This is a genomic window from Exiguobacterium sp. SH5S13, from assembly GCF_004337085.1.
GTDB lineage: Bacteria > Bacillota > Bacilli > Exiguobacteriales > Exiguobacteriaceae > Exiguobacterium > Exiguobacterium aurantiacum_A.
The window spans coordinates 56,675-114,345 of record NZ_SJUS01000004.1 but is presented as its reverse complement, the minus strand read 5'-3'; the positions used below and the strand labels follow the sequence as shown (position 1 = coordinate 114,345).

The window sequence follows — 57,671 nt, the reverse complement described above, 5'->3', positions numbered from 1 at the left end:
CCGCACGATGACGGTCGATTTCTTCTTGCTCGCCTTCGTCCAAATGACATTGATGACCCGGGATGCGAAGCGCTATAAGATGAGCTTGTGGCCGCTCCCGTACATCCCGCTATTCGGTCTATTGTTTTGGCTCATCATTCGTCATAAGCAACCGTTCAACGAGGCGCCGCCGCGACGGCCGAAAGTGGTTTGATGCTGTACTTGAGAGTGGGTTTCCCAAAACCCACTCTTTCCTTTATACTAGAGCGAGAGTTTATCTAGAGAAAGAAGGGTCAAATCCAATGAGATTTTTTAAAGTAATGACACACACGAACGACAAGGGAGAAGACGTCATCCTAAGCGAGTATTTCAAAATCGCCGACAAACAGGCTGAACAATTCCTCAAAGATACGTTAGAGCTCGACATGTTCGACGAGAAAGTGACGCTCAAAGAGTGCCAAGTCGCGAAAGACCGGTGGGAATGCCCGGTCGGTGACTTCGTCGTCGTCGAATACTTCAATGAAAAAGAGTTTGATAAAATGAACGAGTATCGTGTGGTCGCACCGAAAAAGTGATCCACAGCAAAGGCGACTTTCCCATTTAATCGGGAAAGTCGCCTTTTTATCGTTCGAGTCATCGACGTGCGTTATGACTCCTCGTTATCTTCTTCCGGATCCGGATCTGGATGTTGCGTCGGAGCCGGTTTTTTCGCCGGATCAGACTCATCGTCTGGCATCGGGTCCGGGTGAACCCCTGGTTGCGATTCGTCACGTTTCATTGAGCATCCCTCCTCTGTCATAGTGGACTAATTCCACATTGATCAAGAGTCGAAACATCAGTGTATGTCTTTATTGCCGATGACACGACGTGAGATCGCTTTTTCAATCTCGACGATGACGAAGACGATGGCACCGAAGACGACCGGATAGATCCAATCATTCAAATCAAGTGCCGCTGTCCCGAACAACGTGTGCATAAACGGCACGTACGTGATGAACAGTTGAAGTGCAATCAATAGTGCCGATACGATAAACGCAATCTTGTTATCGAAAAAGTGGCGGTTAAACGCCGGAGCGAGTTCGGTCCGACAGTTATACAAGTGGAACAACTGGGCCATGACGATCGTATTGAGTGTGATCGTCTGCAGCTTCGCGATTGAGAAATCAAAGTCGGCTAACATGTAGTTGATGATCAAGCTACCTCCCCCGATCAAGATCGAGACGAAGATGATCCGGAACACGTAATAGCGACTCAACAGCGGGACGTTCGCCGGACGCGGCGGACGTTTCATCGTGCTCTCTTCGAGCGGTTCGAAGGCGATCGCGAGCGACAGTGTGATGGCAACGACCATGTTGACCCAAAGGATTTGGACCGGGCTGAGCGGTGCCGCGGCACCGAGCAAGATGCTCATCGCGACGAGGAGCGCTTGTCCACCGTTCGTCGGGAGCAAGAACAAGATCGTCTTCTTCAAGTTGTCGTATACACGGCGGCCTTCACGCACCGCGTTGTAAATCGTTTTGAAGTTGTCGTCGACGAGGACCATCTGCGACGCCTCTTTTGCGACTTCGGTCCCTTTGATACCCATCGCGACACCGATATCGGCCCGTTTCAAGGCCGGGGCATCGTTGACACCGTCACCGGTCATCGATGTGATGAGCCCGTTTTGCTGCAATCCTTTGACGAGACGCAGCTTATCATTTGGGCTCGTCCGGGCGAACACATCGTTATGAACCGACGCTTCTTTGATCTCCTCGTCCGACATGTTCGTCAATTCTTTCCCTTCAAGTGCGCCTTCGACTTCCATGCCGAGTTCACGGGCGATGGCGACGGCTGTGTCTTTATGGTCACCCGTGATCATCTTGATGCGGATACCGGCGTCACGGCAAGCCGCGACGGCTTCAATCGCCTCTGGACGTGGTGGGTCGACGATTCCATACAAACCGAGGAACGTGATACCGGATTGGACGTCCTCATGGTCGACCGTCTCTTTCGAGCGATCCACCCGTTTGAATCCGCCACCGAGGACACGTTGTCCGCGGTCGGCGATCTCTTTACGTTTCTCATCCCAATAGGTGCGGTCAAATTCCGTATCTTCAGCCATATCGAACAGGCGGTCTGGCGCCCCTTTGATGAAGATCATCCGCTCATCTTTATAGTCAACGAGCGTCGCCATGTACTTATACTCCGAATCGAACGGGATTTTCGAGATGACTTTCAGCCGTTCGATCGGTCGCTCCGCTTTTTCGGCGAGCGTGAGCAAGCAAGCTTCTGTCGGGTCGCCATTGATGACCCATTCGCCGTTTTCTTCATACAATTGGGCATCATTACACGTCTTCCCGACCGTGAGCAGATCGATCATCGACTCGTCGTCATCGAGGTCGAACGGTTGACCGTTTTGTTCGAGGTCACCATCTGGAGCGTATCCGCCGCCTGACACTTCGATATCGTGTTTCGCCGTGACGACTTGCTTGACGGTCATCTCGTTTTTCGTCAGCGTACCCGTCTTATCGGTACAGATGACAGAGACCGCACCTAACGTCTCGACGGACGGTAGACTACGGACGATTGCTTTCTTCTCGGCCATGTTACGAACACCAAGTGCGAGAATGATCGAGATGACGGCAGGGAGACCTTCCGGGATTGCTGCGACCGCTAACCCGATCGTCGTCAGCATCAGTTCGATCGGATCGAAATCACGTACAAAGTAGCCGAACGCGTAAATGATGACCGAGATCACAAGGATCGCAATCGAGACCGTTTGACCGAATTTCGTCGTCTGACGGATGAGCGGTGTCTTCACCGTCTCGACTTCAGCGATCGATGCGTTGATTTGACCGAGCTCCGTCCCTTCACCGATCGACGTGACGATCGCTTTCGCGCTGCCCGTCGCTATACTCGTTCCTGAATAAATCATGTTTTTCCGGTCACCGAGGACAGCATCTTCCGCCACGACTTGAATTTTCTTCTCGACCGTCGTCGCTTCACCTGTCAAAGCCGATTCTTCGACTTTGAACTTCTCGGCTAGAATGACTCGCGCATCGGCCGGCACTTTGTCACCGGCGGCGAGCACCAAAAGGTCTCCGACGACGAGTTCGCTCGATTCGATTTGAATCTGTTTGCCGTCTCGGATAACGCTTGCTTTCGTCTCGAGCAGTTTTTTAATCCCTTCAAGCGCCTGTTCAGCCTTGTTTTCTTGCAAATAGCCGACGACGGCAATGATCGTGACGACGAGCGCGATGACGATCGTATCGATATACTCACCTAAAAAGCCAGTGACGACGGCCGCACCGATCAGGACGTACACAAGAATGTCATTGAACTGTCTCAAAAATTTTATGATTTCAGGTGTCTTTTCCTTTTCCGGCAGAACGTTCTTCCCGAACTGTTCTTGCCGACTCGACACTTCTTGCTTCGACAGCCCGTTGTCTACGTCTGTCTCAAGACTACTCCTCACCTCTTCCGGTTCGAGTGCGTGCCAATTTTTGTTCTCCATCTGCATCTCTACTCCTCCTTGGTCGATCCTATATGAAAATCTATCTCTTTTATGTTCCCACTCCATGGCTTCCTGACACATCAGACGACACATTTTCACAACATTTTCAAAAAAACCGTTCACATTTGCCTCGTTTTTCATTTGGAAACGCTACCATCCAAAAAAGTCGTGTCAGATGGATGAAATGGCTTTACATAACGGTCTGAATGGTTAACTATAGAGAAAATAAAACAGAGAGAAAGAGGTACACGTATGGTCATTATTCAAGGGATCGCCCTGTTGCTGTTGATTCTCGCCTTGTTCACGTTATTCAGTTACAAAGCACCGTTCGGGATGAAAGCGATGGGAGCACTCGCCGGCGCCGCAATCGCGAGCTTCCTCGTCGAAGCGTTCAACGCCTACGCGATCGGTGGGTTACTGCCGCTCCCTTTATATGAAGAAGTCGGCCAAGCTGCCGGTGCGCTGTCGGGACCTGCGGCAGCGGCACTTGTCGCGATTGCGCTCGGCATCAACCCGGTCTACTCGTTGATGCTCGGTTTGTCCGTGTCAGGCTTCGGGATTCTCCCCGGCTTTTTCGCAGGGTACGTCCTCGCCTTACTCGGCGGCAAGCTCGACCGGCACCTTCCGGCCGGTGTCGACATGATCTTTTACGTCATCATCATGGCACCGCTCGCCCGTCTCGTCGCCATCGGTGTCGATCCGCTCGTCTCGAACACGCTCGCTCAAATCGGGGCGGTCATCGAGCTCGCAGCGACGCAAAATCCGATTGTGATGGGACTCGTCCTTGGCGGAATCGTCACGGTCGTCTCGACATCACCGCTCAGTTCGATGGCGCTCACGGCGATGCTCGGTCTGACCGGTGTCCCGATGGCAATCGCGGCCCTTGCCCTGACGGCGTCGATTTCGATGAACTATTTACTCTTTAAGCGATTGAACATCGGCTCGAAGAAAGACCAACTTTCGGTCGCGATCGAACCGCTCACACAAGCCGACCTCATCTCGGCGAATCCGATCCCAATCTATAGCGTCAACTTTGTCGGTGGTGCCATCGCCGGACTCATCGTCGCGATGACCGGAATGGTGAACAACGCACCTGGGTCTGCCGCCGGTATCCCGGGACTGCTCGTCATGTATGGCTTTAATGACTGGCAGACGGTGACGGTGACGGCAATCATCGTGTTCGCCGTCGGCATCATCGCCGGTCTCGTCGGCAGCAAACTGTTCAGCAATTTCCCGATCGTTCGACATACGGAAAAGATGGCAAATCCTGAAGAGGAAGCCGCATGAAAAAGCAGGAAGTCCAATTCGCGGACTTCCTGCTTTTTCGTTATTCAAACGATAACGTTGTTTGCGTTTGAGACGATTGCCGTGCAAGTTCGATCACACGCGTCGTCAACAAAGCGTCCTCGAGGGAAACGACCGGCCGTCGCGTCGAATAACTGTCAGCGAGCTGGCGATAAAATGCCAAATAACGCCCCGGCTCGATTTCAATCGTTTGCGGCTCATTTACAACGAGTGTCCCCGTCTCACGGACACCCGCTTCGATCGTGCCGTCTCGGAGCGCGGCCTCTTGCGGGTCGAGACCGTATTTCATAAAGCTGCCTGCCGTACCGTGGACTTCAAAGCGAGGCGCTTCAACGGCGACGAACGGGTTCGAACGTAAGTAGACGCGCTTTTCACCGTAGTGCAGCGTCACGTTGAAGCCGTCATCGGACTGTCCGCCGTCTCGTTGGACCATGACGTCTGCTGAGACGTGGTCCGGTTCGCCGAACAACACGAGCGCCTGATCGATCAAATGACTGCCGAGGTCGAACAAAATACCAGACCCAGGACCTGCGTTCTCACGCCATCTGTCCCGGACAAGCGGACGGAACCGGTCAAAGCGTGATTCATACACTTTCCAGTCTCCGATTCGGTTTGATTCGAGCAGTGACGCCACCGTCAAGAAATCTCCGTCCATGCGTCGGTTGTGGAACACGTTGACGATCCCGTCACGCGTCTTCTCGAGGGCGATGAGGGATTCCCCTTCCTCAGACGTTAGGAACGCCGGCTTCTCGACGAGGACGTCTTTGTTTGCGTCGAGACACGTCGTTACCATGTCTTTATGTAAGTTCGACGGTGTCGTGATCACGAACAGCGTCGCATCGGTCGCGATCGCTTCTTCGAGCGTCACGTATACGTCCACGTCAGGGAGCACGGCACGGACGTCATCCGGTCTAGAGGAGACGACCCCAGTAATGTTGAATTCCTCGAGCGTCGTCAAAAATGGTAGGTGGAACGTCGTCGCTGAAAAGCCGAAACCGACCACTACTGTGTTGATCATATGTATTCCTCCTTTGTTTCTTCACGATTGATTGTAACAAAAAAAGGGGTATATTGACCCCTCACGCACTGACACTTTCATCCAATCCATATTCAAACGTGTTGTATCCGTTACGTGAATCGACGTAAACGAAACCAAAACGTGGATAATACTCGTTCAAAAACTCGTTGTCGGCGACACAGTCGAGACGGATCGGCTCGTTACCATCGGCTTCGCGGAGTACATGTTGCATCAGCTGTTGACCGACGCCACGGCCTTTCAATTGTTCACTGACGACGATGCGATGTATGTATTGACCGCGCTCGCCATCTTCCCATAAATTGTGATCCCATTCATCCGGAGGAAGCAAGGCGATCGAGGCCAATACATAGCCATGTTGTTCATACACGTACACACTTCCCGTCGCAATGTCGGTTCGCACGCGTTCTAACAAATCTAGCTCCAAATATTCCGTCCACTGGTCACTTCCTGTTTCATTAAGCGCTACGGCTCGTTGTTCGATTAGGTGCGCGATGTGCTTAGCATCGCGTTTCGTCGCGAGTCGAATCATAACGTCCTCCTTTATTTATGCAGTATTTGAAATACCAATATAACGGAGACGTTTGACCGATTTCAACCATCTTGCCTGAGCGATGTCATGGGAACGGGATGACGTCGCCCCCGTTCAATTGATAACTATACGTCAAAGTCGCGTTCAAGCTATGCGATACCGAGCAATAGCGGTCGACGGACAGTTCGATGGCACGGCGGACCCGTTCCTCCGGCATCTCCCCTTCGAGCACATACAGGATGTGGATTGCTGTGAACCGCATCGGGTGCTCGGTCGCCCGCACTGCGTCGACTTCCATCCCGAACCGTTCGAGCGGCAGGCGCATCTTGTGCAAAATCGAAACGATATCGATGCCCGTACAGGCCGCCGTGGCGTGCAGCAACATCTCGGTCGGCCGTGGCCCCGTATCCAATCCCCCGACATCCGCCGCCGCATCGAGCGTCACGCTATGTCCGGAAGGTGTCGTCGTTTGAAACGCCATCCCTTGTTGCCAATCCACTTTCAAGTTCATCTCAGTCTCCCCCTTATTTTTTCACTAGAATACTATTCCCTCGATTGAGGTATTATAAAGCTAGTTGCACAATTTGTCGTTTAGGAGTGGGTCGCATGGAGTGGTCGGTCATGATCAGTTGGGGGCTGTATATCGTCCTCGGGTTAAATTTATTGTTCGCTTTAGCCGTTATCTTCGCGGAACGCCGCGATGTCGGTGCCACCTGGGCCTGGCTGCTCGTCTTGTTTTTCCTACCGATTTTCGGATTTATCATCTACTTGTTCCTCGGTAGACAGCTGAAAAAAGATAATTTCTTTAACTTGAGTGTTGAGGAGCGATCGTTTCATTCGTTGCAAGTCGAGAGTCAAATCGAGCAGATTCACCGTAAAGAGACCGCGCTCGCCCAACCGCTATTTGAGAAGTACGAGCAGTTGCTCGAGATGAACTTGCGCTCATCGAAGTCACTCATCAGCGTCCACAACAAGTCGACCATCATGCATGACGGGGAACAGAAGTTCAAGGCGCTGATGGACGATATCCGTAGCGCAGAGACCGAGATCAACATCCAGTATTACATCATCCAGCGTGATGCCCTCGGGAAGGCACTGATCCACGAACTGATCGAGCGCGCCAAAGCGGGCGTCAAAGTCCGGCTGTTGTATGACGCGGTCGGATCGCGCAGCCTCCGCGATTCAGACTTCAAGGAGTTGATCGCGCATAACGGTGAAGTCCGTGTCTTCTTCCCGCCGACGTTCGGCTTGATCAACTTCAAGTTGAACAACCGGAACCACCGAAAAGTCGTCATCATCGATGGGAAAATCGGCTACGTCGGCGGCTTCAACGTCGGTACCGAATACCTCGGCCTCGTCGAAAAATTCGGCTACTGGCGCGATACCCACCTCCGGGTCGAGGGGGACGTCGTCTATCACCTGCAGCACCGGTTCATCTTGGACTGGAACTTTTCGGGGAGCAAGCATCACGACCCTGAAAACTCGTTCTGCTTCGCGCGCCACGATATTAAAGAGCAGTCACCGATGCAAATCGTGACGAGCGGACCGAACTCGGACACCGAGCACTTGAAAAATATGATGATCAAAATGATCGCGTCGGCCAAGCAGCGGGTCATCATCCAAACGCCTTACTTCATCCCGGATACGAGCTTCATGGACGCCTGCAAGATGGCACTGTTGTCCGGTGTCGAGATGGACATCATGATTCCCGGAAAACCGGACCATCCGTTCGTCATGTGGGCGTCACTGTCGTTCCTCGGTGAGCTGCTCGATTACGGGGCGAACGTCTACATGTACGATGAAGGCTTCCTGCACGCGAAGACGCTCGTCGTCGATGACGAAATTTCGACCGTCGGCACGACGAATTTGGACGCCCGCAGCTTCCGCTTGAACTTCGAAGTGAACGCCATCATCTACGATGAGCGGGTCGCGCTTGAGCTCGCCTCGTTGTTCGAGTCGGACGTCGCCGTCAGTCGGCGCTATACGGTCGACGACTATGCGGTCCGGAAGTGGAGCGTCCGGATGCGCGAAGGTGTGTCACGGTTGCTCAGCCCAATCTTATGACCGTTGTGAGATCGCGCAAGCGGTCTCTTTTTTATGTCCATCAGCCGACAATTTCTAGATTTCAGCTTATTTTTATCATGTTTTAGCTAATATTCTTCCAAATAAGGGTATAAAGTATCAGTACGAACGTCCTAAACTCTCGTTTCGTTAAAGAAAGGAGGAAGTATGCGTTCGCGCATATGTCATTCTATGGCTGATCAAGAACGAATTCACCAAGACACCCACACCATGAAACCCGATCCTTCCTCGTGGGACCAGTTACCGATCGGTCTCTTTGCATTCGATACGTTCGGACGCATCATCAGTTACAACGATTCGTTCGTCGACTTACTCGGGGTCGTCCCGACGACAAGCTCGATGTTTGAACGGTGCACGACCTCAACGTTTGACTTATACGGTGCCGTCGCCCGTGTACTGGCAGGCGAGACCGTCCGTTTAGCCGGTTGGTATACCCCTCCGAATCGACAGCCCCGTTTCGTCCGGACGACGATGTCGCCAAGCTTTCAGGCTGACGGCCGAATCGACGGCGGGGTCGGCGTCATCGAAGACACGACCGAACAGCGACGTTATGAAGAACGGATGGAGCATCTGTCGTCACTCGACCCGTTGACCGAGTTATTCAACCGTAAAAAAGTCGGCGACGTCCTGACCTCGGCTGTCCAAGATACGGCCGACACGAAAGCACCTGCCGCCGTCATCATGCTCGATATCGACTACTTCAAGCTCGTCAACGACACGTTCGGTCACCCGACCGGCGATCTCGTGTTACGTTCGATCGCTCAATTGCTCCGCCGCAATATAAGGAAGACCGATTCGATCGGTCGCTGGGGCGGCGAAGAGTTTTTAATCGTCGCCCCGCAGTCGACACTTACTGATGGCATCCAGTTGGCCGACAAGTTACGTCAAAAGATCAACGACGAACCGTTCGGTCCGGTCCCGCACGTCACATGTTCGTTCGGCGTCAGTTCGCTTGATGGCGGAAAGACCGTCGAACAAGCACTTCAAGACGCGGACGAGGCGCTGTACGTGGCAAAAAACTCAGGCCGCAACCAAGTGTCGAGCAAACGATGATATGAACTCTAAGAAGAATCGAAGTGTACCAAAAAGGCAGAGCGGATCCGCTCTGCCTTTCGTTTATACATTGAATCGTGATACGAGTTCTTGCAACTCCTCCGCCATATCGGCGAGTGCTTTCGCGGATTGCGACACTTCCTCCATCGAACCGAGCTGGTCTTCTGTCGTCGCCGCGACTTGTCTCGAGGCGTTCGAGTTCTCCTCAGCGATGTGAGCGATTTGCGTCGCTGATGCTGAAACTTCTTCGACGTTCGCCGCGATTTCTTCGACAGTGGCCGTCACGTCCTCGATCCGTGGCGTCATCTCCTGCGTCCGTAACATGATCTTCTTGAAGCGCTCCGCCGTGTTCTCGGTCGTCTCAAGACCCGCTTTCGTATGGGCCGACACTTCTTTCATCAACGTGACAGACCGCTCCGTCTCTTGCTTGATGTTCTCAATCAACTGCGAAATTTGCTTCGTCGAGTCCTGTGACTGTTCGGCTAACTTACGGACCTCACTCGCGACGACGGCAAACCCTTTACCGTTCTCACCGGCGCGGGCAGCTTCGATCGCCGCGTTCAAAGCGAGCAAGTTCGTCTGCGTCGCGATCCCGTTGATCACATCGACAATGTTTCCGATCTCGTTCGAACGCTTGGCGAGCGACTCGATGACTGCACCGAACGTCTCGACCGATGTGTCGATTGCTTTCATTTGCGTCACGTTATGAGTGACGGCAGCAGTCCCGTCTTCCGCTTCGATCGCCGTCTCGCGAGACAGTTCCGATACGTCCGTCGAGCTTTCAGCGATGCGCATGATGCCTGCCGTGATTGCTTGGAGCGAGACGGCGTTGTCGTCGAGCTGACGTTTCGAATCGTCGGCCCCGGCCGCCATCTGCTGGACCGCGCCGGCAATCTGCTCAGAAGATGCCGCATTCTGCGCCGAGTTGGCCATGAGTTCTTGCGACGATGCGGCGACTTGCCCGATCGATTGATCGAGATTGATGATGATCGAGCGGAGTGACGCCGTCATGCCGTTGAAACTTTCAGCGACACGTCCGATCTCATCGTTCGAATCGACGACGATCTCTTCCGTCAAATCTCCTGCTTGAATCCGTTCCGCGCCCGTCGTCAACCGGTTCAACGGTCGAATGATCGAGCGTAAGATGAAGTATAAGATGACGGCAGCAAGCAAACTCATCCCGGCGATGACACTTAATGTCGTCCACAGGATACCGACCGTCTCATCTGTAATTTCTTTATCATACAACGTCCCGGCCACTTTCCAGCCCGTCAAGTCGTTCGTCATGAAGTCCATTTGTTTGTCTTCATTTTCGAACACATATGAAAAGCTGCCGTCTTTGCCGTCGTAAAGCGATTCGACCCAATCGCCTGATGCCTTCTCGCCTGCGGCTAACGTCGGATGGGTCACGAACTGCTGGTTCGCATCAAGGATTGTGACATAGCCTTCTTTCCCGATTTGAATGCCAGCCGCAACACTCGCGATGTCATCGACGTCAACGTCGACTGCGATGACGCCACGACCGTCATCCGTTGTCTGCGATAGCGTGACCATCATTTTACCTGATGACGCATCGACGTAAGGGTCGGTGATGACGACGTTCCCTCCGGCACCATCTGCCGCTTCGTACCACGGACGTGTCCGGGGATCATAGCCGTCAGGCAACGACTGGACAGGGTAAATCGTCATCACGCCTTCCGTCGACGCGTAATAGATGTTCGTCACTTTCGGATGGGTCGCCAAATATTCGACGAACTTCTCCTCTAACCCAAGGTTGTCTTCTCCTTCTTCGTAGAGCGACTCGTCAATCCGCCCCGCAAAAAAGGCGACGTCGCGCTCAATCGGTTCAATCAGATTCGTGATCTCGTCATTCATCCGCTCCACACCCGCGTGCGCCGACTGCATGATTTGATCCGTAATTTTTTGTTTCGCCTGATAGTAAGCGACAAAGCCGATCAATAACGATGGAATCAATAATAAGAGCAATGACATCGTGATCAACTTTTGTTTAATGCTGATGGTTCGTTGTTTCGTCCGTTTCATAAATAACCCCTATTCCCGAGAATAACTCTCGCTACGTTAACCTATGTATCGGCTAGAATTCGGGGCTTTTTGATGACCTTAGCAAAAAATCGTCACCGTTTTTCTATTCTTGTCAATTGAGAACCTTTTCATTATATACAGAAAACCGTCTGCTCGCATCAAACGAACAGACGGTCCTATCAATGGGTTAACCGCGGCTTAATCGCCATCCGTTACATTGTCTAGTAGGAACTGATTGATTGCATCGATCACTTGTGTGAGGACGGCAAGCGAGCCCAACGTATCGTGCTCACGTTCTAGGCTGTGGTTCACATCAGGAAGCAGAACCGACGTCAGCAAAGGAACGTCTGAAATTTCTTTGTAACGGCTCTCCGTATAACAGTGGTCACGGTCCCCGATGACGACGAGGCGAGGTGTCTCAGACGAAACGATAGTCTCCCTGACATCATCTCGTTGAATGAGTGGCGTTAGCCAGATAGCAAACGCATCCTGGAAAATCGATCTTTTCAATTCCGTGACCATTGCGATCGTTCCGAGCGACTTGCCGATTAAATAAAATTGCTCATATGTATGCTGCGACAACACGTGGTCGACAATTGTGGCCACATCCTGTCTAACAATCTCGCCGATGTCTTCGATTTCATCGTATTGCTCGCGATAATATTCATAGTTGATCTCCAACACATCAACGTGGCGTTCAAGTAAAAGGCTCGTCGAAAAATGAAACACCGGGGCATCGGTCGAATAGCGAAAACCGGGCAATAAAATGGCCAGCTGAGAAGAAGTCGTCTCATGTTGCATCAGCGAATACGGGATTTCGATTCTGCCAATTCCTGTCACTGTACTCGTTACTACTTGAATCATAATCTGCCCCCTTATTAATGAAATAGACGCGGCCAGATAGGCCGCGTCTCAAGCTCCGACAATCGCATCATGGGTCGCTTCCGTCCAGCCATAGGCGACTTCGCGCAACGCGAGTTCGCCGAACAAGCGCTCTTTCGCATCGACGACTCGCCCTTGGCGCTGTTCATAAAACGCCCGGTGCGGGTTCAGCTCGAGCGCCCAGATGATAACGCCACGGCTAGACATCGTTTGGACCGCTTGCTCGAGTAAGAGCGAGCCGATCCCGTTCCGTTGATGGTTTTCTAAAATGTAAATCGCATAAATCTCGTTCGGATGGTCCGGATAGTCCCCCGTCCGCTCGTCCCCATACAATACGAAACCAACGATCTCCTCATCGACTATGGCGACGAATCCGCTGATTTCGCGGTTGGAAAGGGCACTCCGGACTTTTTCCGACCACTCGATCGACCCAGAAGAAAGCTTTAATAAAAACTCGGTCGGAACGATTCCCCGATAAGTCGTTCGCCAACCGTTGACCCTGACGCGCGCGATCCCGTAAGCGTCTTTCGGCTCAGCTTTCCGTATTTGCATCCGTACCCCCTCCTACCCTAAGTTTTACAAGTAGTTTACCACAAATCACCGAATCGAAATCACACTTCTTCCAGAAACGACTGACAATCATTTGACAAAAAACGACCGTAGGAATCCCTACGGTCGAGTTTGTTAAGCGACGTCACGCGTTGGCTCTGCAGTCGCTGTCGTAAGCGGTTTTTTCAAGAACGAGAGAAGGAGTGCCCCGACGAGTGCCCCTGCGAGAATCGCAAGTGCGTAGAGACCCATGCTCATCGCGACGTTTCCAGCTCCTTCAAGTAACGGGAAGACGAAGATCCCACCGTGTGGCGCCGGCAATTGAATCGCGAAGAAGGCAGATAATCCACCGGCGAGTGCTGACCCGAGAATCGCTGACGGCAATACCCGGATCGGGTCGGCCGCAGCGAACGGGATGGCCGCTTCTGTGATGAACGAGGCGCCCATGATGTACGCCGTCTTACCAGCTTCACGTTCTTGTTTCGAGAACTTCTGACGAGCGAACACGGTTGACGCGAGCGCGACGAGAAGCGGTGGCACCATCCCACCTGCCATGACGGCCGCCATGACTTCTTGGTTACCGGCTGTGAGTGCCGCCGTACCGAACACGTATGCTGTCTTGTTGATCGGGCCACCCATATCGACGGCCATCATCCCACCGACGATGACACCGAGCAAGATGGCGTTAGCACCACTCATGCTGTTGAGCGTATCCATCAACCATGTCATGAACGCTGCAATCGGTTCGTTGACGACAAGTAGCATGATCATCCCTGAGATGAACGAGCCGAGCAACGGATACAGGAGGACTGGTTTAATTCCTTCAAGCGTCGCTGGCAATTTCGCGAGTGCTTTTTTCAAGAACAGGACGACGTAACCAGCTAAGAAACCGGCGATGAGTCCACCGAGGAATCCGGCATTCCCTTCGCTCGCGAGCACACCGGCGACGAGACCAGGTGCGAGACCCGGACGATCGGCGATCGACATCGCGATGAAACCGGCAAGGATTGGGACGAGGAATCCGAACGCCGCGCCACCGATTGTCATGAGCTGAGCCGCAAATTCATTGTACGACGGGTCATCTGGATTTGCCGAGTTGATGCCCCAGAAGAAGCTGAGGGCAATCAATAGACCACCGGCGACGACGAGTGGCAGCATGGCTGATACCCCGCTCATCAAGTGTTTGTAAATGCCGGTGCGCTGTTCTTTAGGAGCGCCTGACGTCCCTGTCGAACGGTAAACCGGTGCATCTTGTTTCACAGCCCGGTTGATCAACTCTTCCGGTTTGCGGATGCCTTGCGCGACCGGTACTTCGATCACGTGTTTCCCGGCGAACCGCTCCATGTCGACGGCTTTATCGGCCGCGACGATGATAGCTGTCGCTTTGGCGATATCAGCTGCCGTCAATTCGTTTTTGACGCCAGTCGAACCGTTCGTCTCGACTTTGATGTCGACACCCATCGCTTCTGCTTTTTGTTTCAAGCTGTCTGCTGCCATATACGTGTGCGCGATGCCGGTCGGGCAAGCCGTGACGGCAAGGATATAAGGTGCATCCTTTTTGACCGTTTTTTCAGCAACCGGTGCCGCTTCGGCCGCTTCTTTCTCTTCGATCGCGCGAATGACGTCATCTTCTGACGTTGCCGCATAGAGACGTTCCTGGAATTTTGGATCCATAAGGAAGACGGATAATTTCGAGAGTGTTTCCAAGTGCTCGTTGTCGGCGTGTTCGCCTGCTGCGATCATGAAGAACAGGCGGCTGTCTTGGCCGTCGAGCGCTTCATAGTCGACTCCGCTCGAGCGACCAAAGGCGATCGCGGGTGCTTTGACAGCTTTCGTCTTCGCGTGCGGGATGGCAATCCCTTCACCGAGTCCGGTCGTGCTTTGCGCTTCGCGGGCCAAGATGGCGTCGCGATAACCGTTCCGGTCCGCTAGCTTACCGGCCCGGTCGAGCACGTCGACGAGCTCTTCGATGACGTCTGCTTTTGAACGACTGCGGAGATTCAGTTGGATCGTGTCCTTTTTGAGTAGGTCCGTGATGTTCATGTTGTTTCCTCCAATCGGGATAGTGGGGTGACGTCGACTTCGCCGACCAAGCGGTCCACGTCTTGTTTCGTACAGAGGCCAAACGTATAAGCAGACGCGCTGCCGGTCGTGACCGCATAGCGGAACGCCTTGGTTGCGTCGTGGTCTAAAATGTTAGCGACAAAACCGGCGACGAGTGAATCCCCCGCTCCGACCGAGTTGACGAGTTTCCCGCTCGGCGTGTTCGCCGTATAGGCACCTGTCGCGTTGACGAGCATCGCGCCGTCTCCTGCGAACGAGACGATGACGTTTTTGGCGCCACGCTCGACTAACTGTTCCGCGTAAGGGAGCGCCTGGTCAAACGTCTCGATATCGACATCAAACAGTTCACCGAGTTCGTGATGGTTCGGTTTGATCATGAGTGGTTCGAGCGAGAGCACCTCGAGCATCGCCTCTTTTGTTGTATCGACGACGAAGTCGGCTCCGTTCGCTCGAACTTTCTCAGCGAGCGTCCGGTAAAATGTGCTCGGCAGATTGCCAGGGATACTTCCGGCCAAGACGACGATATCGCCTGCTTGGACGTGTTCGAACTGTGCCGTCAACTGTTCAAGTTCCGCGTCCGAGATGACAGGACCACTCGCGTTCAATTCCGTCTCTTCTTTCGCCCGGATCTTGACGTTGATTCGGGTCTCGCCATCGACTTCGATGAAATCGGTCTCGACACCCTTGTCCGTCAACGCTTTCTTAATAAATTCACCTGTCGTCCCGCCGATGAATCCTAGGGCGACCGTATCGGCGTCGAACTCACGTAATACGAACGAGACGTTGATACCTTTCCCTCCGGCCCGCTGCGTCGTCTCTTGGATGCGGTTGACCTCACCTAAGACGACTTCTGGTAACGTGACGTAATAATCGATTGATGGGTTGAGTGTTAACGTGTAAATCATTGGGCGTTCACCACCTTTGTTAATGTTTCGACTGAACTGACGTACGGTGCACCGCTCATCGTGATGAGTGTCGCCGCCTCGAGGGGCGCCACTCGGCTGAACGAACGTTTCCCGAATTTTGAATCGTCCGCCAAGATGTAGGCGTCCCGAGCCAGTTCAATCGCTGTTTTTTTGACGAGGGCTTCTTCTGGGTCAGGCGTCGTATAGCCCGCTTCTAGGTCGACCCCGTTGATACCGAGAAAAGCGACATCGACCCGGTAGTTCATCATGCTCTCGCGGGCATTGTAGCCGACGAGCGCTTGCGTCGAACGTTTCAACTCGCCGCCGACCACGAACGTCTTAATATCGAGATCGAACAAGTCGTTGGCAATCGGGAGGCTGTTCGTGACGACGATGACTTTCTTTCCGGTCAAGAACGGGACCATCGCTTGTGTCGTCGTCCCGGCATCGAGATAGACGGACATCCCGTCTTCGATGAACGTCGCGGCCTTCCGTGCGATCGCGACTTTCTCATCGACGTGCCGATCCCGTTTTTCCTCGAACGTCGGCTCATCTTCAGCGCGAACGACGAGCGTCGCCCCGCCATGGACCCGTTCAAGGTAGCCTTCGGCCTCAAGGTCCGTCAAATCACGGCGGATCGTCGACTCTGACGCCCCCATCCATTCGACCAACTCTTTCAGCTTGACGATCTTTTGTTCCGACAACCGTTGCAAAATCATCTGATGTCGTTGTTTCGTTAACATCGTATTCCCTCCGTATCTCCAATATAAAGCGTTTACATTCAAAAAACAATCAAAAACATTCAAATTCATTCACTTTTTATCTTATCGTCACAATTATAACACAAAAAACGGTCACTAAGTGACCGCTTACGACTGTTTTTCACTATTTGATTAACCAATCGTTCAATTTCTGTAACAACTGTGGATGAAGCGGGGCCTCGATCGCCTCACGATATTCTTTGTGCAACGTTAAAAGTGAATGCGGGCTCGTCCGTTCGACGAGGAGGTGGTTCATATCTTTAATGATATAGCTGTCGACATCGCCTTTCGTCCGCAGTGAATGGACGTGTTCAGGCGGGACTTGGACGTCACGGTCACCGGTGATGGCAAGCAGCGCGACGCGCACGAGCTCGAGCCGTTCCCGGACGTCATACGACGCATGTTCGCGAATCCACTTGGCGTTGACGACTTGGCCTCGGTATTTGAACGCAGCGACGTTCGTCCGGAGCGACCGCTCGAGCAGATCGTCTTGACGCTGTCTGACTTTTTTCGGGACGCCGGTCAACCGGTAAAACATCCCTTTCAACCCTTTCACGCGCCCGATCTCGGACGCGAGCGCGTCGGCTTGATGTAAGAACATCTGCTTCGACGAGTCGTTGAAGCCGGCGAGGAGGATCAACCCGGCCGCATTCGTCTCGAGTTGAACGGCCGGGGCGATGACCGCCCCTTCGCTATGGCCGAGCACGTAGACGTCGCCCGTTTCAGGCAACCGTTGGATCGTTTTCACGACTTCGATCGCATCGTTGACCAAGTCATGGAGTCCGACTTTATTAAAGTCACCATCCGACTCCCCGATCCCTTGTTTGTCGTACCGAAATACGTTGACGCCCATGCCATATAGCGCGTCGGCTAGTTTTTTATACGTATTGAAGTGGACGGGTCCGACATTGCCGTTCCGGTCACTCGGCCCGCTCCCGCTCAAGATGACGACCGTCTTTCGCGGCGTATCATGCAATAAAAGCGTACCGGCCAGTTCACCGTAATGTCTTGTAATGTTCATGTTTCGTTCCATTGTATCGCCTCCTCTTTCATCATACCGAACAATTCGAGAGAGGACGAGTGTTTCAGTCAAAAAGAAAGAACCGCCCTCACACGGGGACGGTTCAAGACATCATTGTGTGGCGAGCCAATCTGTTAGCCAAGCGACGTGGTCTTCCATCGCCTCGTTCGACAAACGGTCGATTGTATCGGCTTCAGTTAAAGCATCAAACTCAGCCGTCAATGAATCGCTTAATGACATGACCGGTACGCCTTCCGCATGAAATTCATCTAAATACGACGTCCCGAGTGGCTTCACATCAAGTGATGACCAGCTTCCTTGCTCAAGGACCGGCAGTCTTGTCATCACTTTTGTCCTTACAAAACGTGCACCTTCCCCGGTACCAAGAATATCTAATGACAGTACTAAAGACGGCAAAGTTTCAGCCTGTTTCGCTGTTTCTAAATAATCCATGGCGGTCTCGTAGCCACCCCCACTTCCGTTCAAGAAGACATACCGGATCGTCGCATCCGTATCAATGCCATCCATTTGTTCGATGAGCGCGTACAATATCGATGAACCACCAAGGCTCCATAACGCATGGTCCCCGTAACCCGTGCCGTCAAGCCTAGCCAAGATCACAATCTCCTCGTCTGTTTTACCAGGTTGAATAAATTCGACATACGGCACCTCGTCGTCGACGAACGGTTCGACCGAGACATGCGTCCCGTCCGTCAAACGATCTGCTGTCTCAACATCGACGCCGATGCCGGGCAGCCGCGTCCGTGGCGAAGTATAAATGGTTCCGTAATAACCCTCTTCTTGTTCATCGGGCGTGACAATGTACCCTTCGGCTCCTGCCTCCAACAGGTTGAGTAAGTGGCGATTCGCCTCATCATCAATGAGGACCTCTCCATATGGATCAGCCGACGTGTCCCTCCCGTCAAGCTCGAGTGATTTGACCGTCATCGGCAAAACGACGACTTTTCCTTCTACATCATCAATCGGTTCGTTCCAATCCGTTTGAATCACTTCACCGTCAAATCCAGCTTCTAAGATGAAATGAGATACACCATCGAATCGTTCGTCGTCTTCAATGGTCAACGTCGTCCAATGGCTCGGTACGGAGGCATAATGGACGAAACGGTCCATCTCAAGATCGAGCTCGGTCCCGAGCGACTCGAACAGCTCGACGTTCTCCCAACTGTTAACGTCTCGGTCGTACGACGCAAAATATTCGGCCGTCTCATACGGGCTTGCGTAAGCGGCCGGACTGAAGTAAAGAAATACGGCATACAAGGCCGACAGTAAGCTATAAATGATTGTCATTTGGTCGTCTCCATCTACATCAATATTCGCCATACTTGATTGGCATTATTCAATTATAGTAAGTCATCTGACAATTGTATATCCTAATTTACAGCAAAAAAAGCGGTCATCCCCGTTGTGAGGATGACCGCTCTGATCATGGATTCTTAGACGCCTTCGTACGCTGCGTACATGATTTCTTTCAATTCTTCGACGAGCGGCATTTTCGGGTTCGCCGTCGTACATTGGTCTTCGAACGCATCGACCGCCATTTTGTCGATCTTCGCATCGAGGTCCGCTTTCTTGATGCCTTGTGCTTTGAACGAGAGTTTGATGTTCAAGCGCTGTCCGAGCTCGATGATCGCTTGGACGAGTGACTCGACGCCTTCTTCAGTCGTCTTCGCCGGGAGTCCGAGGAAGCGTGCGATTTCAGCGTAGCGCTCGTCAGCGATGAATGACTCATATTTCGGGAACGCCGCAAGTTTCGATGGGCGTGTCGCGTTGTAGCGGATGACGTGCGGCATGAGGATCGCGTTCGTCCGACCGTGCGGCACGTGGAACTCGCCACCGATTTTGTGCGCGATCGAGTGGTTGATCCCGAGGAACGCGTTCGCGAATGCCATACCAGCCATCGTTGAGGCGTTGTGCACTTTTTGACGAGCTTCAGCGTCGCTTCCGTTTTCGTAAGCTTTCGGGAGGTAGTCGAAGATCATCTTCATCGAACGGAGGGCCAGTCCGTCTGTATAGTCGTTCGCCATGACCGATACGTACGCTTCGATCGCGTGTGTCAAGACGTCCATTCCTGTGTCAGCCGTGATTGAAGCCGGTACCGTCATAACGAACTCAGGGTCGATGATGGCGACGTCTGGTGTGATCGCGTAGTCGGCAATCGGGTATTTGACGTTCCGTTTTTTATCAGTGATGACCGTGAACGGTGTCACTTCTGAACCTGTACCTGACGTCGTCGGGATCGCGACGAACATCGACTTGTTGCCGAGCGTCGGGAACTTGTACGTCCGTTTGCGGATATCCATGAACTTCTGGCGAAGGTTTGAGAACTTCTCTTCTGGACGTTCGTAGAAGAGCCACATCCCTTTCGCAGCATCCATCGGTGAACCACCACCGAGCGCGATGATCATGTCTGGTTGGAATTGGCGCATCGCCTCAGCACCGGCCATGACCGTCTCGACTGATGGGTCTGGTTCGACTTGGTCGAAGATGCGGTAGTCAACACCAGCCGGCAAGTTTTTGATGACTTTGTCAGCAAATCCGAGTTTGACCATCATTTCGTCTGTGACGATCATTGCCCGTTTTTTCGACGTGAGCGACTGCAAGTATTGAACCGAGTTTTTCTCGAAGTAAATTTTTTCAGGGACTTTAAACCATTGCATATTCACGCGACGTCTCGCCACCTTTTTCACGTTGAGTAGATGTTTCGCCGTCACGTTCTCAGAGACGGAGTTTTTACCGTACGACCCACAACCGAGTGTGAGTGATGGTGTCATTTCGTTGTAAAGGTCACCGATACCGCCGTGTGCCGTTGGCGAGTTGACGATGATGCGGCAAGCTTTCATGCGAAGTCCGAACGCGAGGATCGCGTCGTCGTCTGTCGAGTGGATTGCGGCCGTATGACCGAGACCACCGATTTCAAGCATTTTCTCAGCGATCGCGAAGCCTTCTTCTCGTGATTGAACTTTATAAGCGCCGAGCACCGGGCTGAGCTTCTCGTGTGAGAGCAGTTCTGTCGCGCCGACTGTCTCGAGTTCAGCGATCAAGATTTTCGTGTCGGCCGGGACGCTGAGTCCAGCTTTCTCGGCGATCCATGCTGCCGGTTTCCCGACGATCTCAGGGTTGACCGCACATGTGTCTGTCTTGATGACGAGTGTTTCGAGTTTGGCTTTTTCTTCTGGTGAGCAGAAGTAGCAGCCAAGCGCTGTCATTTCACGTTTCACGTCTTCATATACTTCTTGGTCGACGATGATCGCTTGTTCTGACGCACAGATCATGCCGTTATCGAACGTTTTCGATAAGATGACGTCCGAGATGGCGCGTTTTACTTTCGCTGTCTTGTCGATATAAGCCGGGACGTTACCAGGTCCGACGCCGAGCGCTGGTTTACCTGTCGAGTAAGCCGACTTCACCATTGCCGCGCCGCCTGTTGCGAGTACCATGGCCACGCCTGGGTGGTTCATGAGTGCTTTCGTCGCGTCGAGTGACGGTTTTTCGACCCATTGGATCAAATGTTCCGGTGCACCTGCTGCGATTGCTGCGTCACGAAGGACGCGGGCCGCTGCACTTGAACATTGTTGTGCTGACGGGTGGAAGCCGAAAATGATCGGGTTACGTGTTTTGATGGCGATGATCGCTTTGAACATCGTCGTTGATGTCGGGTTCGTGACCGGTGTGACCCCGGCGACGACACCGACCGGCTCGGCGATGTATGTGATGCCGTTTTGCTCATCGTCTTCGATGACGCCGACTGTTTTCTCACCGCGAAGTGAGTTGAAAATATATTCTGTCGCAAAGATGTTTTTGATCATCTTGTCTTCAAACACACCGCGACCTGTTTCTTCAAATGCATGTTTAGCGAGTACGACGTGTTGCTCGAGTCCGGCTAACGCCATCGCTTGGACGATCGTGTCGATTTTCTCTTGGTCAAACGTCATCAACGTGTCGAGTGCCGTGTGCGCTTGCTTAACGAGCGTGTCGACCATCTGTTCTGCTGATGTTTCCACTACTGCTTTCTCTTTAACTGCCATGTTGGTTTCCTCCTCATGAATGAGAGCTGATCTTCTGACTTGATGGAGAGCACGGGATAATCGGTTTGCCTGATAAGAGTTTGTGCTTTCCTTCACATTCATAGAATACACCGTTTCATTCAATTTGTGCGTGACAACAATGTGAACTCTTTCACAATATTTTTTTGCTGTTTGAGGATAGGTCTTGATTTTTATAGATCAGCTCAGTAAAATCGTATGCGTTTTCATGAAAACAAGGACAGACCTATATGTAAACGCTTACATTATTTGTGTCGTTAGTTTGGCGGAATCGGTGTGTAAATGCTCACAGTCCGATGATTGCTCGTCCACCCCGCCTGTGGTCGTGTATAATGAAGAAAGAACCTGACTAGGAAGTGACTATGACTATGCCAAGACAAGATGCAGCCGATCAGTTTGTGAAACTGATCCCGTTAATCAGAAGAAAACTGCTCCGCCGCTCCGACCTCCCGCAAATCCCGAACTTAAATTTCTCTCACTTTCATCTATTGATGTTGATCGAGGATGAAGGCGCGGTCACGAACGGACAAATTAGTGAGACGTTATCAATTGCCCCGCCGAACGTGACGCCGCTCATCACGAAGCTCGTCGACGAAGGGTATATTACACGTGTCCCTGACGAGCGCGACCGCCGCGTCATCTGGAACCAATTAACCGACCAAGGAGAGCGCGTGCTCCTCGAGCGGCGCGACTCGTTTCGGCGCCTGTTCGAGGATCGGTTAGCGTTCCTCGATGAGGATGAGACCGACCGCTTGATCGACAGTTTAAAGACGCTGACCGAGATCGTTGAGAAGATGGACAAGAGCGAGGGATGATTTTCTCTCGTCAACGCTCGCTTCTTCTTATATAATCGACAGTGAATCTATCGAACAATGGAAAGTGAGATGACACGTAATGGGTCGTAAATGGAACAACATTAAAGAGAAAAAGGCGTCTAAAGACGCCAATACGAGTCGTATCTACGCGAAGTTCGGCCGCGAGATCTACATCGTCGCCCGCCAAGGTGAACCTGATCCGGAATTGAACCAATCGCTCAAGTTCGTCGTCGAGCGCGCGAAGACGTATAACGTCCCGAAAGCGATCATCGACCGGGCCATCGACAAAGCGAAAGGCGGCGACGAAGAGAACTTCGACGAACTCCGCTATGAGGGCTTTGGGCCGAGCGGGTCGATGCTCATCGTCGACACGCTCACGAACAACGTCAACCGGACCGCCTCTGAAGTTCGGGCCGCGTTCGGCAAGAACGGTGGTAACATGGGCGTCAGCGGGTCGGTCGCGTATATGTTCGATGCGACGGCCGTCATCGGTGTCGGCGGGATGACAGCAGACGACGTGCTCGAACTCATGATGGAGCACGATCTCGATGTCCGTGACGTCATCGAAGAAGATGAGACGGTCATCGTCTATGCCGAGCCGGAAGAATTCCATGCCGTCCAGACCGCGTTCAAAGCGGCGGGTGTGGAGACGTTCGAAGTCGCCGAGCTGACGATGCTACCGCAAAACGAAGTCGAACTCGACGAAGCGTCGAAAGAGCAATTCGAGAAACTACTCGACGTGCTCGAAGACTTAGAAGACGTTCGTCAGGTGTACCATAACGTCGAACTATGATGAAGAAGCGATAACTTTTCGAAGTTGTCGCTTTTTTTGTTTTCATGATTTGACAAGTCATAAAACGTATGTTAAATTTCAAAAGTCTTTATCGTATTAAAGTGATAACAAGAGAAAGAACTTATGATTCGAAAGGTGTTGGAACTCATGAATGCTGTATTATTAGCTGTCATTGTCTTATTTGCTCTCGCGATCAGTCGTGTCCATATCGTCTTATCGCTCATCCTCGCCGCCATCGTCGGTGGACTTGTCGGAGGACTCGGTTTCAACGACACGTTGACCGCTTTCAGCGACGGGCTTGGTGGCGGTGCCACGATCGCCCTCAGCTACGCCCTGCTCGGTGCGTTCGCCGTCGGCTTGTCAAAGACCGGCCTGCCTGACGTCCTGGCTGAACGGTTGATCAGCATGTCTGGCCGTGATGTGACCGGCAAGAGTGTCGGTCGCGTCAAAGCGTTACTGCTGTCGCTGCTGCTCTTACTCGCTATCAGCTCACAGAACGTCTTACCGATCCACATCGCCTTCATCCCGATCGTCGTACCGCCGTTACTCGTCTTGTTCAATGAGTTGAAACTCGATCGCCGGCTCGTCGCGACGATCCTCACGTTCGGGCTTGTCACACCGTACATGTTGCTACCGGTCGGCTTCGGCGGCATCTACTTGAACGAGATTTTGCTCCCGAACGTCGAGACGAACGGGATGGCCGTCGGTGACGTCAATATCGTCAGCATCATGGCCATCCCGGCACTCGGGATGCTCGTCGGACTCATCACCGCTTTCTTCCACTACCGGAAACCGCGGTCGTATGAAACGATCCAACTCGGTCCGAGCGACTATGAGGTCCGCACGTTGAGCAACATGAAGATTTGGTTGACGGCGATCGTCGTCTTGGTCGTCTTGGTCGTTCAATTGCAGACCGAATCGATGATCGCTTCGGCCGTGACCGGTTTGATCCTGTTGACGCTCTTCCGTCTCATCCCTTGGTCAGAAGCGGACGATATCTTTACGAGCGGCATGCGCATGATGGCCTTCATCGGTTTCGTCATGATCGCCGCGAGCGGATTCGCCGCCGTCATCCGTGAAACGGGTGCGATTGAACCGCTCGTGAGCGGAGCAAGCAACTTGATGGGTGACTCGCAGTTCCTCGCCGCCCTCGTCATGCTCCTCGTCGGTCTCGTCATCACACTCGGTATCGGCTCGAGCTTTTCGACCATACCGATCATCGCCGCCATCTTCGTGCCGTTATGTATCCAGTATGGTTTCTCGGTCGAGGCGACGATCGCCATCATCGGAACGGCCGGAGCACTCGGTGACGCCGGTAGCCCGGCGAGTGATTCGACGCTCGGACCGACGAGCGGTTTGAACGCGGACGGGCAACACGACCACTTGCGTGAGACGGTCTGGCCGACGTTCCTCCACTACAACATCCCGCTCATCATCTTCGGCTTGATCGCCGCGATGGTATTATAATCACTTGCGGTTACGCCGCGCGTAAATCGTGCCCAGTAAGACGAGTACAAGTAAAAACCAAAACCCGGTATACATGAGGACTTCCATTAGCATCTCTGACTCCTCCTGTTGATCAATCTAAAAAGGAGCGACGAAATCGTCGCTCCTTTTTATGATGAAGTTTTTAGACGAGATTGACAAGCCTCCAAGTAAGCGTCGACCGTTTCAGCGACTTCTCGCCCTTCGCGGATCGCCCAGACGATCAAACTTTGTCCGCGTCTCGCGTCTCCGGCGACGAAAATGCCGTCTACGTTCGAAACGTAATCTCGTTTCGCTTCGATGCCTAGTTTCCGTAATTCGGATTCAGGGCGCTCAAAACCGATGGCGACGAGGACGAGGTCGGCCGGATACGTCTTGTGTGAATCTTCGACGACGAAGAACGTCGCGTGACCGTCTGGTTTGACGATCTTCTCCATCCGTTCCGTCTCGATGCCGGCGACGCGACCGTCTTGGTTAATAACTCGGTTCGAGCGGATCAAATACGTTCTCGGGTCATGCTCGTAACGTTCGATCGCCTCGGCGTAAGCATAATCGACCGAAAGCGTGTCTGGTTGAAGTGGCCACGGACGTTCTGGCGCCCGGAACATGCCTTTTTCCGGGTGTTTGCCGAACTGTGTGACCGATTTCGCACCTTGCCGGATCGCCGTCGCGACACAATCGGCCCCGGTGTCACCGCCACCGATGACGATGACGTCTTTCCCGGCCGCGTCATACTGTGCGTCGATCATTTTTCCGCCGAGCACCCGTGTCGACTCGGTCAAATAGTCCATCGCCGGTTCGACGCCGGTCGCATCGTCCCCTTCGATTCCGAGCGTCCGCTGTTTCTGCGCCCCCGTCGCCAGGATGACGGCATCAAACTTGTGGCGGAGTGACTCGACCGTCACATCAACACCGACGTTGACACCTGTCTTAAAGCGGATTCCTTCCGCCGCCAGCAAGTGAATCCGGCGCCGGACGACGTCTTTATCAAGCTTCATGTTTGGGATTCCGTAAAACAACAACCCGCCCGCCTCGTCAGCTTTTTCATACACAGTGACGTGATGACCGATTTGATTCAACTGGTCCGCCGCAGCGAGACCCGCTGGACCGCTGCCGATGATGGCGACCGAGCGTCCGGTCCGCATCTGGACGAGGCGCGGCTGGACCCATCCTTCTTCGAACGCGCGGTCGATGATCGTCCGTTCGATCGATTTGATGGCGACCGGGTCCTCGCTGATGCCGAGCGTACACGACCCTTCACATGGGGCCGGACAAACGCGGCCCGTGAACTCTGGGAAGTTGTTCGTCTCCATCAACCGCTCGTAAGCGCGATACCAGTCTTGGTCCGAGACGAGCTTGTTCCATTCCGGAATCAAATTGTGGATCGGGCACCCGATCGTCTCTTGCCCGATCATGTCACCGACGTGACAAAACGGGGTCCCGCAGTCCATGCAGCGCTCGGCCTGCTTGACGATCGGTTCATCGTCCATCCGGGATGCATATTCATCATAGTCACGTATCCGCTCGAGCACTGTCCGCTCAGGGAGCGTCTCACGTGGGATATCGATAAATTTATGTCTCATACTACGCCTCCTTCAGTCACGACCCGGAACAGTTCGAGGGCACGGTCTGCCTCGTTCAGTTCCGGACGAGTGGCTTCAATTTGACGCATGACGTCAAGTACGTTCGCATAATCGCGAGGTACGATTTTGACGAAGCGCTTCCGCTCGTCATCGAACGACTCGAGGATACGACTCGCTTTCACACTATCCGTGTGGAATTGATGCATCTCGAGCAGCGAATAAATCTGTTCTGTGTCCTCATCGGTCAACTCGCGTTCGACCGCTACGAGTTCCGTGTTGACGAGTTGGTCATAGTCTTGGTCACCGTATAGGAAGGCGACACCTCCGGACATCCCGGCCGCGAAGTTGCGGCCGACCGTTCCTAGGACGACGACCGTCCCACCGGTCATATATTCACACCCGTGATCCCCGACGCCTTCAGTGACGGTGACGGCACCTGAGTTTCGGACCGCGAACCGTTCCCCCGTGTGTCCGTTAAAGAATGCCATCCCCGATGTCGCCCCGTACAAGCAGACGTTGCCGGCGATGATTTGTTCGCTCTCGTCGAACGGGGCATGTTTCTCAGCGATGACCGCGAGTTTCCCGCCGCTCAACCCTTTTCCGACATAATCGTTCGCATCCCCGATCACAGAGATCGTGATGCCATGAGGAAGAAATGCGCCTAAACTTTGTCCGGCCGATCCGCTCAGTCGGAGTGAGATCGTATCTTCAGCCAAACCGATGTTGCCGTGAACTTTCGTCACTTCGTAGCCGAGCATCGTCCCGACGGCCCGGTCCGTATTGCGGACCCGCCCGACGAAGAACGTCGGTTGAAGCGATTTGATCGAACGCGATACGGCTGGGATCAATTTTCGATGGTCGTACGACTGAAAAGCCGGATGAGGTAACTCTTCCTTCCCCGGTAACGCTGTCGGGACCGATAACATCGGTGTCAAATCGAGCATTTTCGCTTTCGCGTGCTCCTGTTTCCAGGCGCTCTCTTCTAGCAAGTCCGTTCGGCCGATGACCTCACCGATCGTCTTCGCGCCGAGCGAGGCGAGTATTTCGCGCACTTCTTCGGCGAGGAACGTCATAAGATTGACGACGTGTTCCGGTTTACCCATGAACTTTTGGCGAAGCGCCGGGTCTTGTGTCGCGACGCCGACCGGACACGTGTCCAGATGACAGGCCCGCATCATGATACAGCCGAGCACGACGAGCGGTGCCGTCGCGAACGCGTATTCCTCCGCCCCAAAGATGGCGGCGAGGACGATATCGCGTCCGGTCATGAGCTTGCCGTCCGTCTCGAGCGTGACGCGGCCGCGAAGTCCGTTCAATGCGAGCGTCTGGTGTGTCTCAAGCAATCCGAGCTCCCACGGGAGACCAGTATGCTTGATCGACGTTCGAGGCGAAGCACCTGTCCCGCCATCGTAGCCGCTGATGACGATCGTGTCGGCGTTCGCCTTGGCGACGCCGGCCGCAATCGTTCCGACACCGGATTTCGAGACGAGCTTGACGCTCACTTTTGCTTGCGGATTGACGTGCTTCAAGTCAAAGATCAACTGGGCCAAGTCTTCGATCGAGTAGATGTCATGGTGCGGTGGCGGCGAGATGAGCCCGACACCTGGGACCGAGCCGCGCACTTCGGCGACCCACGGGTAGACTTTATTGCCAGGCAACTGCCCACCTTCCCCTGGTTTCGCACCTTGCGCCATCTTGATTTGAATCTCATCGGCATGATACAAATATTCGGCCGTGACACCAAATCGTCCACTTGCCACTTGTTTGATCCGACTGATGCGCTCGTTCCCGTCCGCGTCAGGAGTGAAGCGGTTACGGTTTTCGCCGCCTTCACCTGAGTTGCTCTTCCCGCCGATCCGGTTCATGGCGATGGCGAGCGTCTCATGTGCCTCTTTCGACAGTGAGCCGAACGACATCGCGCCCGTCTTGAAACGGCTGACGATCGAGGCGACCGATTCGACCTCGTCGATCGGGATAGGCTCTTGCGATTTAAAGTCGAACAACTGTCTTAAAAATTGACCGGATGCTTCGTGCTGTTTGACGTAAGCGTCATAGTAACGGCGTTCGTTCTCACGGCACGCCCGCTGCAACAAGTGAATCGACTTAGGGTTAAAGGCGTGCTCTTCTCCGTCGGCTCGCCACTGGAAATCTGCTCCCGCTTCAAGCGGACGGTCACGGCTAAACGCCGATTCGTGCTGACGCCGTGATTCTGCTTCGAGCTCCTTGAACCCGATCCCGGACAGTTGTGACGTCGTCCCGCGGAAATGACGGTCGATCAATGCGCGGTCGATGCCGACCGCCTCAAAAATTTGTGCTCCCCGGTAACTTTGCACGGTCGAGATCCCCATCTTCGACATAATTTTGACGATTCCATCGACTGCAGCCGTTTGATAGCGGCGGATTGCTGCTTCGACCGAGAACGAAATCAATCCGGCTTCTACCGCTTCCGCGATCGTCGCGTACACTAAATACGGATAGACCGCATCGGCCCCGTATCCGATCAAAGCGGCGGCTTGGTGCACTTCTCTCACTTCTCCGCTTTCAGCGATGAGACTGCATGACGCCCGTAAGTTCGACCGAATCAAATGTTGATGGACCGCGCTCATGACGAGCAGGGCCGGCATCGCGAGCGATGACTCGGACATGTCACGGTCAGACAAGACGATGACTTCAGCCCCATCTCGGACGGCCGCATCGACACGTTCAAACAATGACTCGAGCGAACGTTCGAGGTCTGTTTCATACGTTGTCGTGATGCGGGCGACGTTCATTTTCAACTTCACCGCCTCGACTGTCGCCGCGTCAATGATCGGATGTTCGAGCCAGACGCGGCGGGCGTGTCCCCGACCGGTATGAACCGGATTCGCTTGAGGACCGAGCCAAGTGAACGTCGCCGTGACGATTTTCTCGCGCAACGCGTCGATCGGCGGGTTTGTCACTTGGGCGAAGTGTTGCTTAAAGTAATGGAACAGCGACCGCGGTCGCTCTGACAAGACGGCGACCGGTTGGTCATGGCCCATCGAGCCGATCGGATCTTTTTTCTCGAGGATGAGCGGCACGAGATATTGCTCGATATCCTCTTTCGTGTATCCGAACGCCCGTTGTTTACGGTGCACCTGTTCGACGACCGGTTCATTCACAGGCTGGTCCGCAATCGTCGTCATCTGCTTCAACCATTTCCCGTACGGTTCGGCCCGGGCGATTGTCTGTTTGATCTCTGCGTCTGGGATGAGACGTTTCGATTCCAAGTCGATGAGGAGGAGCTGCCCGGGACGGAGACGCTGCTTCGTCTTGACGTTCTCCGCATGGACCGGGATGACCCCGCTCTCAGACGACAGGATGAGTTCCCCGTCCATCGTCTCGATATAACGCATCGGCCGCAAGCCGTTCCGGTCCAAGATTGCCCCGATTTGACGCCCGTCCGTGAAGACGACGCCCGTCGGTCCGTCCCACGGCTCCATGATCGACGAATGGTACTGATAAAAGTCTTTTTTGAACGGATCCATCGATACTTCGGCGAACGGCTCAGGGATGAGCATCATCGCCGTGTGTGCGATCGAACGACCGGTCCGAGTGAAGAACTCGAACGCGTTGTCGAGCATCGAGGAGTCACTGCCCGTTTCTTGGAGCACGGGGAACAGTTCGTTCACATCATCGAACAGGTCGGTCGAGGTCACACCTTCGCGGGCACGCATCGCATCGATGTTCCCGCGCAACGTGTTGATCTCACCGTTATGCACGATCATCCGGTTCGGATGGGCCCGCTCCCATGACGGGAACGTGTTCGTCGAGAACCGTGAATGGACGATCCCGAACGTGCTCTTATAAGCCGGCGATTGCAGATCGAGATAAAACCGCTCAATCTGGATCGGCGTCAACATCCCTTTATAAACGATCGTCTTCGTCGACAGGCTCGGAAGATAAAGGTTTAATTCGTCTGTTTTCTCGATCATCCGGCGAAGCTGATAGAGCGAGCGTTCGTTTGAATCGTAGTCCGCGAACGGGCACGACACGAACCATTGATAAATCGTCGGTTGTGTCACCCGAGCGTGTTCACCGATCGCCAAACTGTCGACCGGTACTTCCCGCCAGGCGATCGTCGCGAAATCGAGTTCATCGGCGAGTCGCTCCATTTGTTGTTGCTTGTCGCGCAACTTTGTCTCGTTCGGTTGGAAGAACACCATGCCGACCGCATAGCCCCCCGGCGCTGGCAAGTTCATCGTCTGAGTGAATAACTCGTGTGGCAACTCGGTCATGATGCCGGCCCCGTCACCAGCGTCGATGACGCCTTGCCCACCTCTATGTTCGAGCTTACAGAGCATCGATAGCGATTTGCTGACGATCTCGTGCTTTGTTTCTCCCATTAAATTGACATATAACCCAATACCGCATGCGTCTTTTTCGAATCGTGGATCGTACAAACTTGTTCGCTCCATCGAATCAGCCCCTCTCTATCCATCTTGTTCGTAATTTTTATTCTGTTCTAAATATTCTGAAAAATCAAGTATGTTGAATAGATTTTTGCATAACGGTAACGGGATGAATATTTTTTGTAAGCGGATACATATTTGATATCAGGGGATTTCTCAAAACAACTTATAATCCATAATGAATATTTATCCATCAAATATATTTATGTATAGGTTCATCAGAACTTGTTATTCCCAAAGAAAAAGATAGCCCGTTTAGGCTATCTTTTTGCTTGTCATACTGTTTTTCTAGAGTGATGCAAAAACGAACGCGGCCGTTTCCAAATGATCAAGCCGACGTAACCGAGCGCGAGCACGATGAGCGCGCTCACGAGGACGACGTAAAGCGTCCCGTTGTCGATTCGGGCGAAGATGCCCACATACGCCCAGGCGAAGACGAGCGGGTAGATGAAGTCGCGGTGCCACCACATGAACACCAAAGCGAGGACGACCCCGACCATGAGCATGAGTGACGTCCATGCCAACTCATCTAAGCCGAGCAACGTCGTAATCCGTTCCGTCTTCATGACGATGAAGACGTTAACGATCGTCGCGACCGACACCCAGCCGAGGTAAACCGAGAATGGGAAACGGTCAAGCCAGCTCGTCGACGTGCGGAAGGCGATGTAATACAACCAAGCGAGCGTCGCTAAAAAAGCGGCCATGACGACGAGCGAGGCGATGAACCACTCGTTTGTGAACGCGAGCAGCCAAAGACCGTTCAAAATACACGACACGAGAAAACCTGCCTTCATCCGGTTAGCCTGTCGGTTCGCGACCGACCCTTTCTTCAATTGGAGTACGAGCCATACTGCGAGCGCGACGTAAATGAGTCCCCAAATCGAGAAAGCGTATCCGGCCGGCTTGAAATAAATATCGATCCGGTCTGACACGGCCGCGTTATTACCGCTCGCGAAGTAGTTGATGACGACTGTTGCTAAAAACGCCAGCCAGTTGACTAAAGGCCATTTTGACAAGTCCATAAATAGGATCTTCCGAAGAAGACCTGACACCTCCTTTATTAACATAGTATTCTATACCCGTGTGTCTCTGCTCATACACAAGCGAAATGAAAAAGAGACTCAAATAATGAGTCTCAATCAGTGTGAACTACTCACCACTTATTTGCTTCGCAACTTGAAGTGGGAGCTTCTTGGGAAGACCGTGCTTTGACCAGCCACGGTTGTGGACCAAGCTCGTCGGGCAGTCCCTGCCCTGGAGTGTTTCAGTCGGCGAGACCCAACAGGTTGAGGCTCGCGTTGACGTCGCGGTCATGGTGCGTGCCGCATACGGCGCATGTCCACTCGCGGACGTGCAGGTCCTTCTTGCCGCCGTTCTCGCCACAGGCCGAACAAACCTGGGTCGAGGCGAACCACGGGTCGGCCTGGATCAGTGTGCGGCCGTGGAACCTGCATTTGTAGGCGAGCTGGCGGACGAACTCGCCCCATCCGGCGTCCCCGATCGACTTTGCCAGGCGGCGGTCCTGCATCATCTCCCTCGGTTTCAGCGTCTCGACGACGACGACTTGGTTCTCGTCGACGATGCGTCGTGACAGCTTGTGGAGGAAGTCATGTCGGCGGTTCCGTACCTTTTCATGCTTTTTGGCCAATAGGAGCCGCGCCTTCTCGCGGTTCCGGCTGCCGGGCTTCTTGCGGGAGAGCGAGCGCTGCGCCCGTCTCAGCCGTTCCTCGGCCTCGCGCAGGTTGCGCGGGTTCGGGATCTTCTCCGTCACGAGCGCGTCGTTCGTCATGACGGCGAAGTCCCCGAGGCCGAGGTCAATCCCGATCTTGTGCTCGGCCGGGACCCAGGGCTCGTCGGCCTGCTCGACGAGGAGCGACACGAAGAACTTGCCCGTCTTCGTCATCGACACGGTCGCCGACCGGATCTCGCCGTCGAAGATTCGGTGTTGTGTGAAACGGATGAACCCGACCTTCGGGAGCCGGACCCGGTCCCCCTCGATGCGGATCGTGCCGTGCTGGTTGTTCGTCGTGTAGGAGGCGCGCGCCTTCCGTCTCGACTTGAACACCGGGAAGCCGGCCCCGTCCCGGCGAAGAACTTCGCGAACGCCGCGTCGAGGTGAAGCTTCGCGTTGGCGAGCGCGAGGCTGTCCGCCTCGGCGAGGAACGGGAACAGGGGCTTGTACGAGGCGGGCACAGCCGATCGTCCTGACCAGGAAATCGGCCTGTTCCGCCGTCGGGTGGAGCCTGTATTTGTAGCCCTTCAGCATGTCTCCCCCTCCTCTCGGCCGATGATCGTGATGAACGCCTTCCTCATCCGATACCCGCGACGGGGGAAGGGAAATCTGACGGAATCACGAACTTATGTTCGTCATATCTGTCACAGGGGTGGCCAAGAGGTTTATGTACGGGCGATTCATCTCCCACCTACGCTAGGCCTCGCCCCAGACGCTTAGAGGTGGGAGAATTCTCGCTTAATTATGTTAAAATTCGATAGTATCAGGGTCTGGACCGATGCGTTCATGTGTCGCGACCGCATCGATTTTCGCCATATCGTCCGCATCGAGTGTGAAGTCGAAGACGTTGAAGTTTTCTTCGATCCGGTGTGGTGTGACCGATTTCGGCAAGGCGACGTTCCCTGTCTCTAAGTGCCAACAGAGGACGACTTGGGCCGGTGTCTTCCCATGCTTGTCAGCGATTTCGGCAAACACCGGGACATCGAGGAATTTTCCTTGCATGAGCGGGCTCCACGCCTCGATTTGAATACCTTCATCTTGGCAGTACTCGACGAGGTCCGGTTGCGGGAGTTGCGGATGAAGTTCGACTTGGTTGATGAGTGGCGTCATCAGACCCGCTTCTTTCAACGCTTCAAGGTGATGCTCTTTGAAGTTCGAGACGCCGATCGCTTTGATTTTTCCGGCCTCATACAAGTCGACAAGATCTTTCCAAGCGGCGACGAAACCGTCGACCGGCCAGTGAAGCAGGCACAAGTCCAAATAGTCGGTCTCGAGGCGAGCGAGCGACTCGTCGAACGCATCCTTCGTCCGTCCTTGACGAATGTCCTCGTTCCAAATCTTCGACGTCAAAAAGATGTCGGCGCGGTTGACGCCTGAAGTCATAATCCCTTTGGCGACGCCTTCTTCGTTTTTATAGATAGCCGCCGTATCGATGTGGCGGTACCCGACTTTCAACGCCTCGGCGACAGCTTGCGGTGCCTCGGTCTCATTGTCTACTTGCCAGACGCCAAATCCGATCATCGGGATTTGAACGCCGTTTCGTAACGTTGCGAGTTGCATAAATCATTCCCCTTTCTAATCTGTCGAGCTGATTGTAACATACCCGACATCTTATTCCGAAAAACTAAATCGTCAAGTCTTTCCGTGTGAACCAGCCATAGCAAGTGACGATGATCAACACGTTCAGCGCTGTCAGCCAAAACAACGACAACCAAACCGAATCGCCTTGAATCAATGCGTTCGCGTCAAATAGAGAGAACATCGACAGGTTTCGCAACCAGTCGAGTTGATCGCTGAAGCCTGAGAAGATGTTGGCAATCAAGAAGATTGAAAAGATGCCGCCCGTAACCATGTACGACCGGGTGCTGTCATCGAACAGGCTCGCGAGCACGTAAGCGAGCGACCCGAGGACGAGCAAGATGAGACCGGCGTTGAGTTGCAACGTCCACAACAGACCGCTATCGATGTTTAAGTCGAACAACACGTTCGCGAGCATGAGGCTGAGCCCGTTCAACCCGACGAACAAGACGGTCGCGATGACCAGCAAGGCGATACTCGCCGTCACGTAGCCGCTTCTTGAAATCGGGGCCGCCATGTAGAGCATGACCTCGCCCGAGTCGACCGGTTTGGCCATGAGCCTTGACGCGAACGTCAACGCGAACAAGATGGCGAGCACGTAGAAGATGAGCCCATAATAGTTCCCGGCGAGCAGGTTGATGACGTTGTCCATCGCGAGATTCGGGTCGATCTTGAACACGTCGAGCAGCTCTGGCGGTAGTGAATCGAGCTTCCCTTCGATCAGGCCGGTCTCTTGAATCGATGGGAAGATGGCCGCCAAGAAGAACAAGTACACACTCGTCCCGAGCGCGTAACCTAATATCCAACCCCGATTTTGCTTGAACAGTGACGATACGAGTACCATTTAAGTCGCCTCCCCGTAATATTGCATGAACATGTGCTCGAGTTCGTCGGTGCCGCTCGTCAAAGACGCGATGTCGTGACGGGCGAGCAGCTCGATCAAGCCGTTCAACTCTTCTGACGTCGATAACGACACCGTGACGAATGTCTGTTCACGTGTCCCGATCTGTTCGCTCAATTTGATCGCCGCCGTCTCGTCTTTCATGCCGATGCGATACGTCTTTTTGCTTCGCCGTTTCAGCTCCGCCATCTCTTCTTCGATGATCATCCGGCCGTCGCGGATGAGGGCGGCCCGGTCACACGTCTTCTCCATCTCCGGGAAGTGGTGCGAGCTCATCAAAATCGCTTTCCCGGCCGCTTTTTCAGCGAGCACCCAGTCGACGAGACGCACTTGCATGAGCGGGTCGAGCCCGCTCGTCGGCTCGTCGAGGACATATACAGGAACGTCTTTCATGAAACACGTGACGATGGCGAGTTTTTGCTTCATCCCTTTCGACATCTTCCGGACTTTCAAACCCGTATCGAAAGCGAACACGTCGAGCAATTGACGCTCCCGCTCCGCACTCGTCACGTGAAGACGTCTCGTGAGACGAATGACTTCTTCCCCGGTCATGTCTTGCGGGTAGTTGATCTCACCTGGCAAATAGCCGACGAGCGCCTTCACCGTCTCGGTCTCCTTCCAGCAGTCATGCCCCATCACGGTCGCTTTCCCTGAGTCGGCGTGGAGCAGTCCCATCAAATGACGAATCGTCGTCGACTTCCCGGCCCCGTTCGGACCGATGAAGCCGAAAACGGTGCCGGGCTCGACACGGAACGAGACGTCGAAAATGCCGTGCGTCTGGTCAAACCGTTTCGTCAACTTTTCAATTTGGATCATTTCGCCCTCTCCTTTTTGAAATATAAACATGATATGATTACAAAACTAGTATATCACGTTATTTTTTGAAATGGAAATGGTATATTGATTACAAAACAATGGAGAAGAGGGATGAAGGTGGACGGTTTTACGAAACGGACAGAGACGAAACAACGGGCCATACTTGATGCCGCCAAGTCGCTGATGGGCGAGAAGCAGTCACGCTTCACGATCAGTGAACTTGCCCGCTCTGCCTCAGTCTCACCTGTCTCAATTTACAATTACTTCGGCTCGAAGGAACAAGTCGTCCTTCAAGTGCTCACGCGTCTCACCGAAGATGAGATGGGCTGGATCGATGAGCGCATCGGGGAACACATCCCGTTCGAGGAGTTACTGATTGAGATATTAAGACGGAAAATTGAATCAGCGGCATTGTTCGATGACGCGGTGTTATCAATCGTCACGGCCGACCCGTCGTGGCAACAACTCGCTGCCCGTGGCTATGCCGCGTTTCGAAGCTTGATCGAGTACGGCAAGACGACCGGGGCGATCGACCCAGACGTATCGACCGATGCTTACCTTCGTTACGTTCGCTTGATGCAACAGGCAGTTTTATCAGATCCAGATTTCGCGTCGCACGAAATGACCGAGACAATGCAGGAGTATTTTCATTTTTTCTTGCACGGGATCATGCGACGAAGCCGTTAAAACAGGCGACAATCCGCGGATTGTCGCCTGTTTCGTTCACTGCAGTTGTCGGTAGACATGGTCTTCTATCGGATAAAGCGACAGATCAAGTTCGCAGTCTCCCGTCAGCACCAAGTCTGCAAGTACTTTGCCAATAAACGGGCCGACCGTCAAGCCCGATGAACCGAGACCGTTGGCGACGAGTAATTTCTCCGCCCCCGGCACACGACCGAGAATCGGGATCGAGTTCGGTGTGACCGGACGGAAACCGACACGCGTCTCGATCAATTCGGCTTCGGCTAAGCCAGGCGCCGACTCCAGACCTTTTGCGAGCACTTCATGGACACCGATCGCCGTCGGGCGTGCGTCGAACGCCTTACCCCGCTCATGGGTCGAGCCGATGACGACCCGACCCCCTTCGAACCCGAGCAAATACCGGCGTCGCGGTGGCATGACGACCGGCCAGTCCGATGCATCGACGTCTGTTAACTGGACGTGGACGATCTGCGCTTTCTCCCCCGCGACGCGTGCCGTATAACCGATTGGCTCGAGCAGTTCAGGCAACCAGGCCCCACACGCCAAAATGATTTCGTCCGCGTCGTAGCGGACGCCGTCACATTCGACGTGATAGCCGTCTTCTTCGACGAGAACGGCAGAGCCGTCGATAAGTTTCACGCCACGTTTGACGGCGACACGTTCGAGCGCCGCGCGCAACTTCTCGCCATCGACGCGGGCCCCGCCTTCGACGAGGAGCGCATCGTATTCATCTGACAGCGGTGGGAAAAGAACTTTCGCCTCTTCAGCCGACAGTCGAGTCAACTCACCGATCTCTGGTGCCTCTTCCCGGCGCAGCGTCGTCCGCTCAAGCATCTCGTTCAACTTCTTGTCTTCATGCAACGCGAGCGTCCCGACGCGTTTATAGCCGGTATCACGCTCACCCTCATTCATTAACTCGGCGACGACGTCTCTATAATAGCGGGCACCGCCTTTGGCGAGCGCGTACCAGGCTTTGTTGCGGCGTTGGGCGATCCACGGACAGACGATGCCTGCGGCCGCGTCGGTCGCCCGGCCCACTTCTTTTCGATCGATGACGGTGACGTCGGCTTTCCCGGCCAAATGATAGGCAGCCGAGATACCGACGATGCCTGAACCGATGATAATAATTTTTTTCATAAGTTTCGCCCCCTTTAATCGCGAGGGCGGTCACATCCTTTCCTGTCTTCCTAAAAAAATCATCGGCCCAAGGCCGATGATCAGTCTCGCATCGCGAGGCGGTACAATAAGTCGAGCAATTCGATATAGAGCCAGACGAGCGTCACAATCAATCCGAACGCCGCCACCCATTCCAACTGCTTCGGTGCCCGGGCTTCGACTTGACGTGCGATATAGTCGAAGTCGAGGACGAGCGCGAGTGAGGCGATGATGACGATGACGAACTGGACACCGATCGCGAGCGGTGACGACCCCGTCATGAACGGAAGTCCGGAACCGAAGAAACTCATGCCGATCTGGACGAGATACAATAGCATGACCGTGAAGATCGCGGCCGTGACACCGGCCCGGAACTTTTGCGTCACTTTGACGAGCCCGGTCGAATAGACGAACCACATCGCGAACGCGACGATAAATGTCGTCAAGACGGCGCGACCGACGATGCCCGGTGCCATCGCTTCAAAGAAGTACGAAATCGAACCGACGAACACCCCTTCGACGATGCCGTAGAGTGGTGCGACGACAGGCGCCGTGTTTGGTTTGAAGGTGATGATGAGCGCCATGATCAAGCCAAGAATGAGCGAGCCGATCATGAGTGGGAACAAGAGCGCTTCCCCGATCGTCGGAACGAGCAGCCATGTCGTACCAGCCGCGGCCGTCACGAGCAAGAGTAACGTGAACACTTTCGACCACGTACCGGCTTTCGTCATCGGCTCCGTGCTATAAGCAGTCGACTCCATCGATTTACGGAGAATTGGGTTAGATTTTAAGTTCAACTGTAGAAATCTCCTTTATTCTTTTTTCAGTTTTTGGCCATGACCTTGATAAACTCACGCATATAGTCGGGCAGATCTGGCGGACGACGGCTCGAGACGATATGGCCATCGACGACGACCGGCTCATCGTGCCAGATCGCGCCCGCGTTTTCCATGTCGTCTTTAATGCCCGGTGTACTCGTCACGTTGACGCCTTGAAGAATGTTGGCTGAAATCAATACCCAGCCCGCGTGACAGATTTGACCGATCGGCCGTTTTTGCTCATCCATGTAGCGGACGAAGCCTTTCACCGAGTCGAAACGGCGCAACAAGTCGGGCGACCAGCCGCCCGGGACGAGCAACGCATCATACGACGAGATGTCGACGTCGTCGAACGCCACGTCCGACTTGGCCGGGACGCCATACTTCCCAATATAAGCGTGATCCGCTTTCTCGCCAGCGAGAATGACGTTCGCCCCTTCTTCACGTAACCGGTGGACCGGATACCAGAGTTCTAAATCTTCAAAGTCGTCACTGACGATCTGCAAAATATTCATACCTTGTAACTTCATCGAATCCCTCCCTTTAATTGTCTTTCCCTAGTATACCCGAAATCGGACATCCCGAAAACGAATAATCACTGTCTCGTAGCTGTATATCGATTTTACAGTCAAGAAATCATCTACATCTTGTGGTAGATGTGATAACGTTAAAGATGAATGATTGAAAAGGGGGCACACCTACCATGAAACAATACCACGACTTATGTAACCATATTCTCGACCACGGCGTCGTCAAAGAAGACCGGACCGGTACCGGCACGACGAGCGTGTTCGGCTATCAGATGCGCTTCAACCTGCAGGACGGGTTCCCGCTCATCACGACAAAGAAATTACATACGCGCTCGATCATCCATGAACTGCTTTGGTTCATCTCTGGCGACACGAACGTCCGTTACCTACAAGACAACGGTGTCCGTATCTGGAACGAATGGGCGGATGAGGACGGCAATCTTGGCCCGGTATACGGTGCCCAGTGGCGCTCGTTCCCGAAACCAGACGGCTCGAGTGTCGATCAACTCGCCCAAGTGATCGAACAGATCAAGACGAATCCCGACTCTCGTCGACTCGTCGTGTCTGCTTGGAACCCTGGTCAACTCGATGACATGGCGCTCCCGCCGTGCCATCTGTTGTTCCAGTTTTACGTCGCCGACGGCAAACTGTCGTGCCAGTTGTATCAACGCAGCGCCGACACGTTCCTCGGCGTGCCGTTCAATATCGCGTCATACGCTTTGTTGACGCACATGGTCGCCCACGTGACCGGTCTTGAGGTCGGCGATTTCGTCCACACGCTCGGTGACGCGCACATCTATCATAATCACCTCGAGCAAGTGAAGCTGCAGCTGACGCGTGACACGCGCCCGCTTCCGAAACTGAACATCTTGCGTGACGTATCATCGATCGAGGACTTCCGGTTCGAGGACTTTGAACTCGTCGGTTACGACCCGCACCCGCACATTAAAGGAGCGGTTAGCGTATGATCATCCATGTCGTCGCTTGTGGATCGAATCGTGAAATCGGGAAAGACAACGGCTTGCTCTGGCGCCTGCCTGACGACTTGAAATACTTCAAAGCCGTCACTACGGGTCAGACAATCGTCATGGGACGAAAGACGTTTGAATCGATCGGCCGGGCGCTCCCAAACCGGCGCAACATCGTCGTCACATCGAACCGTGAGTTTTCAGCACCCGATGTCGAAGTCTGGCACGACCTCGATCGCATCCTCACCGCGCGCGACACCGAGGACTTCTTGGTCATCGGCGGGGCGACGCTTTATGAACAGACGATGCCAGTCACCGAACGCTTCTATATTACCGAGGTCGACGGGACGTTCGAGGCGGACACGTATTACCCGCTCACGCCGCAAAATCTCATCGTCACGGACGAACGGTTCCATCCGAAAGATGAGCGGCATGATTATAGTTTCACGTTCCGCCAATACGACAAAAAAGACATCGAATGAGATCGATGTCTTTTTCAATCCGGTAATTTTTCAAGCCATTGCTCAATTTTTTCTGTGATGACGTCGTTACGGTCTTGCTCCGCCAAATCATCGTACAGCGTCCCGAGCTCGGTCGCCGTCCGCTTCGTGACGGCAAGGATATGGCTATACTTGCCGCGTTGTTCTTTCACGGCCGATAGCGTTCCTTTCGTCGAGGTCGACCCTGACTCGTCTAAGATGAACATCTCGACGTTATCGTTACAGGCGTATAAGTCGTACGGCCGATAGACGACCTCGTAGCGCCGATGCTGTTTCGGCAGCTGTTCGGCGAGTGAGGCGTATTTTTGCGGGCTCATCGTCACGTAAGCGAGACGCTTCTCTTCTCGAACTGCAGACGAATAACGGATGATGCGGTTACGCCCGTCACGCTTCGCTTTATACAAGGCCTCGTCGGCATAGGCGCACCACTCTCCGAGCGTCATCCCGGTCTCGCAGACGCGCGTATAACCGATCGACACGGTGACATGGTGCTCGTAAGGAAACTCCATCTGCTCGATCCGCGTCCTGACCCGTTCAAGTACCGCGTCGACGACGGTCCGGTCGGAAACGTTAAGGATGACCAAAAACTCTTCGCCGCCGTACCGAATCAACTCATCGCTCGAGCGGATGGCTAGACGGATCTCTTCGGCGATGCGATGCAACACTTCGTCGCCATACGCATGGCCAAACGTGTCATTTAACTGCTTAAAGTGATCGATGTCTAAAAGTGCGAGCGTGAAGCTCTCTCCGGAACGCTCTAACCGGGAGACGAACCGGCTGAACGTCGCTTTTAAGTATTTACGGTTAAAAGCGCCCGTCAATTCATCGACGAGAAGCGCGTTCGAGACGAGCCGTGCCTTTTCAATATGTAAGCCGAGCCGGACGAGCCGTTCTTCCATCGGGATCCACGATTCCCAGTAATCATCAAAGCCGTATGAATAAGCGGCCAAGCGATAATGCTCATTCGTCCCGATGACGATGAGCGGCACATAGAGTTTCTTCATTTTGCTGACGAACGACTGAATGTCTCGCTCTGGGAAGTGAGACCATAGTTCGACATCCATGACGATCGCTTTCGGGACGTCTTCATAATCGTACTCGACCGCTTCTGCGATCGTCTGCAGAAACACCGGCCTCGCCCCTAACTTTTCAACTCTCGGTTTGTAGCGACTAAACGTAGAGAAACTGCCCGATAAAATCAATACTAAGTCTTCATCTTCTTGTTCGATTCCCAGAACCGTATGAATATACCGCTTGACCGGCGCAATCAACGCAATCGCTTCTGACTGCGTCAAGACGGGCGGCAGTTCACGCACATCAGACTCGACCCGGCTAAAAATCTCAAGCAGATGCATGAGTCGACGGTTTTTGACTTCCGTTTTCATCCAATCTAATAAAAACTCGATTTCGTTTTTTTGAATCTGTCTAGCTTCCGTGATTTTCGCCAAAATTCCATATACGCGATCTGTGAGTTGATGTTGCTCCATGCCCGCCCCCCCAGTTTCGTTCTCCCCGATATTCGCTTCTGTCTCTGATTATGCGACTTCGCCCACGAAAATACAACTATTTCCTCATTTAATTCCTATTGTTTGACATTAATCTAGTTCAAACGTCCTATAAAATCAAAAAAAAGAGCGGTTCAACGACCGCTCTCCCTGTTATTTACCAACTTTTAGATTAGGTGATGTCATCTCTTCCGGACGAATCCACTGGTCGAACTGCTCTTCAGTTAATAGACCTGTCCCGACCGCTGACTCTTTCAATGAGATGCCTTTTTTATGGGCATGCTTGGCAATCTTCGCAGCATTTTCATAGCCGATGTGCGGATTCAACGCCGTGACGAGCATAAGCGACCGCTCGACGTTATGGGCGATCACATCTAAATCCGGCTCGATCCCGACGGCACAGTGCACATCGAACGAATGAAGGCTGTCTGTCAATAAACGGCACGTCTGTAAAAAGTTGTACATGATGACCGGCTTAAAGACGTTCAATTCGAAGTTCCCTTGGCTCGCACCGAACCCGATCGTCGTATCGTTGCCGAGCACTTGGGCCGCGACCATCGTCAACGCCTCACTTTGCGTCGGGTTCACTTTTCCAGGCATGATCGAGCTACCCGGTTCATTTTCAGGAATCGTGATCTCGCCAATCCCGGCACGAGGACCAGAAGCGAGCCAGCGCACGTCGTTGGCGATCTTCATCGCGTCCATCGCGAGCGCCTTCAACGCCCCGTGCGTGAAGACGAGTTGATCGTGACTCGTGAGCGCGTGGAACTTGTTCACGGCTGTCACGAAACGTTTACCGGTCTCAGTCGAAATTTTGGCAGCGACAACTTCACCGAAATCCGGATGCGCGTTGATGCCTGTCCCGACCGCTGTCCCTCCGAGCGCGAGTTCTGTTAACGGTTCAAGCGTCCGTTCAATCATCTGTTTTGATAGTTCAAGCATGCGGACCCAGCCGCTGATCTCTTGCCCGAGCGTGACCGGCGTCGCGTCCTGCAAGTGGGTGCGCCCGATCTTCACGACGTCCATATACGTTTCGGCTTTCTTGTCGAGCGTCGCATGGAGCGCTTCGATCGCCGGAATGACTTTATCCTCGACGGCAAGGATGGCGGCGATATGCATCGCAGTCGGATACGTGTCGTTTGAACTTTGTGACTTGTTGACGTCATCGTTCGGATGAATCGTCAGCGACTGCCCGCGTGCTTTTAACTTGTCGTTCGCCAAGTGGGCGATCACTTCGTTGACGTTCATATTGGATTGTGTGCCTGATCCTGTCTGCCAGACGACGAGTGGGAACTCGGCGTCATGGTCACCCGCCACAATCTCATCTGCGACCTCGGCGATGATGTCCGCCTTGCCTTGCTCGAGGACCCCTAATTCAGCGTTGGCCAAGGCCGCGCCTTTTTTCAGAATCGCGAACGCATGAACGACTTCGAGCGGCATTTTCTCCGTCCCGATTTTAAAGTTCTCTAAGCTTCGTTGTGTTTGTGCTCCCCATTTTGCTGAAGCTGGGACGTTGATTTCCCCCATCGTGTCCCGTTCGATCCGATAATCCATGAAAATTCCCCCTCTTTTTTTGACTACGCTTTCATTTTAGCGAAATTTTTGCAAAAAAGAAACGTGCGCCTATGAGAATCGAAAAAAAGTCGAGACACGTCTCGACTTCTTCATCTACCAAGCAGCGCTGCCTTTGCGACCGAGTCAGCCCGGTTATCTGCCCGTGGGATCCACTTGATGAACGTGACCGGCAGTTCGTCGTAGGTGATCAACGCCTCAAGAAATAGCGGTTTAACCGATTTGTCTTTCATAAAGCGTTGCTCGAGCGCACGCACGATTGTCTCGGCGTCTGAATAAAACAGGAACGTCGACTCCCCTTCGAGCGCTTCAGCTTGTTTGAGCGCGAAGACGAGTGCCGCGAGCTCGGCTTGAACGCTCGATAGCCCGGTCCGCTTCTCTGTGAACGTAACGACCGTCCCATCGGACGCCTTTAGCCAGACACCGAGCCCGTTCTCCCCGGTCTGTTGATTCGTGGCCGCGTCAAAATAAACGTGAACCAAAGCGGTACGCCTCCCAGTCGGTCTCGATCGGAGCGTCGATATCGATTTGTGACAGACGCTTCGACAGCAACGCGACTTCTTCGTGACCGTCCAATTTTTTCGCATACTTTTGGTGTGCTTCAAGCAACTGTTCCGTTCGCAACAGCTCGTATAATTGCTCGACGGTATCGTATGACTGCACGAGGATCGTCGCCGTCTTCGGGCCGATCCCTTTGACGCCCGGAATGTTGTCCGACGCATCGCCTTGGAGCGCCTTCACATCGACGAACTGTAACGGTCTCACCCCGTACGTCGCTTCGAACAATTCTCGGCTCATCAACAGTTCCTCGCCTTTTTTAGGGACAATTTGAAATACGTTCGAAGATAACAGTTGATGCAAGTCCCGGTCGGACGAGTACATGTACGATTCCCCGGGGAACGCCGTCGCGACGGCCCCCATCAAATCGTCCGCCTCGTACCCGGCCAGCTCAGACTGAAAGATGCCGCGTTCCGTGAGCGCGGCCCGCAGTTTGACGTAATCATGAAACAACGGTTCCGGCAGACCGGTCCGGGTCGCCTTATAGTCGGGGAACAAGGCGAACCGATGGGTCGTCTCTCTTGGTCCGTCCCAAAAGAAAGCGATATGGGTAAACTCGTTCGTCCAGCCGTCGACTTTACGAAGCAAACCTTTCAACGTCACTTCGGGGTCGAGCGCCCGGCGCCGTTCGGTCGCAAAATAATAACGCGATAATAAGTTAAATCCATCTACTAGCATCAACCTCATCGTTCATTCACCTCACAAGCTTTCATCCCGCGTTCAAGCGCTTCCCGGTCAAGTTCTTTGCCGATCCAGACAAAAACAGACCGGGTATCGTCGCTCGGTTCATTGGCGAACGTCGCGCCCATCAACTGGTTCGTCGCCTGGACGACAAATTTTGAAGACTCGCCTTCAATACGGACAATCGCTTTGAGACGATAGACGTCTTGTTCATAGTGCATGAGCACTTCTCTGACGTAACGCGTGACCCGCTCGCGGTTTAACGGCACGTCGGTCGTGATCGTGATAGCCCGCAGCGTCGAGACGGACGTATGTCCGGCTGTCAGCTCGCCGAGCAGACGTTCATCGATGCGGGAGAGCTGGAACGTGTTCTCGAGTAACTCATACGCTCCGACCGTCTGCTCGGTCTCGATGACACGTACGGTCGGGTTCAATTCACGAATCCGGCCGTGGGCACGCTCGAGCTCGGCCTCGCTGACGAGATCGACTTTGTTGAGCAAGATCACATCGGCATAGGCGATTTGATGGATACCTTCGATGAACAGTTCGCGGTCCATCTGGCTCGCATCGACGACGGTCAAAATCGCCGTCAGTTTAAAGCGCGAGCGTAAGTAATCGTCGTAATAAATCGTCTGGATGATTGGGGCCGGGTCGGCAACACCTGTCGTCTCGATGACGATGCGATCGAACGACTCGCCTCGCGAGGCGAGTCGATAAAACGTCTTGCTCAAATCATTTTGGATCGAACAACAAATACAACCGTTCGACAGTTCGATCTGTTCTTGATCCATGTTGACGATCAATTGTTCGTCAATGTTGACCGAGCCGAGCTCGTTGACGATCAAGAGCAATCGTTCGTCCGTCGCTTCTAAAAGACGGTTCATATATGTCGTTTTTCCGGCGCCTAAAAAGCCGGTCACTAATTGCACGGGAATCATGCCTTGCACCTCACTTTATAAATTTTCGTGGACCCGTGCCCACTTCTCGTAGCGAGCGTCCAACAAGTCGATCAAATGGAGCAGCCACCCTTCGGTCGTGGCCGGCAGGACGCTAGAACCCCATTCCCGTTTTCCGTGGTGGGACAAGATCATATGCCAAATCCGGTGGTGGACGTCAAGCGGCAACGTGATGCCGGCGGCTTGTTGACTCTTCTCGAACAACAGCCCTCCGTATGGCATGTGACCGACCAGACTCCCCATCGGATTGATGGCGATCCCTGTCGTCTCACTCGTGCCGGTGACGTAAAACAGCTGCTCGAACCGTCTCGGTGACGACAACAGATGACTGTATTCGAACAACTTGCCGATATCATGGAACAAGATACCAAGCGCGAGTTCGTCCCAGCGGAGCGGTTCTTTCAGTTCTGCCATCGCCTCACACGCCGTATAGAGCGACTCAAACGTCCCACGGAACGCCTGCTCGACTTTAACACCGTTCATCGTATTCCATACGTCTACTTTGTGCAACTGCTCGGCTTCTTTGATGATCCGGAACGCAGTCGCCAAATAATCGTCTTGCTCTTGGATGCGGTAACCGAGTCGCAACATGCAGACCGTATGTTTTAACAGTCCACCGACGTAGTTGTGGTGATGATAGAGCGCAGCCGGGGCCAACACGAAATCGTCCCAATATTGATCGAGGAGCGCCAGCGCGATCGCCTCATAGTCCGAAGACAGCGTCGACAAAATCGCGAACAGCTCTTCGGCATACTGATCGAACGTCTCGTCGCCTGGAAGTCCAGGTAAGAGCGACACCGCCTCGTCCCGGGACATCGGTTGGACACGATCGATCGTAATCGATTTGGCGCCGTCCGGCTTCGGATAGACGTCAATCTTTCCTTCTAAGGCGATCACGCCCGATTCGTAAATCGGTAGCAGTTGGTCTTCGTTTCCCCGCAGCCAGTGTTTGGCCCGGATCAGCCCGCCAGACGTCGTCAAATTGAGTTGCAACCATTTGGCGCCAGACTTCCCTTCCCGCACCTCGACCGAACTGACGAGCGCATTCGTCTGGATCGGTGTCCCGTCCGACAAATCCGTTAGCCGAAGCGTCGACTTCTCGACTTTCGGAACTTGAAACCTGGCCCGGTCGAACGTACCACCACCTGCGACCGCGTCGATCTGTTGATAATAATTCATGATATGACCCCCTTTTCTTCTCTTTGCCCATTGTATCGTGTTTTATCGTTCGAGGCGAACATACTTTCGTTACTGGTCAGAAACTTGCGAGGAATATATTGAAAGCGCTTACCTATATTGTTACGATATAAGTAGTTACAAAAAGGGGGAACGATGATGATTTCACTACTAGACACGTATGAACGGTTGATCGCGACAGGGGAAGCGGCACGTTATGCAGATGTCCATCCAACGATTGACGGTATCCTTGAAGGGGCGGTCTGTCCCGTATCAGACAATGAGCTTGAACGGGCAGTCGCCGGTCACGCCGGAAATCCATATACGCACGACGACCTCATCGACTCGGTCGTCGCGCATGAGATGAAAGGGGCGATGGCCGCTTTAATCGTCTCAGGGTATCCGGTGCAAACACCGCTCGCGAAAGCGGTCGTCTTATCTGCCTTCGCCCGGACGAACCGGATGAATATCGATAAGCTGAAAGAGCTCGGTCACGCCGACCTGCTCGTCCGCATCCAGTCGGCCGACCGCTCGTGGAAACGGACGTATACGCACTTGTATCGGTCGAGTCCCGCCCAAATGTGCGAGCAACTCGACTCGTTGCTCGGTGGCTGCGCCATCCATCGCGTCCTCGAGGCGCTCCATGATGACCGCAACATAAAAACGGCATAAGAAAAGAGCGGTCCCCGGGCCGCTCTTTTCTTATGCTTCAATTAACCTTCCGTCATCTCGACCGCTTCCGGTTCGAACAACGTGACGTTCCGTGCTGGCGAGAACGTCGAAATCGCATGTTTATAAATCAACTGTTGGCGCCCTTCCGACTCGACGATCACTGTGAAGTTGTCAAATGATTTGATGACTCCGCGAATTTGGAAGCCACTGACTAAAAACACGGTCGTCGGAACCATCTCTTTGCGCAATTGGTTCAGAAAATGATCTTGGATGTTATAGCTTGCCTTCATGTTGCATTCCCCCTAGTCTATGTCTCGTTCAAATAATCGGAATTTTCGAAAAAACTCCTCAACCTCATCATAGATATTTTTATACGATAGTTCAAATGATTTCTTTCCCATATCTACCCAAATCCCATCAAATTGATGACGGAACCACGTTAATTGCCGTTTTGCAAACTGGCGTGTATGTTGTTTTAACGTCTCGGTCATCCGCTCTCGCGTCAGCTTCCCGTCTAAGTATGGCACGACTTCTTTATAGCCGATGGCCCGTAGCGCCTGTGTCTCCCGGTACCCGGCACGCAATAAGCGCTCGACTTCTTCGATGAGACCCGCTTCGATCATCAAATCGACGCGATGATTGATCCGCTCATATAAGACGTCGCGATCGGCGTGCAGGACGAACAACTTATAATCGTAATGCTCAGATGGGGCACTATCCATTGCCTGCTCGTCACCTGAGAGCGCGACTTCGAGGGCACGGATGACACGGCGGACATTATTTGGATGAATGATGTCCGCGCGCCTCGGGTCGAGGCCACGCAAGCGATCATGTAACGCCTCGGCGCCGTGTGCTTCCGCTTCGGCTTCTAGCGCTGCACGCAGTTCCGTATCGACTGGTCGCTCCGTGAACTCGTAATCGTATAAAATCGCCCGAATATACAGGCCCGTTCCACCGACTACAATCGGCACCTTCCCGCGCGAGTAGATATCGTCGATCGCCGCGCGGGCGAGACGTTGAAATTTGGCGACGCTCATCGCTTCATCCGGGTCACAAATGTCGATCAAATGATGCGGTACGCCTTCCGCCTCTTCGACCGTCACTTTGGCGGAACCGATATCCATTTCGCGGTACACTTGGACCGAGTCGCCTGATACGATTTCTCCGTCGAACGCCTTGGCGAGCTCGATGCCCGTCTTCGTCTTCCCGACTGCCGTCGGCCCAACGATCACGATGACTGGTGTCTTTTTCATTTCTGTCACTCCTCAAACGAAAGACCGTTCCTAAAAAGGAAACGGCCCGTCAAATTCTTCTTTTAATTGTATCATCAAATACGACCGCAAACAGCATCCAACCGCAGATTAATAAACCGAGCAGTAAAATCAAGCCATCACTCATCTGTGACCGCCTCCTTTACCTACTCCTTTCCCACTTTTCACACTTTAGACACAATTTAACATGCAAACTAAAAACGCTCAGGATGAGCGTTTTTAGTTTGCCGTCTCGACTTGGCGTTTGAACCGCGACATCGCGAAGGCAAAGTAGAGGACAGCCGTACCGCTCGCCGCCCACCAAATGACGTCATAGAGTGGCGTCATCAAATTGGCCAAGCCGAGCAGTGCGGGTACGATCAATGTCAACCAAGCGAGGACGAAGGCGACGCGTGCTATCACGCCGTCGATCGCTCGTTCCAGCGCCATCCCATAGAAGAATAATCCCCAAAGGAACGACCAGAACAGCCACGACACCGCGCCCATGCTGTCACCGTTCGCGAACCCGACGACGGCGTAAAATAGTGCCGAAATCGCGACGAACAGTGAGAACCAGCCGACACCGCGTCCGTCCAAGTTAAAGATGAACGTCACACCGACGTACAAATACGTGAATGCGAACAAGTAAATACCTGCGTATCCAAACAGTTCTGACGGGCTCGCCCCGATGACAAGCCATGTCGCAATGAACGTCTGAAACATACCGGTGAACAGGCTGAACACCCCGGCACTTTTCATATCGACTTTCCCAAACAGGACGAGGCTGTTAATGAACAGTGCCACGCCGCCGAACAACAAACTAATATTCCCCACAATGATTGCTCCTTTGTATAGATGTCTGACGTCTGATTCGATACGTCCACTGTACATTGGATTCGCTTTCAACGCAAGAGGGAAATGATTCGTTCACAGGGTGGACTCACCTTCCAAACTAAAAACATCTCTTCCACGTGGGAAGAGATGTTTTTCAGCTTAGTAGATGCCGACCGCGTCAAACGATTTCGCGGCAGCAACGGCTTGTGTGCTCGTCGAACCGTAAAGGTCTTTAGCCGATTGGACGACCGCTTGGCGAAGACTCGAGAAGTTCGAAGTCGGTGTCAAGTAGACCGTGAGGGCGCGGTAGTAGATGTCCCCCATCTCCATGACGCCGACACCTTGGACCGAGACACCGTAATGCGATCCGCCATTCCCTAACAAGTAGGCCGCTTTGTTGACGATTCCTGAGTTGATATGGACACCGCCATTGTCTTGCGTTCCTGTATAACGCACCGAATAGTGATCCGGGTCACCGTAAGCGGCCGGGTTCGACATCGAACGTAGAGCGTCCCCCGCAACGCCTGGCGTGTAGATATCCTCCCCGACCAACCAGTCAAAGTTCGATCCGACACTGTATTCGGCGACCGTACCAAAGATATCAGACACCGCTTCGTTGATCGCACCCGATTCGTTCTGGTAGATCAAGCCGGCCGTGTACTCGGTGACGGCGTGTGACAACTCGTGGGCGACGACATCGAGCGCACCCGAGAGGTACGTGAACGTCTGTCCATCCCCGTCCCCGTAAACCATCTTGCTGCCGTCCCAGAACGCGTTGTTGTAACTGCGGCTGTAATGGACCGTCGAGTTGAGAGCCGCCCCGTTGTTGTCGTAACTATTGCGGCCGTAAGTGTTTTTGAAGAAATCGTACGTTTTAGTCGCATTCACGTACGCACTGACCGCGGCCCGATCATACGTCGTGTTCAAGACGTTATCGACATCGGCCCAAAGTGATCCGGGAAGACGTGTCCGGTTGCCGGCATCGTACGTATAGATGCCTTTACCGCGCGTCGAGTCTTGTAAATAGTAATATGAACCGCTCTTCGTCGTCTTGAACGTTTGGCTCTGTCCGAGCACGTCGATGCCCGTTCCGGTAAACGTCGTTCCTGTGACGCCGTTCACCGGTTTGGCGTGGGCCAACTGGTTGTATTTGTTCAACACCTCGCCGCTCGCCGCATCGATGAAGTACGTCCAACGTGATGGTTCCTCAGCATCAAGGATCGTCCCGGTCACCTCATAGGCATAAGCCGCTTCACCTTTGTTCGGGTAGATGACGAGTTCCGCTGCCGGCTCGAGCTCGTAGGCGCCTGTATGACCGACAAGTTCTTTATAGCGGGCGATCGCTTTTCGTTCGTTCAGTTTGATCGATTTATGTAGTCCTTTCAGTTGCTTCGTGTCATCGACGACCGTCTTCAATTGCCCGGCCTCGTCGACCACTCCGACGACGATACCGCCGAATACGGGAACACCGTCCACCGTCTGTTGGAGTTTGACGACTTGTCCGACTTTGTCGCGCTTCGATTCGATCGTCTTGAATTCTCCTTTCGCTTTGGCGAACTCTTTGACGATCGTCGCCGGCGCCTCAGTCGATGGTTTTGTCAACGTGCCTGTCTTCAGTTCTGCCGCCCCGGCGAATTGTGGAACGAGTAAGACGCCTGCGATCAATGATGTCGATAAAACTTTTTTCATATGTGTTTCCCTCCTTATGTGGTGTCTCTTACTTTACATAGTTTCCCACAGTTAAGATATCCAACTTATTGATTATTTTGACAATTCTAATTATTGAGACATTTAACCTATTCAGTCTTCCTGTTTAGTGCTTTCAACCGTATAAAAAAAGCGCCACCGGGATGGTGACACTTTCTCATTTAATAGACATCTTTTTGGGTGAAGTGATAAAACGCGTACGCTAACGCCGCGAGCGTCCAAACTAAAATGACGATGAGCGAGAACGGCAGCGTCATCCCATCAATCGGCGGGGCTTGTCCCTCGAGATAGTTATTAAGACCGAAGTTGACGTTCACCAAGTATTTCGAGCTGTCCCAGTTCGACCCGAGCGATGTGAGGAGCGGTCCCGAAATGAGGATGGCCATCATGATGCCGATCCCGGTCGCCGTATTTTTGACGAGGACCGAAATCATGAGTGCGATCGTACCGACGGCCGCCACGACGAACCACGATAGACCGACCGACATGAGCAAGTATTGCCACATCGGCAGCGTATGGACGAAGTCGGTCGAGAACGTCCCGGTCGCTGAGGCCTGGAATCCGGTCAAGATCGGTGCGGTCCAACCGTCCCATCCGAGCACGATCCCGGAAATGGCGTAACTGACGAACGCCGTGATGAAGATGAGGATCGATGTGTACAACAGCGTCGTCATCCATTTCGCCAACAAAATCTTAAAGCGCCGGACCGGACGTGACAACAGCGTCTTGATCGTCCCGTCATTATGCTCGCCGCTGACGATGTCTGCCATCAGAACGATGATGAACAGCGGCAGGACGAGCGTCGTCCCTTGGGAGAAGAAGACACGCATGAACGTCGGCGCCCCAGGATAACTCGGGTTGATGTCGTTATCTAAGTAGTATTGATTTTGTTGCACTTGGAACTCGAGGATTTGCCGGAACTCGTCTTGGACGTTCGCCGAGGCGAGCCGGTTTTGCGTATCGACGATTTCTTGTTGCAGGTCGACACGCCAGTCGATCGTCCCTTGCTCTTCACGCTGCTTCTCGATTTGACGATAGTTGGCGTACGTGAACATCGAGACGAGTACGACGAGGATGACCGAGACGACCAATAGCCGTCGTTTCTTATGGATCTTCAACACTTCGTTACGAATCAGGCCGAGTAAAGATGGATTAGACAATATGGTCACCCCCGGTCAATGTGATAAACAGTTCTTCGAGCGTCTGAACACGTCGTTCGAGACCGAAGACTTCCACATCACGATCAAGCAAATAACGGTTTAATCGAGCCGTGTCTTCTAAGTTCATCGAGACACGAATCGTCCGTTCGTCGACGACGTCCGCCTGCTCGATCGATTCAAAACCACGAACAATCGGCAACACCGCAAAACTGTCCGCCACGTGAACGTCGACTGTCGACGCCAATTCGTTGATCAGTTCTTGAACGGTACCGACTTTCACAATTTTGCCGCGCGACATGATGGCGACACGGTCAGCAAGCAACTCGATTTCCGCCAAGATGTGGCTTGAAACGAGCACACTGAGTCCGGTCTCTTCGACGAGGCGACGGATAAACAGTCGCAAATCACGGATCCCCATCGGATCGAGCCCGTTCGTCGGTTCATCTAAAATCAAGACACGCGGGTTATTGAGCATCGCCTGCGCGATTCCAAGCCGTTGGCGCATCCCGAGCGAGTACGTCTTCACTTTGTCATCGATTCGGGCCGTCAAATCGACGAGGTCGATCACTTCCTGAATCCGGGCCTCCGTGATACCCGGTAACATGCGCGCGAACACGTTCAAGTTCTCGCGGCCGCTCAAAAACTTATACAGCTCAGGGTTCTCGACAATCGCCCCGATCTGGTTCATCGCTTGGACGAACTGGCGCTCGACGCCAAAACCACAAATCGAGACGGACCCTTTCGTCGGTTTGATCAAGCCGACGATCATCCGGATCGTCGTCGTCTTACCGGCGCCGTTCGGTCCTAAAAAGCCGAACACTTCCCCAGGAAACACATCGAACGAGATATCGTCGATAATGGTTTTTTTTCCGATTACTTTTGTCAAATGGTCTATTTTCAATGTTGGTTGCATCGTCTCACCTCAACTCTATTCTAGCGGACTCGTCCGCTTCTGTCCTATTCGAACATTCACATAGGGCAGGTTCAAATATATTTGATATGATGGTTACATAGAAAGCGAGGTCATCAGATGAAAAATGGGAAATGGTATGCCTTTTTAATCGGCTCTGTCTTGTTGACGGCAACGGCCTTGTTTGGGCTGTGGATTGGGTATCAAGACATCGTCAATCCGCCAGAGCGTACATTATCAATTAGTGAAGAAGCAAGACCTGAACCGGACGGCGAGATTTATGTCGCCCTCGGCGATTCAATCACGCGCGGCGTCGGCTCGACGTCAGGTGCCGGTTACGTTCAACCGGTCCGCGCCGCTCTCGAAAACCAAGATATCCGGACACAAAACTTGGCCATATCGGGGGCACGCACCGAGGACCTGCTCGCTCAGCTCGCTCAGCCGGAAGTTCAGCGGACAATCAAAAACGCCCGCTACATCACGCTCACGATCGGCGGCAACGACCTGTTCAACCGGGGCGAGAACGTCGATAACTTCGAATCCGTCGATATCGAACAAGTCGTCACGTACGCTAAAGCAAACTTAAATGATATCTTTGCACAAATCCGTGGTCTGAACGACTCGGCTCAAATCGTCTATATCGCCCTCTACAACCCGTTCCCCGAGAACACGAACGGACAGGCGTTCAACCAGCTGATTCTCGACTGGAACGCTGCGGCGGCTAATCTTGGGAATACGTACCGCATCGACGTGATCGATCCGTTCGCGTACGTGAGCGACGTCACCCGAGACCTCGCAAGCGACCAGTTCCACCCGAGCGATCGGACGTATGGAAAGTTTGCCGAAGACATTTTGTTCATCCTCGACTAAACACGTTTGGCCTGATCCATGTGATCAGGCCATTTTTACCGTTCATATTGGATGAGCCACGTCTCGTCGACTCGTTTCATCGCCGTGCCGTACCAACCCGTCTTCAACAATTCGACTTGCCCGTCCGTATCACTCATCTCAAGCCACGCCGTCTCACCTAACGGTCGCCAACCCGTATGCAGTTCTTTCATAAAGATATAACGAAGTTTACCGCCATACTTTTGTTTGAGGGCGCCGATTCTTAGGCCCAGGACAAACTTGTCCTTCAAGCTCGGGATGTTGAACGGGGCGACGGTCGCACAGACGAGGTCAAACCGCTCGTCTTGGCTCAACTCTTCCATCAACAGCTTCCCTAAATGCTGCTGCAAACGGTAGCCCCGATAAGACGGATCGACGTTCGTCACCTCCTGATAGATGATGCGATCGAGCTCATCCTCACGCCGCCCGATGTCACGACCTAAATGTTCGTCATCGAGCGGCGGGATGAGCAACGCCCGAAACGCGATCAACACCCCTTGATGGAACGCGCCGATGATCGTCTGATCCGACAATAGCTTCATGAATTCGTCTGTCGTGAGCGCTTGGTAATGGCTACCTTCGGCCAAATCAGCAATCACGGTTTGTTGCACCGCTTCGATGGCCGTCAAGTCCATATCGGTCAGATGCCGAACGTCGAGTTCAAGTCCATTGCATTCACCGTGCCACATGATCGGCGCCTCCGACTTCGTAGTAATCGGTCGTCAGGCGGCGGAGTATGTCCTCATCGACGTCAACACCTAGACCCGGGCGGTCGTTCAAGCGGATGAACGGTAAATCGTACGTCAAATTGCCGACGTCCGTAGCGAACCGGAGCGGGCCGGTCAGTTCGACCGATTGAACGATTTTGCTCGAGAACGCGACGTGGAAGCCCGCGCTCGAGGCGATCGACGATTCGACCATCGAGCCGATTTGACACTCGATACCGGACATCTCGGCCATATGGACGAGTTTTTTCGCCGGATAGATGCCACCGCACTTCATCAATTTCACGTTCACTTTATGCGCCGCTTGCATCATCGTCAAGCGGCGCATGTCGGCGACACCCCGTACCCCTTCGTCAATCATAAGCGGGACCGATATTTTGCCTTTGACTTCGAGCATTCCTTCAAAATCGTCGGCTTTGACCGGTTGCTCGACCCAATCGATATCGAACGGTTCAAGCTTACGCATCGCCTGCAGCGTCTTCGCCGCGTTTACCCAGCCTTGGTTGACATCAACACGGATTGGGACGTCAGGACCGACCGCTTGCCTTACTGCCGCGACACGACGGACGTCCGAGGCGACATCGACGCCGACTTTCATTTTGATGGCCGTGTAACCTTCCGCGACCTGTTCCGACGCTTCCGCCGCCATCGCTTCAGGCTCACCGATACTTAAGACGTGTGTGACCGGGAAGGCGTCGTGATAGCGTCCGCCGAGCAACTCGTAGATGGGTTGCCCGAGCTTCTTCCCGATCAAGTCATGGCAAGCAATGTCGAGCGCTGCCTTGGCCGCTGGAACGTCGCGGATGGCCCGTTCCATCTCGTCGTGAATCCGTTCTAGATGCATCGGGTTCCGTCCGATCAACAGTGGACCGAGCAAGTGGCGAATGACACTGATCGTACTCTCAAGCGACTCGCCCGTCACGTGTTCGTCGGCAACCGCCTCACCGTACCCGACGAGACCGCATTCGGTCGTCATCTTGACGATCACCGACGGCATGACGTCATAGCGATGGTAGCTGACGATGAACGGGACTTTGAGCGGTAGTTCAATCGCAAACAGTTCTATTTTTTCTAGTTTCATGATAAGTGCTCCTTTACATTTAAAAGTTCATTGTATATATTGTCGTTAAATAGTCGCTAAATTGCAAGGAGGAGTTTTCGCATGTCGCTTCATTTAGCAATCGTCGGTTCAACCGACTTCGTCGCTACCATCACGGCGCTGGCCCCCGATTATGAAGACGTTCGCTTCGCCTACTATACGTATCAACATCCGCACGAGGCGGCCACGATCGCCAAACAGCTCGGTTCGTTCGACGGCGTCTTCTTCTCTGGCTCGTTCCCTTATTCCTACGCGCTGCCTTATCTCAGTTCGAGCCTGGCGCACCACGTCGTCCAAGACGAGACCGTGCTGTTGACGACGCTCCTGTCGGCGGCGCTCACTCGTGCCGTCTCCCTCGAACACGTGTCGATCGATGTGATCGAGCCGAAACGGTTGGCGGCGATTTTATCGTCCCTCCCCGCAGTGACGACACCACCTCGTTTAATGAAGATTCATCCTGACGTCGACTTTCAAGACGTATTCGCGTTTCATGCGGACTTACAACCCGCTCAAACGAACTTGGCCTTGACGAGCATCGAGCGTGTCCACCGCCAATTGCAAGAGCAAGGCTATGAGAGTCAGCTCATGATCGAGCCGCCGAGTACGATCCGATACCACCTCGAGCAACTGATTCAACGTGTTCGTCAACTATTGGCGGACAACGCTCAATTTTCAATCATTTTATACGATACCGATTCCGAGGCGCTCCGCGACCATTTGGCAACGGTACACTACATCGGCGGACATCTCGAAACGACGGACGGTCCCTCGACCGCTCTACTGACGACGAAAGGCGAGACGATCAACGCCCTCGAAGAAAACACGCTCGCCCCCGTGTCTTTTGACTATTCAATCGGGATCGGCTACGGCACCCAATACCAACAAGCTTACGAACATGCACAAATCGCCTTGTCTGCAGCCACCGACGAACGAGTCCGCATCGTTGACGACTCGAAGCGATTGTCTTTCCCGAAACGCGACGACGTGATTTCTTACCGTGTGACCGAAGAAGTTGCGTTCGATATCGTCAAACAAGTCGGCATCAGCCCGGCCAACGCCGGCAAGATCATCCGGTTCTCGAAACGCAAACTCGAGTTCACCGCCAAAGAGCTGACCGACTACTTGAACGTCTCGCGACGGACGACCGAGCGGCTCATCAAAAAATTACACGACGCCCAGCTCGTCCGTGTCATCGGTGAAGAAATGAGTTACGCCCAAGGCCGCCCCCGCGCCGTCTATAAATTCAATTTCCCGGCCTAGAGGGCCGGGAAATTTTTATAATGCCGCTTGATCTTCGACTTGTGTTTCTGCTTGCAACACCGTGATCCGTTCGATCGTGAACCCTGTGAACGCATAGATGATCGAGATGACCGGGACGACGAAGTTGAGCACGGCGTACGGCG

52 protein-coding genes and 1 pseudogene (2 of these 53 running past the window's edge) are annotated in these 57,671 nt (G+C 53.5%); 14 read left to right on the top strand and 39 right to left on the bottom strand.

The window, feature by feature from the left end:
- Both EVJ30_RS04075 and EVJ30_RS04070 read left to right on the top strand, forming a co-directional pair.
- Window positions 1-193: the 3' end of a hypothetical protein gene (locus EVJ30_RS04075; protein WP_131457650.1), read on the top strand. The gene continues 440 nt to the left of window position 1, outside the view; only the last 193 of its 633 coding nucleotides appear in the window; its start codon lies beyond the left edge, outside the window; the stop codon is at window positions 191-193.
- A 106-nt stretch (window positions 194-299) separates the two neighbouring features.
- A complete protein-coding gene (locus EVJ30_RS04070; RefSeq protein ID WP_070327313.1) occupies window positions 300-554 on the top strand; it encodes a hypothetical protein in 255 nt (84 codons plus the stop codon).
- Between the two features lie 71 nt (window positions 555-625).
- Here the strand turns inward: EVJ30_RS04070 and EVJ30_RS15385 are convergent, their stop codons facing one another.
- Window positions 626-757, bottom strand: a complete 132-nt coding sequence (locus EVJ30_RS15385) for a hypothetical protein (protein WP_016509559.1) — start codon at window positions 755-757, stop codon at window positions 626-628.
- Window positions 758-814: 57 nt separating this feature from the next.
- Window positions 815-3,478: a cation-transporting P-type ATPase gene (locus tag EVJ30_RS04065; RefSeq protein WP_131468079.1), complete on the bottom strand. Its 2,664-nt coding sequence runs from the start codon at window positions 3,476-3,478 to the stop codon at window positions 815-817.
- A 246-nt stretch (window positions 3,479-3,724) separates the two neighbouring features.
- On the opposite strand from EVJ30_RS04065, the gene EVJ30_RS04060 reads away from it, so the two are divergent.
- Complete coding sequence (locus tag EVJ30_RS04060; protein WP_131457648.1) at window positions 3,725-4,759, top strand: PTS sugar transporter subunit IIC; 1,035 nt, start codon at window positions 3,725-3,727, stop codon at window positions 4,757-4,759.
- 40 nt (window positions 4,760-4,799) lie between these two features.
- Here EVJ30_RS04060 and EVJ30_RS04055 read toward each other — a convergent pair whose 3' ends face one another.
- The 3 genes from EVJ30_RS04055 to EVJ30_RS04045 form a co-directional block, all read right to left on the bottom strand.
- Entirely contained in the window at window positions 4,800-5,795 is a 996-nt protein-coding gene (locus tag EVJ30_RS04055; protein ID WP_131457647.1) for a Gfo/Idh/MocA family oxidoreductase, read from the bottom strand.
- A 61-nt stretch (window positions 5,796-5,856) separates the two neighbouring features.
- Entirely contained in the window at window positions 5,857-6,345 is a 489-nt protein-coding gene (locus EVJ30_RS04050; protein ID WP_131457646.1) for a GNAT family N-acetyltransferase, read from the bottom strand.
- An 85-nt stretch (window positions 6,346-6,430) separates the two neighbouring features.
- Window positions 6,431-6,826: an OsmC family protein gene (locus EVJ30_RS04045; protein WP_370250776.1), complete on the bottom strand. Its 396-nt coding sequence runs from the start codon at window positions 6,824-6,826 to the stop codon at window positions 6,431-6,433.
- Between the two features lie 125 nt (window positions 6,827-6,951).
- Here EVJ30_RS04045 and cls point away from each other — a divergent pair, with 125 nt between their 5' ends.
- Entirely contained in the window at window positions 6,952-8,409 is a 1,458-nt protein-coding gene (cls, locus tag EVJ30_RS04040; protein WP_131457644.1) for a cardiolipin synthase, read from the top strand.
- 228 nt (window positions 8,410-8,637) lie between these two features.
- Window positions 8,638-9,480, top strand: a complete 843-nt coding sequence (locus tag EVJ30_RS04035) for a sensor domain-containing diguanylate cyclase (RefSeq protein WP_161567620.1) — start codon at window positions 8,638-8,640, stop codon at window positions 9,478-9,480.
- A 63-nt stretch (window positions 9,481-9,543) separates the two neighbouring features.
- Here EVJ30_RS04035 and EVJ30_RS04030 read toward each other — a convergent pair whose 3' ends face one another.
- The 9 genes from EVJ30_RS04030 to adhE all read right to left on the bottom strand — a co-directional run bounded on the left by EVJ30_RS04030 (window position 9,544) and on the right by adhE (window position 21,751).
- Window positions 9,544-11,523, bottom strand: a complete 1,980-nt coding sequence (locus tag EVJ30_RS04030) for a methyl-accepting chemotaxis protein (RefSeq protein ID WP_131457642.1) — start codon at window positions 11,521-11,523, stop codon at window positions 9,544-9,546.
- Window positions 11,524-11,721: 198 nt separating this feature from the next.
- The gene (locus EVJ30_RS04025) at window positions 11,722-12,387 is read right to left on the bottom strand and encodes an alpha/beta family hydrolase (protein ID WP_131457641.1); all 666 of its coding nucleotides are present in this window, start codon (window positions 12,385-12,387) and stop codon (window positions 11,722-11,724) included.
- A 48-nt stretch (window positions 12,388-12,435) separates the two neighbouring features.
- Window positions 12,436-12,957, bottom strand: a complete 522-nt coding sequence (locus tag EVJ30_RS04020) for a GNAT family N-acetyltransferase (protein ID WP_131468077.1) — start codon at window positions 12,955-12,957, stop codon at window positions 12,436-12,438.
- A gap of 132 nt (window positions 12,958-13,089) precedes the next feature.
- A complete protein-coding gene (locus EVJ30_RS04015) occupies window positions 13,090-14,997 on the bottom strand; it encodes a PTS fructose transporter subunit IIABC (RefSeq protein WP_131457639.1) in 1,908 nt (635 codons plus the stop codon).
- Window positions 14,994-15,923: a 1-phosphofructokinase gene (pfkB, locus tag EVJ30_RS04010; protein WP_131468075.1), complete on the bottom strand. Its 930-nt coding sequence runs from the start codon at window positions 15,921-15,923 to the stop codon at window positions 14,994-14,996. The genes EVJ30_RS04015 and pfkB overlap by 4 nt, the downstream gene beginning before the upstream one ends.
- Window positions 15,920-16,666: a DeoR/GlpR family DNA-binding transcription regulator gene (locus tag EVJ30_RS04005; protein ID WP_131468073.1), complete on the bottom strand. Its 747-nt coding sequence runs from the start codon at window positions 16,664-16,666 to the stop codon at window positions 15,920-15,922. Before EVJ30_RS04005 ends, pfkB begins: the two co-directional genes overlap by 4 nt.
- 142 nt (window positions 16,667-16,808) lie before the next feature.
- The gene (locus EVJ30_RS04000; RefSeq protein WP_131457636.1) at window positions 16,809-17,717 is read right to left on the bottom strand and encodes an alpha/beta hydrolase; all 909 of its coding nucleotides are present in this window, start codon (window positions 17,715-17,717) and stop codon (window positions 16,809-16,811) included.
- Between the two features lie 99 nt (window positions 17,718-17,816).
- Window positions 17,817-19,013 (bottom strand): zinc-binding metallopeptidase family protein, encoded by a 1,197-nt coding sequence (locus EVJ30_RS03995; protein ID WP_131457635.1) that lies wholly within the window; start codon window positions 19,011-19,013, stop codon window positions 17,817-17,819.
- A gap of 146 nt (window positions 19,014-19,159) precedes the next feature.
- On the bottom strand, window positions 19,160-21,751 hold the full coding sequence (adhE, locus tag EVJ30_RS03990) for a bifunctional acetaldehyde-CoA/alcohol dehydrogenase (protein ID WP_131457634.1): 2,592 nt from the start codon (window positions 21,749-21,751) through the stop codon (window positions 19,160-19,162).
- A gap of 386 nt (window positions 21,752-22,137) precedes the next feature.
- Between adhE and EVJ30_RS03985 the strand changes: the two genes are divergently transcribed.
- The 3 genes from EVJ30_RS03985 to EVJ30_RS03975 all read left to right on the top strand — a co-directional run bounded on the left by EVJ30_RS03985 (window position 22,138) and on the right by EVJ30_RS03975 (window position 24,844).
- Window positions 22,138-22,584, top strand: a complete 447-nt coding sequence (locus EVJ30_RS03985) for a MarR family winged helix-turn-helix transcriptional regulator (protein ID WP_070327337.1) — start codon at window positions 22,138-22,140, stop codon at window positions 22,582-22,584.
- Between the two features lie 79 nt (window positions 22,585-22,663).
- Window positions 22,664-23,377: a YebC/PmpR family DNA-binding transcriptional regulator gene (locus tag EVJ30_RS03980; protein WP_070327338.1), complete on the top strand. Its 714-nt coding sequence runs from the start codon at window positions 22,664-22,666 to the stop codon at window positions 23,375-23,377.
- A 147-nt stretch (window positions 23,378-23,524) separates the two neighbouring features.
- Window positions 23,525-24,844, top strand: coding sequence for a Na+/H+ antiporter family protein (locus tag EVJ30_RS03975; protein WP_131457633.1), 1,320 nt, complete (start codon window positions 23,525-23,527; stop codon window positions 24,842-24,844).
- A 149-nt stretch (window positions 24,845-24,993) separates the two neighbouring features.
- Here EVJ30_RS03975 and EVJ30_RS03970 read toward each other — a convergent pair whose 3' ends face one another.
- The 7 genes and pseudogenes from EVJ30_RS03970 to EVJ30_RS03940 all read right to left on the bottom strand — a co-directional run bounded on the left by EVJ30_RS03970 (window position 24,994) and on the right by EVJ30_RS03940 (window position 35,902).
- Window positions 24,994-26,445, bottom strand: coding sequence for a glutamate synthase subunit beta (locus EVJ30_RS03970; protein ID WP_131457632.1), 1,452 nt, complete (start codon window positions 26,443-26,445; stop codon window positions 24,994-24,996).
- Window positions 26,442-30,881 carry a glutamate synthase large subunit gene (gene gltB, locus EVJ30_RS03965; RefSeq protein ID WP_131457631.1) on the bottom strand — a complete coding sequence of 1,480 codons (4,440 nt, stop codon included), beginning with the start codon at window positions 30,879-30,881 and terminating at the stop codon, window positions 26,442-26,444. Before gltB ends, EVJ30_RS03970 begins: the two co-directional genes overlap by 4 nt.
- Before the next feature lie 269 nt (window positions 30,882-31,150).
- Window positions 31,151-31,897, bottom strand: coding sequence for a TspO/MBR family protein (locus tag EVJ30_RS03960; protein WP_070327341.1), 747 nt, complete (start codon window positions 31,895-31,897; stop codon window positions 31,151-31,153).
- A gap of 242 nt (window positions 31,898-32,139) precedes the next feature.
- Window positions 32,140-33,141, bottom strand: a pseudogene (locus EVJ30_RS03955) (RNA-guided endonuclease TnpB family protein).
- 213 nt (window positions 33,142-33,354) lie between these two features.
- Complete coding sequence (locus EVJ30_RS03950; protein ID WP_131459077.1) at window positions 33,355-34,167, bottom strand: aldo/keto reductase; 813 nt, start codon at window positions 34,165-34,167, stop codon at window positions 33,355-33,357.
- A gap of 64 nt (window positions 34,168-34,231) precedes the next feature.
- Window positions 34,232-35,029, bottom strand: a complete 798-nt coding sequence (locus EVJ30_RS03945) for an ABC transporter permease subunit (RefSeq protein ID WP_131459076.1) — start codon at window positions 35,027-35,029, stop codon at window positions 34,232-34,234.
- A complete protein-coding gene (locus EVJ30_RS03940; protein ID WP_236635978.1) occupies window positions 35,030-35,902 on the bottom strand; it encodes an ABC transporter ATP-binding protein in 873 nt (290 codons plus the stop codon).
- 111 nt (window positions 35,903-36,013) lie between these two features.
- Here EVJ30_RS03940 and EVJ30_RS03935 point away from each other — a divergent pair, with 111 nt between their 5' ends.
- Window positions 36,014-36,589, top strand: a complete 576-nt coding sequence (locus tag EVJ30_RS03935) for a TetR/AcrR family transcriptional regulator (protein ID WP_236635977.1) — start codon at window positions 36,014-36,016, stop codon at window positions 36,587-36,589.
- A gap of 36 nt (window positions 36,590-36,625) precedes the next feature.
- Here the strand turns inward: EVJ30_RS03935 and EVJ30_RS03930 are convergent, their stop codons facing one another.
- The 3 genes from EVJ30_RS03930 to EVJ30_RS03920 form a co-directional block, all read right to left on the bottom strand.
- On the bottom strand, window positions 36,626-37,741 hold the full coding sequence (locus tag EVJ30_RS03930) for an NAD(P)/FAD-dependent oxidoreductase (protein ID WP_131468067.1): 1,116 nt from the start codon (window positions 37,739-37,741) through the stop codon (window positions 36,626-36,628).
- Between the two features lie 80 nt (window positions 37,742-37,821).
- The gene (locus tag EVJ30_RS03925) at window positions 37,822-38,556 is read right to left on the bottom strand and encodes a Bax inhibitor-1/YccA family protein (protein WP_084812878.1); all 735 of its coding nucleotides are present in this window, start codon (window positions 38,554-38,556) and stop codon (window positions 37,822-37,824) included.
- Window positions 38,557-38,582: 26 nt separating this feature from the next.
- On the bottom strand, window positions 38,583-39,107 hold the full coding sequence (locus EVJ30_RS03920) for a type 1 glutamine amidotransferase domain-containing protein (protein ID WP_070327347.1): 525 nt from the start codon (window positions 39,105-39,107) through the stop codon (window positions 38,583-38,585).
- A gap of 173 nt (window positions 39,108-39,280) precedes the next feature.
- On the opposite strand from EVJ30_RS03920, the gene EVJ30_RS03915 reads away from it, so the two are divergent.
- Together EVJ30_RS03915 and EVJ30_RS03910 are read left to right on the top strand one after the other, a co-directional pair.
- Entirely contained in the window at window positions 39,281-40,075 is a 795-nt protein-coding gene (locus EVJ30_RS03915) for a thymidylate synthase (protein ID WP_131459072.1), read from the top strand.
- Complete coding sequence (locus EVJ30_RS03910; RefSeq protein ID WP_131459071.1) at window positions 40,072-40,557, top strand: dihydrofolate reductase; 486 nt, start codon at window positions 40,072-40,074, stop codon at window positions 40,555-40,557. Before EVJ30_RS03915 ends, EVJ30_RS03910 begins: the two co-directional genes overlap by 4 nt.
- A 14-nt stretch (window positions 40,558-40,571) precedes the next feature.
- Here the strand turns inward: EVJ30_RS03910 and EVJ30_RS03905 are convergent, their stop codons facing one another.
- The 6 genes from EVJ30_RS03905 to EVJ30_RS03880 all read right to left on the bottom strand — a co-directional run bounded on the left by EVJ30_RS03905 (window position 40,572) and on the right by EVJ30_RS03880 (window position 47,026).
- Window positions 40,572-42,062, bottom strand: coding sequence for a GGDEF domain-containing protein (locus tag EVJ30_RS03905; protein WP_131468065.1), 1,491 nt, complete (start codon window positions 42,060-42,062; stop codon window positions 40,572-40,574).
- 171 nt (window positions 42,063-42,233) lie between these two features.
- A complete protein-coding gene (fumC, locus tag EVJ30_RS03900; protein WP_131468063.1) occupies window positions 42,234-43,634 on the bottom strand; it encodes a class II fumarate hydratase in 1,401 nt (466 codons plus the stop codon).
- A 110-nt stretch (window positions 43,635-43,744) separates the two neighbouring features.
- Window positions 43,745-44,134 carry a reverse transcriptase-like protein gene (locus EVJ30_RS03895; RefSeq protein WP_131459068.1) on the bottom strand — a complete coding sequence of 130 codons (390 nt, stop codon included), beginning with the start codon at window positions 44,132-44,134 and terminating at the stop codon, window positions 43,745-43,747.
- Window positions 44,115-44,897, bottom strand: coding sequence for a 5'-3' exonuclease (locus tag EVJ30_RS03890; RefSeq protein WP_131459067.1), 783 nt, complete (start codon window positions 44,895-44,897; stop codon window positions 44,115-44,117). Before EVJ30_RS03890 ends, EVJ30_RS03895 begins: the two co-directional genes overlap by 20 nt.
- Window positions 44,894-45,829 (bottom strand): CobW family GTP-binding protein, encoded by a 936-nt coding sequence (locus EVJ30_RS03885; RefSeq protein WP_131459066.1) that lies wholly within the window; start codon window positions 45,827-45,829, stop codon window positions 44,894-44,896. The genes EVJ30_RS03890 and EVJ30_RS03885 overlap by 4 nt, the downstream gene beginning before the upstream one ends.
- A gap of 15 nt (window positions 45,830-45,844) precedes the next feature.
- The gene (locus tag EVJ30_RS03880; RefSeq protein ID WP_131459065.1) at window positions 45,845-47,026 is read right to left on the bottom strand and encodes a TraI domain-containing protein; all 1,182 of its coding nucleotides are present in this window, start codon (window positions 47,024-47,026) and stop codon (window positions 45,845-45,847) included.
- Between the two features lie 156 nt (window positions 47,027-47,182).
- Between EVJ30_RS03880 and EVJ30_RS03875 the strand changes: the two genes are divergently transcribed.
- On the top strand, window positions 47,183-47,695 hold the full coding sequence (locus EVJ30_RS03875; protein WP_236635976.1) for a hypothetical protein: 513 nt from the start codon (window positions 47,183-47,185) through the stop codon (window positions 47,693-47,695).
- 41 nt (window positions 47,696-47,736) lie between these two features.
- Here the strand turns inward: EVJ30_RS03875 and hfq are convergent, their stop codons facing one another.
- The 6 genes from hfq to EVJ30_RS03845 form a co-directional block, all read right to left on the bottom strand.
- Window positions 47,737-47,985 (bottom strand): RNA chaperone Hfq, encoded by a 249-nt coding sequence (hfq, locus tag EVJ30_RS03870; protein WP_016509830.1) that lies wholly within the window; start codon window positions 47,983-47,985, stop codon window positions 47,737-47,739.
- A 12-nt stretch (window positions 47,986-47,997) separates the two neighbouring features.
- Window positions 47,998-48,948, bottom strand: coding sequence for a tRNA (adenosine(37)-N6)-dimethylallyltransferase MiaA (miaA, locus tag EVJ30_RS03865; RefSeq protein WP_131459063.1), 951 nt, complete (start codon window positions 48,946-48,948; stop codon window positions 47,998-48,000).
- A gap of 237 nt (window positions 48,949-49,185) precedes the next feature.
- Complete coding sequence (locus EVJ30_RS03860) at window positions 49,186-49,836, bottom strand: AmiS/UreI family transporter (RefSeq protein WP_201738381.1); 651 nt, start codon at window positions 49,834-49,836, stop codon at window positions 49,186-49,188.
- A gap of 102 nt (window positions 49,837-49,938) precedes the next feature.
- Window positions 49,939-51,468 (bottom strand): M4 family metallopeptidase, encoded by a 1,530-nt coding sequence (locus EVJ30_RS03855; protein WP_131468061.1) that lies wholly within the window; start codon window positions 51,466-51,468, stop codon window positions 49,939-49,941.
- 179 nt (window positions 51,469-51,647) lie between these two features.
- A complete protein-coding gene (locus EVJ30_RS03850) occupies window positions 51,648-52,646 on the bottom strand; it encodes an ABC transporter permease (protein ID WP_131468059.1) in 999 nt (332 codons plus the stop codon).
- Entirely contained in the window at window positions 52,639-53,559 is a 921-nt protein-coding gene (locus EVJ30_RS03845) for an ABC transporter ATP-binding protein (RefSeq protein WP_131458630.1), read from the bottom strand. Before EVJ30_RS03845 ends, EVJ30_RS03850 begins: the two co-directional genes overlap by 8 nt.
- A gap of 117 nt (window positions 53,560-53,676) precedes the next feature.
- On the opposite strand from EVJ30_RS03845, the gene EVJ30_RS03840 reads away from it, so the two are divergent.
- Window positions 53,677-54,426 carry a GDSL-type esterase/lipase family protein gene (locus EVJ30_RS03840; protein WP_131458629.1) on the top strand — a complete coding sequence of 250 codons (750 nt, stop codon included), beginning with the start codon at window positions 53,677-53,679 and terminating at the stop codon, window positions 54,424-54,426.
- A gap of 35 nt (window positions 54,427-54,461) precedes the next feature.
- Here the strand turns inward: EVJ30_RS03840 and EVJ30_RS03835 are convergent, their stop codons facing one another.
- Both EVJ30_RS03835 and EVJ30_RS03830 read right to left on the bottom strand, forming a co-directional pair.
- Window positions 54,462-55,133, bottom strand: a complete 672-nt coding sequence (locus tag EVJ30_RS03835) for a hypothetical protein (RefSeq protein ID WP_131458628.1) — start codon at window positions 55,131-55,133, stop codon at window positions 54,462-54,464.
- Window positions 55,120-56,250: a mandelate racemase/muconate lactonizing enzyme family protein gene (locus EVJ30_RS03830; protein ID WP_131468057.1), complete on the bottom strand. Its 1,131-nt coding sequence runs from the start codon at window positions 56,248-56,250 to the stop codon at window positions 55,120-55,122. Before EVJ30_RS03830 ends, EVJ30_RS03835 begins: the two co-directional genes overlap by 14 nt.
- 81 nt (window positions 56,251-56,331) lie before the next feature.
- Here EVJ30_RS03830 and EVJ30_RS03825 point away from each other — a divergent pair, with 81 nt between their 5' ends.
- Window positions 56,332-57,528, top strand: a complete 1,197-nt coding sequence (locus EVJ30_RS03825; RefSeq protein WP_131468055.1) for an HTH domain-containing protein — start codon at window positions 56,332-56,334, stop codon at window positions 57,526-57,528.
- A gap of 15 nt (window positions 57,529-57,543) precedes the next feature.
- Here the strand turns inward: EVJ30_RS03825 and nhaC are convergent, their stop codons facing one another.
- Window positions 57,544-57,671, bottom strand: partial view of a Na+/H+ antiporter NhaC gene (gene nhaC, locus EVJ30_RS03820; protein ID WP_370246370.1) — the final stretch only. The gene runs 1,273 nt beyond the window's last position; 128 of the gene's 1,401 nt are visible here — the last part of the coding sequence; its start codon lies off the right edge, out of view; the stop codon is at window positions 57,544-57,546.

Coding starts and splice junctions, on each gene's coding strand:
- EVJ30_RS04045 (WP_370250776.1), bottom strand. CDS start 6,826: ATGGCGTTTCAAACGACGACACCTTCCGGACATAGCGTGACGCTCGAT.
- EVJ30_RS03890 (WP_131459067.1), bottom strand. CDS start 44,897: ATGAGGTTGATGCTAGTAGATGGATTTAACTTATTATCGCGTTATTAT.
- EVJ30_RS04070 (WP_070327313.1), top strand. CDS start 300: ATGACACACACGAACGACAAGGGAGAAGACGTCATCCTAAGCGAGTAT.
- EVJ30_RS04065 (WP_131468079.1), bottom strand. CDS start 3,478: ATGCAGATGGAGAACAAAAATTGGCACGCACTCGAACCGGAAGAGGTG.
- EVJ30_RS03905 (WP_131468065.1), bottom strand. CDS start 42,062: ATGGAGCAACATCAACTCACAGATCGCGTATATGGAATTTTGGCGAAA.
- EVJ30_RS03935 (WP_236635977.1), top strand. CDS start 36,014: ATGAAGGTGGACGGTTTTACGAAACGGACAGAGACGAAACAACGGGCC.
- fumC (WP_131468063.1), bottom strand. CDS start 43,634: ATGGATTATCGGATCGAACGGGACACGATGGGGGAAATCAACGTCCCA.
- adhE (WP_131457634.1), bottom strand. CDS start 21,751: ATGGCAGTTAAAGAGAAAGCAGTAGTGGAAACATCAGCAGAACAGATG.
- pfkB (WP_131468075.1), bottom strand. CDS start 15,923: ATGATTTACACGTTAACACTCAACCCATCAATCGATTATTACGTCACG.
- EVJ30_RS03970 (WP_131457632.1), bottom strand. CDS start 26,445: ATGAGACATAAATTTATCGATATCCCACGTGAGACGCTCCCTGAGCGG.
- EVJ30_RS03860 (WP_201738381.1), bottom strand. CDS start 49,836: ATGTACAGTGGACGTATCGAATCAGACGTCAGACATCTATACAAAGGA.
- EVJ30_RS03940 (WP_236635978.1), bottom strand. CDS start 35,902: ATGATCCAAATTGAAAAGTTGACGAAACGGTTTGACCAGACGCACGGC.
- EVJ30_RS04025 (WP_131457641.1), bottom strand. CDS start 12,387: ATGATTCAAGTAGTAACGAGTACAGTGACAGGAATTGGCAGAATCGAA.
- EVJ30_RS04050 (WP_131457646.1), bottom strand. CDS start 6,345: ATGATTCGACTCGCGACGAAACGCGATGCTAAGCACATCGCGCACCTA.
- EVJ30_RS03840 (WP_131458629.1), top strand. CDS start 53,677: ATGAAAAATGGGAAATGGTATGCCTTTTTAATCGGCTCTGTCTTGTTG.
- hfq (WP_016509830.1), bottom strand. CDS start 47,985: ATGAAGGCAAGCTATAACATCCAAGATCATTTTCTGAACCAATTGCGC.
- EVJ30_RS04020 (WP_131468077.1), bottom strand. CDS start 12,957: ATGCAAATACGGAAAGCTGAGCCGAAAGACGCTTACGGGATCGCGCGC.
- EVJ30_RS15385 (WP_016509559.1), bottom strand. CDS start 757: ATGAAACGTGACGAATCGCAACCAGGGGTTCACCCGGACCCGATGCCA.
- EVJ30_RS03995 (WP_131457635.1), bottom strand. CDS start 19,013: ATGACAATCATTTATAGCTTACTGTCGGCCTTGTATGCCGTATTTCTT.
- EVJ30_RS03835 (WP_131458628.1), bottom strand. CDS start 55,133: ATGTGGCACGGTGAATGCAATGGACTTGAACTCGACGTTCGGCATCTG.
- EVJ30_RS03915 (WP_131459072.1), top strand. CDS start 39,281: ATGAAACAATACCACGACTTATGTAACCATATTCTCGACCACGGCGTC.
- EVJ30_RS03910 (WP_131459071.1), top strand. CDS start 40,072: ATGATCATCCATGTCGTCGCTTGTGGATCGAATCGTGAAATCGGGAAA.
- EVJ30_RS03980 (WP_070327338.1), top strand. CDS start 22,664: ATGGGTCGTAAATGGAACAACATTAAAGAGAAAAAGGCGTCTAAAGAC.
- EVJ30_RS03930 (WP_131468067.1), bottom strand. CDS start 37,741: ATGAAAAAAATTATTATCATCGGTTCAGGCATCGTCGGTATCTCGGCT.
- EVJ30_RS03975 (WP_131457633.1), top strand. CDS start 23,525: ATGAATGCTGTATTATTAGCTGTCATTGTCTTATTTGCTCTCGCGATC.
- EVJ30_RS04055 (WP_131457647.1), bottom strand. CDS start 5,795: ATGATCAACACAGTAGTGGTCGGTTTCGGCTTTTCAGCGACGACGTTC.
- EVJ30_RS03875 (WP_236635976.1), top strand. CDS start 47,183: ATGATTTCACTACTAGACACGTATGAACGGTTGATCGCGACAGGGGAA.
- EVJ30_RS03880 (WP_131459065.1), bottom strand. CDS start 47,026: ATGAATTATTATCAACAGATCGACGCGGTCGCAGGTGGTGGTACGTTC.
- EVJ30_RS04015 (WP_131457639.1), bottom strand. CDS start 14,997: ATGAACATCACGGACCTACTCAAAAAGGACACGATCCAACTGAATCTC.
- EVJ30_RS03945 (WP_131459076.1), bottom strand. CDS start 35,029: ATGGTACTCGTATCGTCACTGTTCAAGCAAAATCGGGGTTGGATATTA.
- EVJ30_RS04030 (WP_131457642.1), bottom strand. CDS start 11,523: ATGAAACGGACGAAACAACGAACCATCAGCATTAAACAAAAGTTGATC.
- EVJ30_RS03920 (WP_070327347.1), bottom strand. CDS start 39,107: ATGAAGTTACAAGGTATGAATATTTTGCAGATCGTCAGTGACGACTTT.
- gltB (WP_131457631.1), bottom strand. CDS start 30,881: ATGGAGCGAACAAGTTTGTACGATCCACGATTCGAAAAAGACGCATGC.
- EVJ30_RS03985 (WP_070327337.1), top strand. CDS start 22,138: ATGCCAAGACAAGATGCAGCCGATCAGTTTGTGAAACTGATCCCGTTA.
- miaA (WP_131459063.1), bottom strand. CDS start 48,948: ATGAAAAAGACACCAGTCATCGTGATCGTTGGGCCGACGGCAGTCGGG.
- EVJ30_RS03845 (WP_131458630.1), bottom strand. CDS start 53,559: ATGCAACCAACATTGAAAATAGACCATTTGACAAAAGTAATCGGAAAA.
- EVJ30_RS04005 (WP_131468073.1), bottom strand. CDS start 16,666: ATGTTAACGAAACAACGACATCAGATGATTTTGCAACGGTTGTCGGAA.
- cls (WP_131457644.1), top strand. CDS start 6,952: ATGGAGTGGTCGGTCATGATCAGTTGGGGGCTGTATATCGTCCTCGGG.
- EVJ30_RS03825 (WP_131468055.1), top strand. CDS start 56,332: ATGTCGCTTCATTTAGCAATCGTCGGTTCAACCGACTTCGTCGCTACC.
- EVJ30_RS03960 (WP_070327341.1), bottom strand. CDS start 31,897: ATGGACTTGTCAAAATGGCCTTTAGTCAACTGGCTGGCGTTTTTAGCA.
- EVJ30_RS03950 (WP_131459077.1), bottom strand. CDS start 34,167: ATGCAACTCGCAACGTTACGAAACGGCGTTCAAATCCCGATGATCGGA.
- EVJ30_RS03855 (WP_131468061.1), bottom strand. CDS start 51,468: ATGAAAAAAGTTTTATCGACATCATTGATCGCAGGCGTCTTACTCGTT.
- EVJ30_RS04035 (WP_161567620.1), top strand. CDS start 8,638: ATGAAACCCGATCCTTCCTCGTGGGACCAGTTACCGATCGGTCTCTTT.
- EVJ30_RS03830 (WP_131468057.1), bottom strand. CDS start 56,250: ATGAAACTAGAAAAAATAGAACTGTTTGCGATTGAACTACCGCTCAAA.
- EVJ30_RS04000 (WP_131457636.1), bottom strand. CDS start 17,717: ATGGAACGAAACATGAACATTACAAGACATTACGGTGAACTGGCCGGT.
- EVJ30_RS03885 (WP_131459066.1), bottom strand. CDS start 45,829: ATGATTCCCGTGCAATTAGTGACCGGCTTTTTAGGCGCCGGAAAAACG.
- EVJ30_RS04060 (WP_131457648.1), top strand. CDS start 3,725: ATGGTCATTATTCAAGGGATCGCCCTGTTGCTGTTGATTCTCGCCTTG.